Origin of the sequence: Gordonia sp. SID5947, assembly GCF_009862785.1 — a bacterium.
In the GTDB taxonomy this organism is placed as follows: Bacteria; Actinomycetota; Actinomycetes; order Mycobacteriales; family Mycobacteriaceae; genus Gordonia.
In genome coordinates this window covers 1264134-1321804 of sequence record NZ_WWHU01000001.1, presented here as the reverse complement: position 1 = coordinate 1321804, position 57671 = coordinate 1264134, and the positions used below count along the sequence as shown (strand labels likewise).

Here is a 57671-nt window from a genome sequence, read left to right as displayed (position 1 = left end):
GGTCAATCGTCCCGGACGAGGGTTCCACTCGTCGATGAGCCCGAAACTTACCATCTCTAACCTCTATTCGGTGATTGCGGATCGAGCGGTGGCTCGCCGGTGGGCTACCGCACGCGAACGCGAGATCTCGAAACGAGTCCCGACCGGAGTGGGACATCCATCCCCGCCCCATTGCATCCACCCATGAAAGATGTTGTCTGTCAACAAAATTTATTGGACAAAAGTCCCACTTGTCCATTTCGTGCGGGTGGGTGGACAGCGGACGTGTGGTGCGGCACACTCCAACCGTCGACACCGAGAGGGTGTATCTGCGATAGGGGAAACAAAGGTGGGCAAGCCTGGAGCGGGGCGGTCGTCCTCGCGGGCCGCACGGGTTGTCGTTGCATGCAGATTGACGGCGGCGGCAGCGCTGGCCTGCGTCGCCTTGGGTGGCCAGCTGGTGCCGGCGGTCTCGTCGGCTGCCCCGATGGGTGCCACGATCGTCGCCGAGCATGCCCAGTCGACCCGGGAGATCGACCTCACGGTGCGCTCACAAGCGATGCGTATGTCGTTGCCCGTGAAGGTGATTCCTTCTTCCGGCCGCGGCCCTGCCCCGACGCTCTACCTGCTGAACGGGGCGGCCGGTGGCGAAGGAGGCAGCAGTTGGTTCGACCAGACCGACATCCGCACCTTCTTTGCCGGTCAACACGTCAACGTCGTGGTTCCGATGGGTGGTGCGGCGAGCTATTTCACCGACTGGCAACGGCCGGATCCGACGCTGGGATACCAGAAATGGGCCACCTATCTGACCTCTGAACTCCCGCGAGCCATCGACGAACGGTTCGATGGCAACGGACGCAACGCAATTGCGGGGATCTCGATGGCCGGCACGTCGGTCTTCCAGCTGTCTCTGCATGCGCCGAAGCTCTATCGGGGGATCGGATCCTTCAGCGGGTGCGCGCAGACCAGCGACCCTCTCGGGCAGGCGGTTGTCCGCATGGTGGTCGAGGGTCGCGGTGGCGGGAACACGGTCAACATGTGGGGTCCGCCGACCGCTCCGGCCTGGCAGGAAAACGACCCGTACCTCCACGTCGACGAGTTCCGCGGCAAGTCCGTCTATGTGTCCAACGGATCGGGGACACCGGGACGCTACGACACGATCAATGGGCCGGGTATCGACGGCAACGGCACCAAGTTGTTCGACCAGATCGCCGTCGGCGCGGTCATCGAGACCGCGACCGCCGAGTGCACCCGCAACCTCCAGCGCCGGATGCGGGAACGAGGTGTCCCGGCGACCTTCCACCTCTACGACGGCGGCACGCACGCCTGGCCGTACTGGCAGGACGAGCTCCATCGCGCATGGCCGCAGTTCCGACGGGCGCTCGCCGCGTGACGGCCCGTCGTCAGGGTTCTGATACCGCGGATGATCGGACCGAGGTGGACCGCGATTCGATGACGATCGCCGACATGCAGGGCTCGGCGACCTGGCTGGAGTCGAACACGTGGGACCGGCCGAAGTGGACGGTCGACGAGCTGATCGCGCTCAAGAACGGTCGCTCGATCTCCGTGGTGCTGCCTGCCCTCGACGAAGAGCGGACGGTCGGCTCGGTGATCGCGAGCATCATGCCCCTCGTGGGCGGCCTGGTCGACGAGGTCGTCGTCATCGATTCCGGGTCGGCGGATGCCACGATGACGCGGGCTGCGGCAGCCGGGGCGCGCGTGGAGAGCAGGGAATCGGCGTTGCCGGGCGTGCCGCCTCTGCCGGGCAAGGGCGAGGTCCTGTGGCGCTCCCTCGCGACGACGGTCGGCGACATCGTGGTCTACATCGACAGTGACCTCGTCGATCCCGATCCGATGTATGTGCCCAAGCTCGTCGGGCCGTTGCTGTCGGTGCCGGAGTTGCAGCTGGTCAAGGGATACTATCGACGGCCGCTCGTGGGGTCGGGTGGGATCGATCCGTCCGGTGGTGGCCGGGTGACCGAACTCGTGGTGCGGCCCCTGGTGGCCGCGCTGAGACCGGAGCTCTCTGCCCTCATCCAGCCATTGGCGGGCGAGTACGCCGGAACCCGTGAATTGCTGATGTCGATCCCGTTCGCCCCGGGCTACGGCGTGGAGATCGGCATCGTTCTCGACACGCTGAACCGGTTCGGGATGGACGCGATCGGCCAGGTGGATCTCGGGACCCGGGCCCATCGCAACCGCCCGCTCCGTGAGCTCGGGCCCATGTCACGCCAGATCGTCGCGACACTCATGGGTCGTCTCGGGATCGAGGACTCGGGAAGCCCGCTGACCCAGTTCTTGATGGAGGGCGACGGGCATCGCGTTCGGCGCGCCTATCCGGTACTCGACGATCGGCCGGCCATGCGGACCGTCCCCGGACGAACCCTGGCCGACGCCGGCGCCCGCTGAGAGTTCGCCGGCGGTCGTCTGCGGTCGCTTCGTCGCGGTGCAGGTCATGGCCCGTGCGTGGAACGCGGACGCACCGTCTGCGGCCGGTCGGGTGGGCGCGCCGACCGCTCTTCGCATTGCTGCCCGTCGAGGGACGTACGATGTTCACCGAACCGACGAGTGAGGATGTTGATGAGCGAAACCCCCGACATGCAGCAGTCCGAACGTCACGGCTACCGTCGCGTGCTTCTCAAACTCGGGGTGAGATGTTCGGCGGCGGTGACGTCGGTCTCGATCCCGACGTGGTGGCGACCGTTGCCGATCAGATCGCCGAGGTCGTCGGCTCGGGCGTTCAGGTCGCGGTCGTCATCGGCGGCGGCAACTTCTTCCGCGGAGCAGAACTTCAGCAGCGTGGTCTCGACCGGGCCCGGTCGGATTACATGGGCATGCTCGGCACTGTGATGAATTGTCTCGCCCTGCAGGACTTCCTGGAGAAGCGGGGTGTGAGCACTCGGGTCCAGACCGCCATCACGATGGGTCAGGTCGCCGAGCCCTATCTGCCCCTGAGGGCGCAGCGCCACCTGGAAAAGGGGAGGGTGGTGATCTTCGGTGCGGGTATGGGCATGCCGTACTTCTCCACCGACACCACCGCCGCCCAGCGCGCACTGGAGATCAAGGCCGAGGTCGTGTTGATGGCCAAGGGTGTCGACGGCGTCTACGACGCCGACCCGCGCGTGGTCCCGGATGCCAAGATGTACACCGAGGTCACCCATCGCGAGGTGCTCGACAAGGAACTCAAGGTCGCCGACGCCACAGCCTTCAGCCTGTGCATGGACAACAAGATGCCGATGCTCGTGTTCAATCTTCTGGAAGAGGGAAACATCGCCCGGGCGGTCGCAGGTAAGCGAATCGGCACCCTGGTGGCGACCTAGACATGTCGGTTCGCGCCCTCATGACGTGTACCAACCCGAACCTGTACCGAGGAGAAGTGGGACGACGATGATCGACGACACGCTGCTGGACGCCGAAGAGAAGATGGAGAAGGCGGTCGGCGTCGCCAAGGACGACATGGGCTCGATCCGCACGGGCCGTGCCAATCCGGCGATGTTCAACAAGGTCAACATCGAGTACTACGGTTCGCTCACCCCGGTCACCCAGGTGGCCGGCATCACCACCCCCGAAGCCCGGCTCGTCGTGATCAAGCCGTACGAGGCCTCCACGCTGCGCGACATCGAGACGGCGATCCGCAACTCCGACCTCGGCGTGAACCCGACCAACGACGGCACCATCATCCGCGTCGCGATCCCGCAGCTCACCGAGGAGCGCCGACGTGAACTCGTGAAGCAGGCCAAGGGCAAAGGGGAGGACGCGAAGGTCGCGATCCGCAATGTCCGCCGAAAGGCCGTCGACGAACTCAAGCGTATCCAGAAGGACGGCGAGGCCGGCGAGGACGAAGTGAACCGCGCGGAGAAGGAACTCGACAAGACCACCGCCGGCTATGTCACGCAGGTCGATGAACTCGTGAAGCACAAAGAGAACGAATTGCTCGAAGTGTGAGCACTGACCCACCCCACGCGTCTATACCGGAAATGATGGCCACCGAACCCTCTGCGAACACGCCGCCCGCCGATGGGGGCGAGAATTCGGGGGCACCAGGCAAGCCTGCATCCGGGGAGCCCGCGGCTCCCGCGAAGTCGCGGGCCGGACGGAACCTTCCTGCGGCCATCGGCGTCGGCGGGACGCTCGGCATCTCGATCATCCTCATCCTGCTGTTCGCACCGAAGATCTGGTACGGCGTGGTCGCGGTGGCGTTCGCCATCGCGACCTGGGAGGTCACCAAGCGACTGCGCGACGGTGGCTACCAGGTGGCGCTGTGGCCGTTGCTGATCGGCGGCCAGGCGATCATCTGGGCGAGCTGGCCCTGGGCCCAGACCGGAGTGCTCACCGCGTTCGCGGCGACCGTGCTGGTCTTGATGGTCTGGATGTTGCTGGCGCAGGGGATCGGTCACGCACCCGAGAACTATCTCCGGAATCTGGCCGCAAGCGTCCTCGTGTTGGCGTGGCTGCCGTTGCTCGCGTCGTTCGGTGCGCAGATGGTGGTACAGGACCACGGCGCGGCGCGGGTCGCGACGCTGATGGTCGTCGTGGTGTGCTCCGACGTCGGCGGCTATGCGGCCGGCGTCTTGTTCGGCAAACATGCGATGGCGCCGGCGATCAGCCCGAAGAAGTCGTGGGAAGGACTCGTCGGGTCATTCGTCGTCGGTACGGCGGGCGCAATCGGTTGCGTTGTCTTCCTTCTCGACACGCATTGGTGGGTCGGCGCGGTTCTCGGACCAGTTCTGGTCGTCTGCGCGACGTTGGGTGATCTTGTCGAGTCACAGGTCAAACGCGACCTCGGCATCAAGGACATGGGCACCCTGCTACCCGGTCACGGCGGCATCATGGATCGTCTGGACTCGTTGTTGCCGTCGGCGTTCATCGTGTGGGCGGTGCTGACCGCACTGCTCTGATCGGCGTGCGCCGGCCACGACTGCTTTCGCTACTTCTTGGCCTTGCGCATCGCGCGGCTCATCTGCAACATGCGGAGACCTCCGGCCAGCGCGACGATGAGCGCTCCGGCGATCGCCGCGATGAGAAGGCTCACACCCAGCGGCAGGTTGACCTCCCAGAAGATCAACATGATGCGCTGTGAGTCGAGGTTCTGCAGGATGAACACGAGCAGCAGCACGGTGATGATCGCGCCGATGACCAGACCGATGAAAGTCGCACGCGTGCGCGTGTGTTCGACGTTTTTCACCTTGGTCCGGAGCTCGTCGCGTTCGGCGAGCAGGGCTTGGTGATCGCGGTCGAGTTCAGGGTTCGCCGGTGGCAGGTCGCCGGGGGCCGCCTCGGGTCGCTGCGGATCAGGTGTCGTCATGTACCCATCATGACATGCGACAATGTCATCATGTCGTCATTGCCACTCGTGTTCGACGCACCCAAACGGGGGCGTCCCCCGACTCATTTCGCCGACCTCGACGCCGACGCCCGGGTGTCGGCCCTGGCCTCCCTGGGGCTGCCGAAGTTCCGCGCGAATCAGCTGGCGCGTCAGTACTACGGACGCCTCAACGGCGATGTCGCGGAGATGAGCGACCTGCCTGCGACGTCGCGCGACGCCGTCGGCGACAAGCTGTTCCCGCCGCTTCTCAGTCCGGTGCGGCACATCTCCTGCGACGACGGCGACACGCGGAAGACGTTGTGGCGACTGCATGACGGGACCCTGCTGGAGAGCGTTCTCATGCGCTACACCGAGCGCAACACACTGTGTATCTCCAGCCAGGCGGGCTGCGGGATGGCGTGCCCGTTCTGCGCGACCGGCCAGGGCGGCCTCGACCGCAACCTGTCCGCCGCCGAGATCGTGGACCAGGTCAGGGCGGCGGCGCGAGCTCTGCGCGACGGTGAATTCGGTGAGCCCGGCCGACTGTCGAATGTCGTCTTCATGGGCATGGGCGAACCGTTGGCGAACTACAAGCGGGTGGTGAGCGCGGTCCGGCAGATCACCTCGCCGGTCCCGGACGGTCTGGGGATCTCCGCGCGGTCGGTGACCGTGTCCACGGTCGGCCTCGCACCCTCGATCCGGCGTCTGGCCGACGAGGGACTCGCGGTGACCCTGGCCGTGTCGTTGCACACGCCCGACGACGAGCTCCGCGACACCTTGGTGCCGGTCAACAACCGGTGGTCGGTGGCAGAGGTGCTCGACGCCGCGCGGTACTACGCCGACACCACCGGTCGTCGCGTCTCGATCGAGTACGCGCTGATCCGAGACGTCAACGATCAGCCGTGGCGTGCGGACCTGCTGGGGGAGAAGCTGCACAAGGCACTCGGTTCGCGCGTGCACGTCAACCTCATCCCACTCAACCCGACTCCGGGGTCCGAATGGGATGCGAGCCCCAAACCGGTGGAACGCGAGTTCGTCCGACGGGTTCGGGAACAGGGTGTGTCGTGCACGGTGCGAGACACCCGCGGACAGGAGATCGCCGCCGCGTGCGGGCAGCTGGCGGCCGAAGAACGGTGAGACCGGGGTCGGTCAGTTCTTCCAGCGGCCCCGATTGCGGATCGACGGCCTGATCAGGAAGAAGGCGAGGACGGCGGCGAAGCCTGCCAGGTAGATGTCCTCGACGTGGCCGCGGTGGTTGCCGATGAACATCAGCAGCAGGGCTGCGACGCAGAACCATCCGGCGATGATGAAGGACTTGGTCGCCTGACCGTGCCAGCCGAACCGGGCCGACGGCGCATCCGCTGGTTCGCGGACCCAGCCGGTGTCGACGGGCTCAACCTCGGTGCTTGCCACGGTGGCTCCTCACTGCACGGTCAGCGATCTGACGGACGTGGCCAGAAGTCTGACGGTCGGTAGTAGTTCATCGAACAGCATAGCGGTAGCGAGGTGGGGGCGACGTACCTGCCACCACGCATCGGCGCGAGTTCGGTGACAGAATGCCGCCATGCCCGACACCGTGCACCGAACCCTGGCCGACTACCGGTCGGAGAACTATCCGCGCGACCTGATCGGTTACGGTGTGACGTCCCCGGATCCGCGGTGGCCCGGCGGCGCCCGGATCGCTGTGCAGTTCGTCCTCAACTACGAGGAGGGCTCGGAGAACAATGTCCTCGAGAACGACCGTGGCAGTGAGACTTTCCTGTCAGAAATGATCGGCGCCCAATCGTTCCCGAACCGGCACATGAGCATGGAGTCGTTGTACGAATACGGGTCTCGCGCAGGCGTATGGCGCATCCTGCGCACGTTCTCGCGACGGCAACTGCCGCTGACCATCTTCGCGGTCGCGCAGGCGATGGCCCGAAACCCGGAGGCGGCCGCGGCCTTTGTCGAGCGTGGCGACGAGATCGCGTGTCACGGCTATCGGTGGCTCAGCTATCAGATGGTCGACCCGGCGGTCGAGCGCGAGCACATGGCCGCCGGGATCGAGTTGCTGACCGAGGTCACCGGCAGCCGGCCGCTGGGGTGGTACACCGGACGCGATTCACCCAACACCCGTCGACTCCTGGTGGAGCAGGGCGGGTTCGTCTACGACTCCGACAGCTACGCCGACGACCTGCCCTACTGGGTGAAGGTGCCGCGTGGCGACGCCGCCGTCGACCACCTCGTGGTGCCCTACACGCTCGACACGAACGACATGCGCTTCGCCTCGCCCGGTGGATTTCCCTCCGGTGACCAGTTCTACGCGCACCTGCGGGACGCGTTCGACGTCCTGTATGCCGAGGGTGTGGCCGGCGCCCCCAAGATGCTCTCGATCGGTCTGCACTGCCGGATCGCCGGCAGGCCGGCGCGGTTGGCGGCGCTCGAGCGGTTCCTCGATCACGTGCAGGGGCACGACGATGTATGGATCACCCGTCGCATCGACATCGCCGAACACTGGCGGAAGGTCCACCCCGCACGCTGAAGGAAATTTTGGGCTGACCAGTCGGAGGCAGGACAATGATCCCGTGACGACGCGTGTACTCATCCTCGGCTCGACCGGGTCGATCGGTGTCCAGGCCCTCGAGGTCATCGCCGAACATCCCGAACGCTTCCAGGTCGTCGGCCTCGGGGCGGGCGGCGCGAACCTCGATCTGCTGCGCCGGCAGGCACAGGCGTTCCGGATACCGGCCGGCGCGCTCGCGGTGGCCGACCCGGCCGCCGCGGACACACTCACCGACGAACTCGGTGGCGCGGTCTTCGGTGGCCCGGACGCGATGTGTGATCTGATCGATGCCGTCGAGGCGGATGTGGTCCTCAACGCGGTCGTCGGGTCCATCGGCCTTCGGCCGAGTCTGGCCACGCTGCGATCGGGGGCGCGATTGGCGCTGGCGAACAAGGAGTCGCTCGTCGCCGGTGGTTCCCTCGTCCTCGACGCCGCGGCCCCGGGTCAGATCGTGCCGGTCGATTCGGAGCATTCGGCGATCGCGCAGTGTTTGCGGGCGGGCACCGCCGGCGAGGTCGATCGGCTCGTGCTCACCGCGTCGGGCGGTCCGTTCCGGGGCTGGACCCGCGCGGCGCTCGAGGATGTGACCCCCGAACAGGCCGGGCACCACCCGACGTGGTCGATGGGCCCGCTGATCACGCTGAACTCGGCAACCCTGGTGAACAAGGCGCTCGAGGTCATCGAGGCGCACCTGCTGTTCGGGGTCGGTTACGACCGCATCGACGTCACGGTGCATCCGCAGTCGATCGTGCATTCGATGGTCACCTTCGTCGACGGGGCGACCGTCGCGAAAGCATCGCCACCCTCGATGAAACTCCCGATCGCGCTGGCGCTGGGCTGGCCCGCGCGGGTACCCGGATCATCGGCCGCCTGTGACTTCTCGACCGCATCGTCGTGGACCTTCGAGCCGGTCGACAACGCCGTCTTCCCGGCGATCGATCTCGCGCGTGAGGCCGGACGCGGGGGCGGCTCGCTCACCGCTGTCTACAACGCGGCCAACGAGGCCGCGGCGGCCGGATTCTTCGCCGGCGCCATCCGGTTCCCGCGCATCGTCGAGATCATCCGTGACGTGCTCGGCGACGCCGATCAGTGGCGTGAAAGGCCAGGTACTGTGGATGAGGTCTTGGCCGCTGACCAGTGGGCACGCGAACACGCTGCGCGTCTGGTCAAGGCATATGCGGATGGAGTGAGTCAGTGAGTTTTGCGCTCGGCGTGGTGCTGTTCGCCGCAGCGCTGGTGCTGTCGGTGGCCTGGCATGAGTGCGGTCACATGTGGGCTGCGCAGGCTACGGGCATGAAGGTGCGCCGGTACTTCGTCGGTTTCGGTCCGACGCTGTGGTCGACCCGACGCGGGGAGACCGAGTACGGCGTCAAGGCGCTGCCACTGGGCGGGTTCTGCGACATCGCCGGGATGACGCCCTACGACGAGATCGCCGCCGAAGATCGTCCGCGAGCGATGTATCTGCAGAAACCGTGGAAGCGCCTGGTGGTGTTGGCGGCCGGGCCGGCGCAGAACTTCGTCCTCGGGTTCCTCCTGGTCGTCATCGTCGGTGCGATCTTCGGCCTGCCCAACATCAGCCAGGATCCGGTACCGGCCACCGTCTCGAAGGTGACCTGCGTACCGGCCACCACGACCTACTACCCGGACAAGGATCCGGTGTCCACCCCGTGCGGTGGTACCGGACCTGCCGGTGCCGCCGGTCTGATGGCGGGCGACACGATCGTCGCGGTCAACGGCACCTCGGTGTCGGACTACGCGGCGGTCTCGAAGCAGATCGGCGACACCGGCGGCCCGGTGTCCCTCACGGTCGAGCGGACCGTCGACGGTGGCACCGAGCAGCGCGAGTTCACCATCGATCCGCAGCCGTCGACCGTCGTGGTCAACAACGCGGACGGAACCACCGAGACCGAGCAGACCCGCAAGGTGGGCATCACCTTCGATCCGCCGCCGGCCATCAACCACTACGACGGACTCGCGGTGATACCCGCGTCGTTCGCTTTCACCGGGGACCTGTTCGTGGCCACCTGGGACGCCCTGCTGTCGATGCCGTCGAAGATCAGCGCTCTGTGGACGGCGGTCACCGGTGGCGAGCGTTCGATGGACACCCCGGTCAGCGTCTACGGCGCGTCGGTGCTGGGTGGTCAGGCGGTCGAGCGGGGCGCCTGGAGCACCTTCCTGTTGTTGCTGATCAGCATCAACTTCTTCCTCGGGTTGTTCAACCTCGTACCGCTACTACCGTTGGATGGTGGGCACATGGCCATCGTCGGCTACGAGAAGGCCCGCAACACGGTGCGCGGATGGTTCGGTCGCGCCGCGGGCGGACCCGTCGACTACCTCAGGCTCATGCCGATCACCTACGCGGTGGTGATCATCATGGGCGGGTTCATGGTCCTGACGCTCACCGCCGACATCGTCAACCCGATCCAACTCTTCAAATAGCCGGCCCGGCCGTCGAACACACAGCCCCTTCGTCATTCGAGGTGAACGAGATGAACACCCCAGCAACTCCCGGAGACGCGCTCGCGGTCGGGCTCGGTATGCCCGCCGGCCCGCCGCCCGTGTTGGCGCCCCGGCGCAGGACACGTCAGATCCAGGTCGGTCAGGTCGGCGTGGGGAGCGACCACCCGATCTCGGTGCAGTCGATGACCACCACCAAGACCCACGACATCAACGCGACGCTGCAGCAGATCGCCGAGCTGACCGCGTCGGGTTGTGACATCGTGCGAGTGGCCTGCCCGCGTCCCGAGGACGCCGAGGCGTTGCCGGTGATCGCCAAGAAGAGCAAGATCCCGGTGATCGCCGACATCCACTTCCAGCCGAAATACATCTTCGCGGCCATCGACGCGGGATGTGCGGCCGTCCGCGTCAACCCCGGCAACATCAAGGAGTTCGACGGTCGGGTGAAGGAGGTCGCGCATGCCGCGAAGGACGCCGGGATCCCGATCCGGATCGGCGTCAACGCCGGCTCCCTCGATCCCCGCCTGCTGAAGAAGTACGGCAAGGCCACCCCGGAGGCCCTCGTCGAGTCGGCGCTCTGGGAGGCCGGACTGTTCGAGGAACACGGCTTCGGTGACATCAAGATCTCCGTGAAGCACAACGACCCGGTGGTCATGGTCGAGGCGTACCGGCAACTGGCCGCGCAGTGCGACTATCCGCTGCATCTCGGGGTCACCGAGGCCGGACCCGCCTTCCAGGGCACCATCAAGTCCGCGGTGGCGTTCGGTGCGCTGCTCTCCGAAGGCATCGGCGACACCATCCGCGTCTCGCTGTCGGCGCCGCCGGCCGAGGAGGTCAAGGTCGGCGATCAGATCCTGCAGTCGCTCAACCTGCGGCCACGCAAACTCGAGATCGTCTCGTGCCCGTCGTGCGGGCGCGCCCAAGTCGACGTCTACAAGCTCGCAGACGCGGTCACCGCGGGTCTCGAGGGCATGGAGGTCCCGCTGCGGGTCGCCGTGATGGGTTGTGTCGTCAACGGTCCCGGGGAGGCCCGCGAGGCCGATCTCGGTGTCGCGTCAGGCAACGGCAAGGGACAGATCTTCGTCAAGGGCGAGGTCATCAAGACCGTGCCCGAGGCCGAGATCGTCGAGACCTTGATCGAAGAAGCGCTGCGGATCGCAGGCGAGTCGGGTGACACTGATGGGGACAGGGAAGTGGGTTCCCCGGTCGTCACGGTCAGCTGACGCCGGCGGAGCGGCCACGCCGACGGCGCCGGAGCCGGAGGTCGTGCCCTGCATGACTATTGCAGAGGAGCGGTGGTGCTGAAGCTACTGGGTGACCGCCCCCTCGGCGCTCGTGATGCGCCGGTGGTCGAGCGCGCCATGGCGGCAGACCCGGTGGCGATGTGCATGGTGGCGGCTCGCTTCGAGACACACGGCATCAATCCTCGGCTGCTCGGTGGAGAGCTCTGGACCATCGGTGACCCGACGACGTCGCTGTGCTTCTCCGGGGCCAACCTGATCCCACTCGCCGGCTCCACCCATGACATGGAGGCTTTTGCCGACCGCGCGGCATCGGCGCCGCGCATCTGCTCCTCGATCGTCGGCCGGGCGGAGCTGGTGCTGCCGTTTTGGGATCGCGTACAGCCGTGCTGGGGCCCTGCCCGTGAGGTGCGCGACGATCAGCCGCTGATGGCGCTCACCGACACGCCCGTCGTCGCGCCGGATCCGCTGGTGCGGCTGGTGACGCTCGACGATCTCGACGTCTATCTCCCGGCCGCCGTCGACATGTTCATCGGTGAGGTCGGCGTCGACCCGTGTGCCGGTGACGGCGGCCGCTCGTACCGCAGGCGGCTGGCGTCACTGGTCAGCGCCCAGCGCGTATTCGCCCGTTTCGACCGCGGCGAGGTCGTGTTCAAGGCCGAGATCGGTTCGCTCTCAAGGAGAGTGGGACAGATTCAAGGCGTTTGGGTTGCTCCGCACCGGCGCGGTGAGGGGCTGGGGGCCGCCGGGACCGCGGCGGTCGCGGCGGCGATCATCTCGTATGGCCGCACGCCGAGCCTGTACGTCAACAGCTTCAATCTCCCCGCGCGCGAGGTCTACCGGCAGGTCGGGTTCAGTGAGGTGGGGACCTTCGCGACCGTTCTGGTCGACTGACCGGGGACCGCCCGAGCATCCGCCCCAGCGTGCGGTGCAGTCTCTTCACGGCGCGTAGCGCGTGGCGCAACGGATTCCGGTCGTACACGCCATATCATCGAACCCGATGTGGCAGATGAGACGGCGTGTGATCAGCGTGACCTGTGTGTCGGTGAGTGCTCTCGTTGTCCTCGGTGTGGCCGGTTGCTCCACGGCCGACGACGGGCCCCGGCAGGCCGTCGAGCGGTTCCTGACTGCGTATGGTGCCCACGACACCGCTGCCGCCGCGCAGCTCACCGACGATGAACAACAGGCGCGTACCGATCTCGAAGCCGCCTGGAAGGGCATCTCGGCCGAGAAGCTGACTTTCAGTACGGGCAGGGCGCAGGTCTCCGGCGACACCGCGGACATCGACGTCACCTACCGCTGGGAGCTGCCGGGCGGGCGTGAATGGAGTTATCCGGGGCGCATCGCGATGATCCGGTCCGACGCCGGGTGGGGAGTGCGGTGGATGTCGACCGACATCCACCCCGACCTCGGTGCCAACCAACGGCTTTCGCTGCGGACCACGGCTGCGCCACGAGCGACCGTGAACGAGTCCGACGGGTCGGAGGTGATGGTCAACGGCACCGTCGTCGGCATCAACTTCGATGCGCAGGCCGCTGCGGCCGGCGGCTCTGTGGCGGATTCGGTGACCCAGCTCGTGTCGGTGCTCAAACCACTCGATCCGTCGCTGTCGGCGCAGAAGATCGCCGAGGAATCCACCGCGGGTGGTGGGGCATATCCCATCACCCGGCTGTCTCAGCGTGATTTCGATCGGCTCCGCGACCGGTTGGCGATCCCGGGGGTCGAACACAATGAACAGGCCGAGTTGGTGCCGAAGAACCCGGATTTCGCGCCCGCCCTGCTCACCGATGTCAAAAAGGTGGTCGACAGCGAGGTCGACGGGCGGGCCGGTTGGCGGGTGGTCACGGTCAACCCGAACGGACTCGATGCCGACGTGCTCGCCGACCACGCGGCGAGGCCGGCGCCTGCAGTCTCGCTGAGCCTGTCCCGGCAAGTGCAGACGGCAGCGCAGCGTGCGGTCGATGCCACCAACCGCTTCCAGGTGGCGATGGTGGTGATCCAGCCGTCGACCGGGCACATCCTCGCCGTCGCGCAGAACAAGTCGGCCGATCGCGACGGACCGATCGCAACCGCGGGGCTCTATCCGCCCGGCTCGACGTTCAAGATGGTCACGGCAGCCGCGGCCATCAGCCGGAATCTCGCTCATCCGGGCACCATGGTGCCGTGCCCGGGCGAGATCGAGATCGGGCCACGTCGTATCCCCAACTACGACCGGTTCTCGCTGGGGACCGTGCCGATGTTGCAGGCCTTCGCCAGTTCCTGCAACACGACGTTCGCCAAGCTGGCCAGCGAGATGGGGCCATCGGATCTGGCGCACACGGCCGCGTCGATGGGAATCGGTCAGCACTACGACATCGCCGGACTCACCGCTGTCTCCGGGTCGGTGCCGATCGCCCCGGAGTTGGTGGCGCGCACCGAGGACGGCTTCGGGCAGGGCAAGGTCCTTGTCAGCCCGCTCGGCCTCGCGCTGGTGGCGGCGACCGTGGCGCACAACGGCAAGGCTCCGGTACCGCAACTGATCCTCGGTAAGCCGACAAAGGTCGAGGGGCCGCAACCGTCGCTGGACCCTTCGGTGGTGTCGGAGCTGCGACCGATGATGCGGGCTGTCGTCCAACAGGGCACCGGCACCGTGATCGCCGGCCAGGGTGACATCCTGGGCAAGACCGGTGAGGCGGAGTTCGCCGGCGGGTCACATGCGTGGTTCGCCGGTTACCGAGGCGACCTCGCGTTCGCGACGCTGGTGGTGCGGGGCGGCGATTCCAACAACGCGGTCGCCGTCACCCGGGACATGTTCGCCTCGTTGCCGCCCGGATACGCCGCCACCGCCCGGTCGTGACCGGCGGTACGGGTCAGGTCCGGCGGGGCACCACGATCGGTTGGCCCGACGCCGGGTGATCCCAGATCTCGACCGGATGATCGTAGGTCTCGGACAGCAACCGGGCCGTCATCACATCGCGAGTCGGGCCGGTGGCGAGCAGGCGGCCGTCCTTCATCAGTGCGACCCGGTCGGCGTAGGCGGCCGCCAGCGAGAGATCATGCACCACCAGCAGAACGGCGCCCCCGTCGTCGCGGGCGGCCCGCAGGATGTCGAGCACCGATTCCTGATGGTGGATGTCGAGGGCGGCGGTCGGTTCGTCGAGCAGCATGACGGGCGTGCGCTGGGCGAGTGCCCGGGCGATCGACACGCGGGCCTGCTGGCCACCGGAGAGCTGCGTGAACGGGCGGTCGGTGATGTCTCCCAGATCGCATGCGCGCAGCGCGTCGTCGATGATCTCGGGCGACTCGGCGGCGTGCGGAGTGCGCAGCCAGGGAAACCGGCCCATCTCGACCACTTCGACGACCGTGAACGGGGTGTCGGTGCGATTGTGTTGCGTCACAAAGGATCGCAGCCGGGCCAGTTCGGTCGAGGACGCCTTGGAGACCAGCCGATCGCCGATCCGGACCGTGCCGCGATCCGGACGGCGTAGTCCCGCGAGGACCGACAGCAATGTGGATTTGCCGCACCCGTTGGGCCCCACGAGCGCGAGGAGAGAACCAGGGTCGACGCGCAGCGACACATCCTCCACCACGTGACGGCCGCCGAGGGTCACGGTGATGTTCTCGGCGATCACGCCGTCGGTCGCTTCCGCCACGGTGCTCACCACCCCGCCCCGGCGTGCCTGCTGCGTCGCAGCAGGATGAAGAAGACCGGCCCGCCGATCAGGGAGGTGAACATGCCGAGCGGGAGGTCGGCGTCACCGAGCATGGTGCGCGCCGCCAGGTCCGCTGCGGTGATGACGAGCGCGCCGCCCACCACGCTGGTCGGCAGCAGGATCGCATGTCGCGGACCGACGATCAGCCGCATCACGTGCGGTACGACGAGGCCGACGAACATGATGATCCCGGAGAAGGCCACCGCGGCCGCGGTCAGGATGGACACCAGCACGATGACCTGTCGCCGGACGACTTCCACGTTGACGCCGAGGGAGGCCGCCTGTATCTCGCCCAGCGCGAGCAGGTCGAGTTTGTGGACCAGGACCAGCGCCGCCGCGATCGCGGCGACGATGAGTGGTGCGGACACCCAGACCTCGTCCCAGGTGGCCCCGGCGAGCGACCCCAGCTGCCAGAACACGATCTGCTCGCGTGCGGCGGTGGAGGCGACGAAGGTGAGGTAGGCGATGATGCCCAGGGCGAACGCGTTGACCGCGATTCCCGTCAGCACCAGCATGATCGCCGACGTCGAGCCGTCCCGTAGCGACAACAGATAGACGGCCGCGGCGGTGAACAGGCCGAACACGAAGGCCGCACCCGCCAACGCCCAGTCGTTGGTCATCCCGCCGCCGAGCACGATCATCAGACACGCGCCGACGGCGGCTCCCGACGACACCCCGATGATGCCCGGCTCGGCCAGCGGATTCGCCAGTACGCCCTGGAGCAGGCAGCCGCCGGCGCCGAGAGCCGCACCCACGAGCAGGCCCAGAACGATGCGCGGGAATCGTACGTTCCACAGGGCCCCTTCGCCGTTGGGATGGGAGGGAAGCGGTCCGATGTCCAGATGGAAGTGATGGGCGAGGCTGCCGAGCACCTCGATCGGCGGGACCGCCACCTTGCCGACACCTGCCGAGACGACGATCAGTGCCGCGGTCGCGATCACCATGACCGAGACGACGGTGATGTTGCGGGTGCGATGTCGGGTGCGGCGGTCGCGCGTCGTGGCCGGGGGCTTCCGCGGCGTGGTCGGGGCACTCATGTGTAGATCGCCCCGGCGAGGGAGCCGATCACCTCGCCGACGTCGGGGCCGAAGGCGAGGATCTTCGTCTCGTCCATCTGGACCACCCGTCCGTTACGGCCTGCGTCGGTCTCGGCGATCCCCGGCAGGCTCAGCACGCCGTCGAGGCCGCCGACCGTGTCGGCGCCCTGGGTCATCACCATGATCACGTTGGGATCGGCCTTGATCATCGCCTCGGCGCTGATCGCCGTGAAGGCTCCGGTGAGATCGGCCTCGGCCCCGGCGTCTCGGCCGCCCAGGCTGGTGATGAGGTCGTCGGCACCGGAGCCGGGTCCGGCCAGCAGGATCAGGTTGCGACCCCGGATGTAGACGAAGGCCATGGTCGGGTCACCCGACGGTGAGGGGACCCGGCGCTGGGCCGCGGCGACCTCGGCGTCGGTCCGCGAGACGAGTTGCTCGCCCGGGCGGGGGACTCCGAGCGCACCCGCGACCGAGCGGATCAGCGCGTCGTTGGACCGGAGACTGCGGGTCCCTGGGAACGCCACGACGGTGACACCCGAATCGCGGATCTGATCGACGGCCGCGGCGGGGACGGTGTTCTCGTCGACGAGCAGCACACTGGGGTCGAGCGCCAGTACCGCCTCTGCGTCGAGACTGTGGCCACGATTGGTGACCACCGGCAGCCGTGCGGCCGCGGGGAACGCCGTCGACGTGTCCCGCCCGACGACACGCGAGCCCAGACCCAGTGAGAAGACGATGCTGCCGAGGGTTCCGTTGATGTCGACGGCGATGATGCGGCCGGTGTCGCGAACGGTGACCTCGCCGTAGCGGACGGAGTTCACCGTGGTCGGCAGCGACGGCGTGGGATCGTCGGCGACGGGGCGCACGTCGCGTTCGGGCAGTTCGGCGGTCTGGGGCCCATTGCGCAGGTGTGCCGTGGGGTCGACGGATTCGGACCCTGGCGTCTGCTCGATCGGTTCGACGAAGCATGCCGTGGTCGACGAACCCGCCAGCAGCAGCACGACCACGACGAGGAGCGGCCGCAGCATCCTGCGCATCCTCGTCACCTGCTCACCCGCATCGCTCACCCTCCGCACCCAGTCGACTGAGTCTCACCTTAGTTCGCGCCGGTGAGCTGTCGCCGTTCCGGGACTCGTGCGGTGGCGTTCACCTCGGACGCGAGGTCTGGATAAGCTGGGTGCATGACTGTTCGCGCTGCCCTGCGGCCTGGCACCGTGTCGCCGACCCGACCGGTTCCCGACTCGATCGAGCGTCCCGAATACGCATGGAAACCCACGGCGAACGAGGGAAACGAACCGTGGGTGCAGTCCGCGGAGACCATCGAGAAGATGCGACTGGCGAGCAAGATCGCCGCCAACGCACTTGCGCACGCGGGCGCCGCGGTGGCTCCCGGTGTGACCACCGACGAGTTGGACCGGATCGCCCACGACTACATGATCGACCACGGCGCCTACCCGTCGACGTTGGGTTACAAGGGTTTTCCCAAATCGTGCTGCACCTCGCTCAACGAGATCATCTGTCATGGGATCCCGGATTCGACGGTGATCTCCGACGGTGACATCGTCAACATCGACGTGACCGCCTACATCGACGGCGTGCACGGCGACACCAACGCGACCTTCCTCGCCGGTGACGTCTCCACCGAGGCGGCCGACCTCGTCGAGCGCACGCGCACCGCCACCGAGCGCGCGATCAAGGCGGTGAAGCCCGGGCGCGAGCTGAACGTGATCGGGCGGGTCATCGAGGCGTACGCGAACCGCTTCGGATACAACGTGGTGCGCGACTTCACCGGACACGGCATCGGCGAGACGTTTCACAACGGGCTGGTGATCCTCCATTACGACCAGCCCGACGTCGATACCGTCATCGAGCCGGGCATGGTGTTCACGATCGAGCCGATGATCAATCTCGGCGGTCTCGGCTACGAGATCTGGGATGACGGCTGGACGGTCGCGACCACGGACAAGAAGTGGACCGCCCAGTTCGAGCACACGCTTGTGGTGACGGAGAACGGCGCGGAGATCCTCACTCTGCCCGACGAGTGACGCCACCGGAGTGAAGGGTGCATTGCTGGTCGGCGGCACCAGTTCCGACGCCGGCAAGAGCCTGATCGTCGCGGGGCTGTGCCGCCTCCTGACCAGGCAGGGGATGCGCGTCGCGCCGTTCAAGGCGCAGAACATGTCGAACAATTCCGTGGTCACGCTCGACGGCGGTGAGATCGGGCGTGCCCAGGCGCTGCAAGCGTTCGCATGCGGGCTGGACCCGTCGACCCGGTTCAACCCGGTCCTGCTCAAGCCCGGTAGCGATCGCCGTTCCCACGTGGTGGTGCGCGGGCAACCCGCGGGTGACGTCGGTGCCCGCGACTATCACGCGTGGCGGGCTCGCCTGGTGGGGATCGTGGCCGACGAACTCGCTTCGCTCCGAGACGAATTCGACGTCGTGATCTGTGAGGGTGCCGGTTCGGTCGCCGAGATCAATCTGCGCTCGACCGACATCGCGAACATGGGTCTGGCCCGCTCGGCGGAGCTCCCCGTCATCGTGGTGAGCGACATCGACCGTGGCGGTTCCCTCGCACACCTCTTCGGCACGACGGCTGTGCTCGACGCCGACGACCAGCACCTCGTCGCGGGATACGTGATCAACAAGTTCCGGGGCGATCCGGCGATCCTCGAGCCGGGACTCGACCAGCTCCGGGGACTGACCGGACGACCGACCCTCGGGGTGATCCCGTACCGGTCCGATCTCTGGATCGACGCCGAGGATTCGCTCGCCGCTCCGGTGGGGCGTCGGGTCGGCCCGCCCGACCACGACGCCGCCGACCCGGGAGGCGTTCGCCTCTCGGTAGCCGCGATCCGACTGCCCGGGTGTCCAACACGACGGATGTGGAGGCCCTGGGCTGTGAGCCCGGCGTCGACGTGACCTGGGTCGACGATGCGGCGAGCGTGACGTCGGCGGACCTGGTGGTACTGCCGGGGACTCGCGCGACGGTGTCGGATCTCGCGTGGCTGCGGAGCCGGGGACTCGCCGACGCCGTGGTCGCCCGGGCACGGCGTGGGGGACCGGTGATCGGGATCTGCGGCGGCTTCCAGATGCTCGGCCGCCGCATCGACGATCCGGTGGAGTCGGGAGTCGGTCCGGTCGAGGGGCTCGGCCTTCTCGACCTCGAGATCGGGTTCGAACCGGGCAAGATACTCCGTCAGGTGACCGGAATCGGTGCGGGCCTGCCGATCAGCGGCTACGAGATCCATCACGGCCGCGTGCGGTCATCGCGGGAACAGCCCTGGATCACCGATGCGGAGAATGGTCCCGAGGGTGCGGTGCGCGGCGCCGTGCGCGGCACACACTGGCACGGACTGCTCGCCTCCGACGCGTTCCGGCGCGATCTGCTCCGCCAGGTCGCCGAGCAACGGGCGGTCACCGGCTTCGTCGTGGCCACCGACACCGTCGTCGACCGGATTCGACACGTCCAGGTGGACCTCATGGCAGATCTCGTCGGTGAACACCTCGACATGGCGGCCCTCGAGGCGATCATCGAGAAGGGCGCCGACCCCCGGTCGCCCGTCATCACCCATCGCCTCGATTGACCCGCGCCAGAGCCCGAACCGTCGGATCTCGCCTATCCTGGGCCGGTGGAGACGCAACAGCATGCGGTGAGGGTCGGGGAACACACATTCGACGTCCGGATCGGCGGACCCGAGGACGGCAAATGGGTGCTGCTCCTGCACGGATTCCCGGTCAACAGCTCGTGCTTCGACACCGTGGTCCCGCGACTGCACGAGAGCGGCCTGCGCACGATCGTCTTCGATCAGCGGGGCTACAGCCCCGGCGCGCGGCCAGTGGGAACCGACGCCTACCGACTGTCCGAACTCGTCGGTGACGCCCTCGGCGTCCTCGACGTGCTCGGCGTCCAGTATGCGATGGTGGTCGGACACGACTGGGGTGGCATCGTCGCGTGGCATCTCGCGGCCAAACACCTGGACCGTTTCACCAGCCTCGTCGCGGCGAGCACCGGACACCCGTCGGCGATGCGGGACGCGCTGACCTCGAGCGACCAGCGGGAGAAGTCCTCGTACATCAAGGATTTCATCGCCGACGACGCCGAGGAGAAGTTGTTGGCGCGCAACGGCGTGCTGTTGCGACGTGCCGGCGTCACCGCCGACGAGCTCAAGCCGTTGATGGAGCCGGGGGCACTGACCGGGCCGCTCAACTGGTACCGCGCCAATTTCACCGGCAACATCGCCGAGACCCTTGCCTGCCCGGCCGTCGAGATCCCCACGACGATGGTGTGGGGCGACGGCGACACCGCACTGGGACGCGAGCAGGCCGAGCTGAGCGGCCGCTATGCATACTCCGACTATCGGTTCTGCGAGTTGCCGGGCGTCGACCACTGGATCCCGCAGAACGCTGCTGCGGCGTTGGCGAGTGAGATCGCCCTGCGATCAGCGATGTTCTGACACGCCCGGGTCACCCGAAGCGTTCGGTGCGTATCCGTCCGGGTTCGTGCCTGGCCGCGACCATGGCCGCCGCGCACTGTTCGACGAAACCGTTGGGCCCGCAGATGAACACGGTTGGTTGCCGGTCGGGCCCGATGGTCAATCCCGAAAGCTCGTCCCCGGTCAGTCGGCCGACCGGGCGCACATCGTCGGCGGGGGCCTCGCGTGAGTAGGTCAGATGCACCGGCATCCGTCGCAGCCGCGCGAGTTGTCGGAGCTCATCGGCAAACAGGAGCCGATCCGGCGACCGCAGCGAGTACACCAGATTGAACGGCACCATCGGCGCGGCGATCTCTCGATTGCGGATCATCGCCATCAACGGTGCGAGCCCGGAGCCGCCGGCGATCAGCTGCACCGGCCGTGGGTCCTGCCCGTCCCAGGTGAACCAGCCACCGTGCGCACGCGTCACCTCGAGCGGCTCGCCCACCTCGACGACGTCGACCAGGTAGGGCGACACCTCACCGTCCTCCGCGCGTTCGACCGTGACCTCGATCGTCCTGGCCTCCCGGACATCGGACAACGAGTAGGTGCGCGCGGTCGAGTAGCCGTCCTCCGCGGTCAGGCGGATGTCGACATGCTGGCCCGGCAGTCCCCGGAACGGCTCGGCGAGACCGAGACGCAGCGATCGTGCGCTCGTGCTGTGACGGACGTCCGAAAGGACCGTGGTCACCTGCCACTCACTCATGAGTACCGCTGCTCGGTCCAGGGGTCGCCGTGCATGTGGTAGCCGCGGCTCTCCCAGAACCCAGGGGCGTCATCCGACATGAACCGAAGTCGGCGCACCCATTTGGCGCTCTTCCAGAAATAGAGATGCGGCACCAACAATCGCGCCGGGCCACCGTGTTCGGCCGGCAGAGGTTCACCGTCGTAGGAATCGGCGATCCATCCCCGGCCCGAGACGAGGTCTGCCACGGCCAGGTTGGTCGTGTAGCCACCGTGGCAGTGCGCCATCACATGACTGTCGCCCGGCCAGGGCAGATTGTTCATGATGGTGTCGAAAGAGACACCACGCCAGCGTGTCTCGAACTTGGACCAGCGGGTCACGCAATGGATGTCGGTGACGATCTCCTCGTGCGGCAGGTCCTGGAACTGCGCCCAGGTCCACGTGTGCGCCCGGTGATCCGACGACTGCATGGTCAACGACCAGCCATCCAGCGGGATCGCCGGTGTGGGTTCGGCCGACAACACCGGGAAGTCGAAGGTCCGGTACTGACCCGGTGGGAGTCGGCCGGCATCTCGGTCGCGACGCCCCACGAAGTCCCGGTTCACGATCGCCATGCCGAGATCCTACGCGCCGGAGCGGAAATCGCAGGGCACCATCGATCGCGCTAGATCTCGAGACCGAGCAGGGCGTTCTCGAGCACCTCGGGCATCGCCGGATGAATCCAGTACTGTCCATGAGCCATGTCGGATGCGTTGAGGCCGAACGACATCGCCTGGATGACGGGTTGGATGACGGTGGGCGCCTGCGGCCCGAGGATGTGGCACCCCAGCAGGCGGCCACTGCCGCGCTCGGCGATCAGCTTGCAGAAACCCGTGGTGTCCTCCATCGCCCAGCCGTAGGCGACGTCACCGTAGGCCTGCACTTTCACCGTGATGTCCAACCCGAGATCGCGTGCCTGCGTCTCGGTCAGGCCGACCGACGCGATCTGCGGGTGCGTGAACACTGCGGCGGGAACGAAACGGTGGTCGACGGCAACCAGGTCGTCAGCATCCCAGTCCTTGAGCAGATTGGCCTGGACCACCCGCTCCTCGTGGTTCGCGACGTGCTTGAGCTGGTAGGGCGAACTCACATCGCCGAGTGCCCATACGCCGGTGGCATCGGTACGCCCGTGTCGATCACAGACGACGCGACCCTCAGCGTCGAGGGCGACACCGATCGATCCCAGGTTGAGTCGGTCGCCGTTCGGCTTGCGGCCCGTGGCCACCAGCAACGCATCTCCGTCGATGTGGGTGCCGTCGGCGAACGTGACCCGCACCCCGCCGTCGGGCAGGTCGACCGCCCCCGTCACATGCGTGTCGAGGTGGACATCCCATTTGCCGGTGGCGATCTCGGTGAATCGCGCGGCGATCTCTGCATCGAGATGCCGGAGCAGTGCCGGGCCACGTGCGATGATCGAGACGGCGGTTCCGAGTGCGCCGAAGACGTGGGCGAATTCGGCTGCGACATAACCGCTTCCGACGATGACGAGTCGTTCCGGCAGTCGGTCGAGGCGCATGACGTCGTCGCTGGTGTGGTATCGCACTCCGCTGTCGGCGATCTCCGGTGGGGCGGTGGCGCGCGAGCCCGCGGCGATCACCACCTCCGATGCCAGGACGACGGCATCGGGGGTGACGAGTCGATATCGGCCTTCGTCGTCGCGGCCGTCGAACTCGACGTGAGCGGAGTACACGGTGACATTCGCGCAGCGGTGCTCGCGGTACTCCCTGCCGCCCGCCGAGATCGGATCGATTCGACCGAAGATCCGGTCGACGATCGCGGGCCAGTCCACGGATTCGACACGTGCGTGGACTCCGTAGCGATCGGAGTGGCGCGCCATCTCGGCGACCTCGGCAGCGTAGACGAACATCTTGGTGGGGATACACCCGACGTTGAGGCATGTACCGCCGTAGATGCCTTCCTCGAAGATCGCGATGGTCCGGTCGTCGAACCGTTCGTCGGGGATGGAGTTGCCGCTTCCGGAACCGATGATCGCGAGGTCGACGATCTGTGTGGAGGTCATGCGCCACCCACCAAGGTCTCGGCGCCGGCGCCGTCGGTGGGGAGTGCGAGGGTGGCGCGCATCCACGCATCGACCTCGCGATAGGCCTGGATCCGGGCATGTTCGACAGAGAGGAACACATCGTGACGTGCGTCGGTGACGGGCGCGACGGATACGCGATCGCCGAGGCAACCGCTCCAGCGCGTCATGTGCCGGACGTCGAGCACCACGTCGGCGTTGTCGACACCTGCCCCGTGGCCGCGATCGAACAGGGTCTTGTCCGACCGGAGTACCAACGACGCGACCCCCACGTCGATGCCGCGGTGCAACCGCGCATGGCCTCTGCGGACCGCGGTCAGGAAACCGAAGGTGACCGGGAACCCGCCCATCGGCTTGAGTGAGAGGTCATAGGCCCACTCACCGCCGGTGGTCTCATGGATACTCCGGCCGTAGCCCTCGGAAAGTTCTTGGGGGATCACGGTTTTCGGTCGTGCCGCCGCGACTCCGCGCAGCACCAGTGAGACCGGGAGGGAACGCAGGACCGGGCTGCCCTGGAGGTCGAACCAGGGGCTGTTGAGGAGGAGCCCGCTGACATGTGCGTGTCGGGCGGGGGCCTCGGTACGGAGCCGGTCGAGCCACAGGGGAGTGATGAGGCCGCCGGTGGAATGCGCGGCCACGATCACGCGTGCGGTGCGGCCGTCGGCCTCGGTCTCGGCGACGACGACGTCGAGTGCGCGGCCGAGTTCCTCGTCGTACTGGCGAAGGTCGGTGGTGAAGTGCGCAGTGTGATCGGGGCCGAGGGAGCGCCCGCACTTGCGGAGGTCGAGCGCGTAGAAGGCGTAGCCGCGCTCGTGGAAGAAGTCGGCTAGGGGCTCGTGGAAGAAGTAGTCGGTGAAGCCGTGCACGTACAGGACGGCGCCGTTGGGAAATGCCGACGCGTCATCACCTGCCTTGCGGACCAGTGTCGCGGTGATCGGATCCTCGCCGTCGGGGTCGGGTCCCAACGGCAAGGTGAGGATCTCGTAACGGTCGAGGAGGCGGTCGGGTTGCCAGTTCGCGGTGGGCGGTTCATCCTGGCGGGCGGCCCCGTGGGTTGCGGTCACGGGTTCCACTGTAGAGAAGGCCCAGCGCGCGATCGGCGGTGCCGAGTGTCGCCCAGCCCACATTTTCACCCAGGCGATTCCGTCGTTCGGTCGATGATGGGGAACAATGGCCGTTGACAGGGACGACCACAGCGGCGGCACGCCGCGGGCCTCGATCGTCCAACCTGTGCGAAGGAGAGCTCCTCGTGTCTCAATCGGTGATCAAAACGGACGTCGCGCTGGTCGGTGCCGGAATCATGAGCGCCACCCTCGGCGCGTTGCTGCGTCGACTGCAGCCCGACTGGTCGATCAGCCTGTTCGAACGCCTCGACGCCGCGGGCGCCGAGAGCAGCGATCCCTGGAACAACGCGGGTACCGGCCACTCGGCTCTCTGCGAACTGAACTACACGCCGCAGACCGCCGACGGTGACGTCAACATCGACAAGGCGCTCAACATCAACGAGCAGTTCCAGGTCTCGCGGCAATTCTGGGCGAACGCGGTGGACAACGGCATCCTGGGCGACCCGAGCGAGTTCATCAACCCGATCCCGCACGTCAGCTTCACGCACGGGCCGGCGGGCGTCGAGTACCTCCGCAAGCGCTACGACCGTCTGGCCGGGCAGGTGCTCTTCGAAGGCATGGAGTTCATCGACGACCCGACCGAGTTCAGCGAGCGGTTGCCGCTGATGTCGGCCGGTCGCGACTTCTCCGACCCGGTTGCACTCAACTGGTTCACCGACGGCACCGACGTCGACTTCGGCGCGCTGACCCAGCAGCTGCTGAATTTCGTCGGCCGTACCGGAGCGGATGTCTACTACGGGCACGATGTCACCAATCTGTCCAAGCAATCCGACGGCAGCTGGATCATCAAGGTCCGGAACCTGCGGACCAAGGAGAAGCGGACCGTCCACGCGAAGTTCGTCTTCGTCGGGGCAGGCGGTGGCGCGCTCCACCTCCTGCAGAAGTCGGGCATCAAGGAGGCGAAGGGCTTCGGCGGATTCCCGGTGTCGGGCGAGTTCTTCCGCTGCACCAATCCCGACCTGATCTCCGAGCACCAGGCAAAGGTGTACGGGCAGGCCGCCGTCGGTGCGCCGCCCATGTCGGTGCCCCACCTCGACACCCGCGTCATCAACCACCAGCCGGGACTGTTGTTCGGCCCGTATGCAGGTTGGTCGCCGAAATTCCTGAAGAACGGCAAGATCACCGACCTGCCGTATTCGGTGAAGGCGAACAATCTGCTGCCGATGCTCTCCATCGCGCCGCAGGAATTCGGGCTGCTCAAGTATCTGATCAGCGAGCTCGCGGCCAACCGTGCGGATCGTGTGAACACGTTGAGCGAGTTCGTCCCGCGTGCCTCCGGAGGCGACTGGGAGATCATCACCGCGGGTCAGCGCGTCCAGGTGATCCGTAAGACGGGCGTGGGCGGAACGCTGGAGTTCGGTACCGCGGTGGTCACCGCAGGCGACGGCACGATCGCCGGCCTGCTCGGTGCCTCGCCGGGAGCGTCGACGGCGGTGCCCGCGATGCTCCAGGTCCTCGAGAAGTGCTTCCCGAAGGAGTACGCGGGGTGGGGGCCGGCGCTCACCGAGATGATCCCGTCGTTCGGTCAGAAGCTCTCGGACAATCGCGATCTCTTCCGTCAGGTCTGGGACTGGACCACGGCGAGTCTGCAACTCAAACGAGGGTCGGTGGACACCCGCGTGGAGTCGGATCGCGCCCCTGCCGCGGCACTGTGACATCGATGCGGCCGGCGACATCGATGCGGCCGGCGACATCGATGCAGCCGGCGTGCACGCCGTGAGGCGGTCGCGGGCGTGGCTGGTGCGACCGAACGCCGATGTGATAGTCACGACACCATGACTCCGGTAGGGCAGTTGCACCAGAGCCCGGCCGCGGAGATCAGTGCGGCCACGCTGTACCAGATCCTGCGGTTGCGGGTGGACGTCTTCGTCGTCGAACAGGCATGTCCGTACCCGGAACTCGACGGCCGGGACCTCGAGCCGAGCACGCGCCAGTTCTGGATCTCCGACACCGAGGGATGCGTCGTGGCCACGCTGCGGCTGCTGACCGAACCGCCCTCGATGGACAGTCGGCCGGTGTTCCGTATCGGCCGGGTGTGCACCGAGCGCTCGCATCGGGGCGAAGGTCTGACCGCACGCCTGCTGTCGGCCGCGCTCGCCGAGGTGGGCGATGATCGGTGCCGGATCGAGGCGCAGGCCTACCTCGTCGAGATGTATGCGAAGTTCGGCTTTGTGACCGAGGGTGAGGAGTACCTCGAGGACGGCATCCCCCACGTGTCGATGGTCCGCGGACCGGCCGATCGCACCGCGGCCTCGTCGGACGCCGGTCGATGAGCGGTCGTCATCGCTCGGTGGGCGAACCGAACCCGACCAACTACCCCTTCAGCGCCGTCGTCGGGCAGGAGCGGTTGAAACTCGCATTGATCCTATCCGCCATCTCGCCGGGGATCGGTGGTGTGCTGATCCGCGGTGAGAAGGGGACCGCCAAGTCGACCATCGTCCGTGGGCTGGGCCCGCTGCTCGGTGGCGACCCCGCCCGGGCCGTCGACGACTCCCGTGGTCGCGTCGTCGAACTGCCGATCGGCGCCACCGAGGACCGCGTCGTCGGTTCACTCGATCTGACCGCGGTGCTCAGCGAGGGGCGAGCGGAGTTCACTCCCGGGCTGCTGGCCCGGGCCGACGGTGGGGTGCTCTACATCGACGAGGTCAACCTGCTCGCCGATCATCTCGTCGACGTTCTCCTCGACGCCGCTGCCAGCGGGCGTGTCACGATCGAACGAGATGGTGTGTCGCACACCCAGTCTGCGGACTTCGTGTTGGTCGGGACGATGAACCCGGAAGAAGGCGAGTTGCGGCCGCAGCTCCTCGACCGCTTTGGCCTCGCGGTGGACGTCGCCGCCGCCCGCGACATCTCCGAGCGGGTGGAGATCGTCTCGCACCGAATGGAATTCGATGCCGACCCGGAAGAGTTCGTCGCGCGTCATCGCGAGGCGGAGCACGAACTGTCGCGTCGGATCGGGACTGCTCGCGAGCTCATGTCGTCGGTCGCCATCCCCGCGACGGAACTGCGGCGGATCGCCGGGATCTGCGCCCACCTCGATGTCGACGGGTTACGCGGCGACATCGTGGTCGCGCGGACCGCGGCAGCGCACGCCGCATGGCGGGAGGCCGTCGAGGTGACCGAGGACGACGTCCGGATCGCCGTCGAGCTGGCGTTGCCACACCGGCGGCGCCGGAATCCGTTCGACGAATCCGGTTTGACCGACGAACAACTCGACGACGCAATGAACGCCGGCGACGAGGCCGCCGGTGCGGGTGAGCCCGACGACGATCCGGATCCGACCGACCCGGGGCCGGACGGCAACGGCGGCACTCGCGACGAGAACCCGCGCGGATCCGAGGACTCCGGCGCGACGACCGGCGATCCGGAGGCCGACGCGGGTGGCGACGTCGACGCCGAGGAGAACGCACCCGCGCCGGGTGCGCGATTCGGAACTCCGCCCAGCCGCGCGACCGCACCCACCGTCCGTCGGCTCCGAGTGGACGGCGTCGGCGACGGCGATCCCGGACGACGGTCGCGTGCCCGGTCCCGTCGAGGACACACCACGCATGCGACCGCCTTCGAGAACGGCCGGCCCGTTCATCTGTTCGGCACCATCCTCAATGCGGCGGAACGGCATCACAGTTCCGCGGAATCGCGGGCTCCGGCCTCGGTCCGGGTGGGCGCAGACGATCTGCGTGCCGCCCAGCGCATCGGTCAGGAGGGCAACCTCGTCGTCTTCCTCGTCGACCTGTCGGGTTCGATGACCGCCCGCCGTCGACTCACCACCGTGAGCAGCGTGTGCGTCGACCTGCTGCGGGATTCCTACACCAGGCGCGATCGGGTGGCAGTGGTGGTCGCGCGCGGGGCGTCGGCGTCGGTGGCGGTGCCGCCGACCAAGTCGGTCGACATCGCCGTGCGCCGCCTCGCCGAGATCCGAACCGGCGGTCGGACCCCGCTGGCCGAAGGGCTCAGCGCCGCGGTGGAACTCATCGAGAGGGCCGCTCGTCGGGAGCCGCAGCGCCGGCCGTTGTTGGTGGTCCTCACCGACGGACGCGCGACCGCCGGTCCCGATGCGACCGCTCGGGCACGGTCCGCGGCCGCCGCGATCGGCCGACGTGGCCTCGACTCCGTCGTGGTCGACTGCGAGCAGGGCATGATCCGGCTCGGTCTGGCGCGCGACCTCGCCGCGGCAATGGGCGCACGCTGCCTGCCGATGGACGAACTCACCGCCGACGTGCTTGCCCGCCCGGGCCGAGCTGCCTGAGAACTGTTCTGCACCAGCGAGAAACGGCAGGAGACGCCAGTGCCGCAGGGAGTACCCGAAACGATCCCCGATGACGGGCTGACCACCCGTCAGCGCCGGAACCAGCCGGTGCTCGCGGTCCACACCGGAGACGGCAAGGGCAAGTCGACGGCGGCGTTCGGGATGGCGATGCGCGCATGGAACGCAGGGATGCGGGTCGCCGTGTTCCAGTTCGTCAAGAGCGCGAAGTGGCGTGTCGGTGAGGAGAGCGCGCTCACGGCCCTGGGAGCTGTGCACGAGCAGACCGGCGACGGTGGACCGGTCGAATGGCACAAGATGGGCCAAGGCTGGTCGTGGTTGCGGGCCAACGAGGATCACGATGCCGATCACGCCGCGGCCGCGCGTGCCGGATGGGCGGAGATCGCTCGGCGGCTGGCCGCCGAACAGCACGACTTCTACGTGTTGGACGAGTTCACCTATCCACTCGACTGGGGGTGGGTCGACACCGACGAGGTGGTGACAACACTCGGTGCCAGACCGGGGCGGCAGCACGTGGTCATCACCGGTCGTCGGGCCCCGTCGGCGCTGACCGACGCAGCCGATCTCGTCACCGAGATGCGCAAGGTGGCACACCCGATGGACGCAGGTCGTAAGGGGCAGAAGGGCATCGAGTGGTGAGAACATCCACGGTGGCGGTCCGCCACCGATCGGATGGGCCGGGATGAGTTCGGTCCCGGCCATCGTGATCGCCGCCCCCGCATCGGGGAGCGGCAAGACCACGGTGTCGACCGGACTGATCGGGGCACTGCGGGCCGCCGGGCATCGGGTCGCACCGTTCAAGGTGGGCCCCGACTACATCGACCCCGGCTACCATGGCGTCGCCGCCGGTGTGCTCGGTCGCAATCTCGATCCCAACCTGGTCGGGACCGATCTCGTCGGTCCGCTGTTCGCCGCGGCGACCCGGACCGCCGACATCGCCGTGGTGGAGGGGGTGATGGGACTGTTCGACGGCCGCATCCTCGCCGACGCCGACAGCGGCGATCCCAGCGGGTTCGGATCGACAGCCCATGTCGCCCGCCTGATAGGTGCGCCGGTCGTCCTGGTGGTCGACGCCGCCGGCCACAGCCAATCCGTCGCGGCACTCCTGCACGGCTTCGTCGGGTACGACCCGTCGATCCACATCGCCGGGGTGATCCTCAACCGGGTGGGGTCGGACCGGCACGAGGCCGTCCTGCGTCAGGCATGTGCGCGTGCCGGTCTGCCGGTGTTCGGGGTGCTGCGCCGGAATCCGGATCTGCAGGTGCCGTCGCGGCATCTCGGGTTGATCCCCGCTGCCGAACGTCGCGACGACGCGGTTCGAGCGGTCGCGGCGATGACCGCCACGGTCGGTGCGGCCCTGGATCTCCCGTCGATCGTGGCGGCGGCCCGGACCCGTCGGCAACGACCGGTCGACGCGTGGTCTGCGGCGGACGCGGTCGCGGGGACCGAGAGCGGTGCCGGCACAGGCCGTGGCGAACGCCGACCGGTGGTGGCCGTCGCGGGTGGTGCCGCGTTCACCTTCGGCTACGCCGAACACAGCGAATTGCTCACGGCGGCAGGCGCGGAGGTGGTGGGTTTCGACCCGCTCCACGATCCGCTGCCGCCCGAAACCGATGCCGTCGTCGTCGGGGGTGGTTTCCCCGAAGAACATGCCGAGGCGCTGTCGGCGAACGAGCCATTGCGCAGTGGGCTCGCCGATCATGCTCGGTCCGGCCGTCCGATCCTGGCGGAATGTGCTGGATTGCTCTATCTGGCAACCGAACTCGACGGCCATCCGATGGCCGGCGTGATCGACATGGTCGGTCGGTTCGGTCCGGCCCTCACGCTCGGTTACCGTGATGCGGTGGCGGTCGCGGATTCGGTCGCGTTCGTGGCGGGTGAGCGGGTCACCGGTCACGAGTTCCACCGGTCGACCGTCGAGATCAACCGCGCGAGCACGGCGGCATGGGCGTGGCGCGATCACCAGGGGACACCCGGTACGCACGGTGTCGTCGGCTCATCTGTTCATGCGTCGTACCTTCATGTCCACCCGGCCGGATACCCCGCGGCCGTGACGCGGTTCGTGGCGGCGGCCCGCACCGCCCGGGACACGGCGCCGGTGCGAGACGTGGAGGCGGAGCGGGCCGGATGAGGAACCAGGGACTCGCCGAGGCTCTCGACGCCCTCGCCCGGCACGGCGTCGACGATCCCGCGATCCTGCGCGACCTCCTCGAGGCGGTGCTCGTCGTCGGGCAGGGGCTCGAACTCGATCAGGCTCTGCAGCGGATCGTGGAGGTGGCGACCGCCGTGGTCGACGCCCGATACGGGGCGCTCGGCGTCCGCGGACCCGATGGCGGGCTCAGCGCCTTCGTCTACACCGGGATCAGCGAAGCCCAGCGCGCACGGATGGATCATCTTCCGGTCGGCCGCGGGGTGCTGGGCCTGCTCATCGAGCAACCGCAGGTGTTGAGAATCCCGACGCTGGCAAAACACCCTGCGTCGGTGGGCTTTCCCGATGGTCATCCGCCGATGAACACCTTCCTCGGTGCGCCGATCATCGTGCGTGGTTCGGTGTTCGGCAGCATCTATCTGACGGAGAAACAGTCCGCGGAGGAGTTCGGGGAGATCGACGAGACCCTGGTGGCGGTGCTCGCCGTGGCGGCCGGGATCGCCGTGGACAACGCCCGGCTGTTCGAACGCGCCCGTACCCGCCACCGGTGGATGCAGGTCATCGCTCGTCGAGGGTCCGAGCCGCTGGCGGGAATCGCGCTGGACGACACGCTGTCCCGGCTGTGTGACGATGTCGCAGAGCTCGCCCATGGTGTGGATGTCTTCATCCTCACCGGCGGGACCGGGGTGGTGGAGGTGGTCGGTCATACCGGCCGGGCCGTGGGCTCGACGGATATATCGTTGCCGTCCAATGACATCCACACGGTTCGGCCCATCGCGGACCTGCCGTCCGAACTGGTCCGAGGTGGAGCCAGGTGGGCCACGCTGCAGCCGTTGCAGCGAGCGGCGGGGACCTTCGGTTGGATCGTGATCACCCACCGCGAGCCACCGCGATGGGATGACGAAGATGCGTCGGGGCTCGCGGGCGTCGCGGAGGTGGCCTCGCTGGCGGTCGCCTACGCCGAGCAGCAACAGGTCGCTCGTGACCTGGAGGTGCTCGCGGACCGGCATCGTATCGCGCGGGACCTGCACGACCACGTGATCCAGCGGCTGTTCGCGATCGGGATGTCCGTACAGACGCTGATGGCCACACATGCGTCGGATGACCATGCCGACGCGTCGGAACCGGGACGTGCCACCACGGCCCGGCTGGAGCAGGTGATCGCCGACCTCGACCGGACCATCGCGCAGATCCGGACATCCATCTTCGACCTTCAGACGGTTCCCGGACATCACGACACCACCACGTTGCGCCGCCGTGTCCTCGACATCGTGTCCGAACTGGCCGCGCACGCACCGATCGCGCCCGGCGTCGCGTTTGCGGGCCCGGTGGACACCGTGGTCCCCGAATCGTTGGGCCCGCACATCGATGCGGTCCTGCGCGAGGGTTTGTCCAACGCGCTCCGGCATGCGCGGGCACGGCACATCGATGTCTCGGTGAGCGCCGACGACAATGTGTTGTCGGTCGAGATCAGCGACGACGGGGTGGGCATCGGCTCCGATGTGGTCTATCGCGGCCTCGACAACCTGACACGACGGGCCGAGGAGTGCGACGGCGTGTTCAGCGTGGAGACCCGGCCGCGTGCGGGCACCACATTGACGTGGACGGTCCCGCTGACCGGCTAGGTCCGGCCGCAGGCTTGTCGTTCGCCCTGTCTACGGGGGTTTCACATCTTGCCGTCGCGCAGCTTGGTCGCCATCACGGCGACCTGCGTGCGGCGTTGCATGTCGAGTTTCGACAGGATGCGGGAAACATAATTCTTGATCGTCTTCTCCGCCAAGAACATCCGTTCGGCGATCTGGCGGTTGGTGAGTCCGTCGCCGATGTGGTTGAACACCTCGCGTTCCTGGGCGGTGAGGTCGACGAGAGGATCGGCGGCCGAGCCCTTGCCGTCGCGCAGCTTGGCGAGGAGAGCGGCCGTGCTGCGATCGTCGAGCAGCGAGCCGCCGCGCCCGACCGTTCGGACCGCAGCGACGAGGTCGTGACCGAGGATCTGTTTGAGAACGAAGCCGGACGCACCGGCCAGGACCGCCGCGAGCAGGGCGTCGTCGTCGGCGTAACTGGTCAGCATCAGGCAGTGCACCGACGGCTCCTGTGCACGCACGTCACGGCAGAGTTCCACGCCGTTACCGTCGGGGAGGCGCACATCGAGCACCGCGACATCCGGCTTGGTGGCGAGGATGCCGACCTCGGCCTCTCCCACCGACGCGGCTTCGCCGACCACCTCCAGGTCCTCGGAGGTGCTCAGCAGATCACGCAGACCGCGGCGGACCAATTCGTGGTCGTCGACGAGGTAGACGCGGACCGGTTGGTCCGGCGCACCGCCCGGTGCGGCATCGGCAGACATGCAGTCGACGGTACCGCAGGTCCAGACGACACGGCGGACATGAGCTTTGACGACCTGAGACCCAGTGGATCCGGGACTTAGTGCTCACGTGGTGACGACGTCGGACGCGCAGAGTTGGTTCACATCCGCGATGTGCGGACAGCAAGTGCGACCCATGAGGGAGAGCGATGACCAGCCTGATCAGTTCACCGGCGAGCCCAGAGACTTCGATGACCGGATCGGACCTGTTGCGGGAGTTGCTCCCGGTCTGCGAGACCGAGGTCGAGCGACACATGACGATGACCAGGGACTGGCATCCCCACGACTACGTCCCGTGGGACGACGGCCGCAACTTCGCCGCGCTCGGCGGCGCGGACTGGGATCCGTCGCAGTCCGCGCTGTCGGAGACGGCCAAGGCTGCCATGATCACCAACCTCCTGACCGAGGACAACCTGCCGTCATATCACCGCGTGATCGCCGACAACTTCAGTCTCGACGACGCCTGGGGCTTCTGGGTGGGTCGCTGGACTGCCGAGGAGATGCGTCACTCGGTGGTGATGCGCGACTATCTCGTGGTCACCCGCGGCGTGGATCCGGTGGAGTTGGAGCACATCCGGATGCAGCACATGACGCACGGCTTCAACCCGTTGCCCGAGGACGACGGTCAGCGAGATCACAGCTTCGACATGCTCTACGCCGTCAGCTATGTCAGCTTTCAGGAACTCGCCACCCGGGTTTCACATCGCAACACCGGCAAGGCCTGCGGTGACCCGATCGCGGACCGCATGTTGCAGCGCGTCGCCGCGGACGAGAACCTGCACATGCTCTTCTACCGCAACATCGTCGACGGTGCGCTCGACCTCGTCCCGGATCAGGCGATGGCCGCCATCTACGGCATCGTCTCGAATTTCCAGATGCCCGGCGCGACGATGCCCAACTTCCGCCGCAATGCGGTTCTGATCGCCAAGGGCGGTATCTACGATCTGCCACAGCACATGTCGGAGGTGGTGATGCCCGTGCTGCGCAAGTGGCGGATCTTCGAACGCGACGACTTCGGTCCGCTCGGTGAGCACTATCGGGAACTGCTCGACGGCTTTCTGGGAGAGATGACCGTCAAGGTGCGCAGGTTCGAGGAATCCCGTGAGCGCGCTCTGCTCCGACAGCAGGCCAGGGCAGGCGGAGTCGTCGAGCGCTGACGGGCCGGTCGGTCGGCGACTCCGTCAGACCGCCCGCGCCTGCGGAAGAAGTTCTGCCCGACCGTGTTTGCGGAATTCGTCGGCGAGCTCGTCGGCCCGGCGGGCGTCGAACGGGTGGTAGTCGCCGTCACGGAACTCGAAGATCGGATCGTCGGTGGCCCAGGCCGCACGTCGCAATGCGGGCTTGTCCAGTTTGCGGGTGGCGGTCAGGGGGAGTGCAGAGGTCAGTCGTACCAACGACGGCGTCCACTTGGTTCCGAGATCGGGCTGTGCGGAAAGGAACTCGGCGAAGGTATCTGGGTCGAAGTCATCGGCGGCCATCTCCAGGGCGATCATCACCCGGTCGCCGGTGCGGGGATCAGGGATGCCGTAAGCGGCAACACCTCGGGGACCGGGGAACCTGGATACGATCCGTTCGAGTGGCGCGGTGGCGAAGTTCTCGGAGTCGACGCGAATCCAGTCACCGGTGCGCCCGGCGAACCAGAAGACGCCCGCGCTGTCCCGGTATGCGAGGTCGCCCGACCAGTAGTCGCCGTCGCGGATCTTCTCGGCGGTGGCGTCGGGGTTGTTGTAGTAGCCCTCGAATCGGGCGCCGCCGCCGCGCGCGACGATCTCGCCGATTGCGTCCTCGGCGTTGGTCATGATGCCGTTCACGTCGAAAATTGCTGCACGACATGGAGTCCCATCGTTGTGCAGGATCTCCAGGCCCATCTCGGTCCGGGGGGCCCCGAGGGCCCCGGGCGGGGTGTCGGGGTCACGCAGGATGACGCATACCCCCTCGGAGGAACCGTAGGACTCGATGATCCGGCAGTTGAACCGCCGCGTGAATTCCTCGCGGTCGACGGCAGACGCCTCGGTCCCGAAGCCGAGCCGGAGGTCGGTGCGCGACTCGTCGGAAGACTCGGGTTGCGCCAGGATATAGGTCAGCGACCGGCCCACGTAGTTGAAGAACGTGGCGCCGAAACGCCGCACATCGGGGAGAAACCCGGAGGCGCTGAACCGGGGACGGATCGCGAACGTGCCGCCATGGGCGAGAATCGGCGCCCAGGCGCTCATCAGTGCGTTGCCATGGAAGAGCGGCATCGCGCTGTAAGCGACATCGTCGCGGCCGAGGCCGCGAACATTGAGTTCGCCGATCGCCGCGAGCCGTGCCGAACTGCAGATCACTGCTTTCGGCGCGCCCGTCGACCCCGAGGTGAACAGCAGCAACAGGTCGTGATTGACGCCCCGGAAGGCGCGGAAATCGTCGATACGAGCGTGACGATGCTCGTCGAGTACAGCGGCGTAGGCCGTGGAAGCGGTGTCGAGTATCTCGACGTCGCCGCAGTCGGCTACCAACTCACGGCGCGAGGCCCCGACGACGATCAGTCCACAGTCCGTCCGTGCGACGTCGGCGGCGAGTTCGGCGCCGCGGCGGGTCGGATTGACACCGACCACGGTCACCCCGGCAAGCGCGGCACCGGCGATGAGGAACAGGTACTCGGGGTCGTTGTCCATCAGGATGCCGACGTGCCACGGGCCGGACGCGTCGCGGGACAGTTCGCGCAGCGCTGCGGCCCGTACGGTCGACTCCGCGACGAACTCCCGCCACGTCCACGCGTCGTCACCCGACAACAGTGCGGTGCCCGGATCGTCGGCGCGCGCGGCGAGCAGATCGGCGATCGTCGTCGTGGTCGACGGTTTCGTCATCGGTCCACCCCTTTGTGACGTCGGTTACGTGACGGTGCCCCGCAACGTATCACCGTGTTCGCGTCGTTCGGACGGCACGACAGGCCCGGTGACCGGAGCGCCGTCCTCACCGCGAACGGCCGTGGTCCGGACGGTAGGCTCGTGGCTCATGTCGGCACCAGCATCCGCAGACGGCTCGTCGGGCGGTCACTACCTTGTCGGCCTCGATCTGATCGGTCGCAAGGTCGTTCTCGTCGGCGGGGGATCGGTGGCCCAACGGCGTCTGCCGAATCTCGTCGCCGCAGGGGCACGGGTGCATGTCGTGGCGATCGACCCGACTCCCGCGGTCGAATCGACTCCCGGTGTCACGGTGGACCGCCGCGCATATCGGGAGACCGATCTCGACGGGGCCTGGTACGTGATGGCTTGCACCGACGATCCAGAGGTCAACGCGCGGGTCGTCGCCGACGCCGAGGCCCGTCACACGTTCTGCGTCCGTACCGACGATGCGCGATTCGGCACGGCAGTCACACCGGCTTCCGGTCGGCATCGGGATCTCCAGTTCGGGGTCCTCGCAGGTGGAGACCACCGTCAGTCGGCTGCCTTGCGCGCGGCGATCGGCCGCGCCCTGGCGGAGGGGTCGCTGACCGTCGCCGACGATGCGCCCCACCCGCCGGGCGTCGCGCTGGTCGGTGGCGGGCCGGGCGATCCGGACCTGATCACCGTGCGGGGTCAGAAGCTCCTACAGGCAGCCGACGTGGTGGTGGCCGACCGCCTGGCGCCGCCCCAGCTGCTCGCCGAGCTGGGGCCGCAGGTCGAGATCGTCGACGCCGCGAAGGTGCCCTATGGGCGCGCGATGAAACAAGAGGCCATCAACGCCGTGCTGGTGGATCGGGCCAGGGCCGGGAAGTTCGTGGTCCGACTCAAGGGCGGCGATCCATATGTCTACGGTCGCGGATTCGAAGAGGTCCAGGCGTGCGTCGAGGCCGGGGTGCCGGTCACCGTCGTCCCGGGTATCAGCAGTCCGATCGCCGCGCCGGCATCGGCGGGCATCCCGGTCACCCATCGCGGTGTCACCCATGAGGTGGTCATCGCCTCCGGGCACGTCCCGCCCGGCCACCCCGATTCGCTGATCGATTGGTCTGCTGTCGCGCGCCTGCGGGGCACCCTGGTGCTGATGATGGCGGTCGAACGGGTCGACGTGTTCGCCGACGCACTGCTCGCGGGCGGAAAGCCGCCGCAGACGCCGGTTGCGATGATCGAGAACGGATCCCTGCCCACTCAACGTGTGCTGCGGACCGACCTGGTCAACGCGGCCGCCACCGCCCGGGAGCAGGATCTGCGTCCGCCGGCGATCGTGGTGATCGGCGACGTTGCCGGTTTCACCGACGCCATGCCCTGACGACCTGGCCGACCTGGACGTCTGTCCCTGACATCCGACCCTCCGGCGACGCCCGTCATCTGGCCAATGGCGATTGGCATATTCCACTCCGGGGGCGGTAGCGTCGGGCTTTATGTCCGCACCGGAAACGTCGAGCCCCGGGCACACCGCCGTGCCGGAATACCGCAACGTCTTCGGTCCGGCGATCATCGTCCTCAGCGGGATGCAACTGCTGATGGTCCTCGACGGCACCGTCGCGGCGCTGGCGCTGCCGCGAATCCGTGACGGACTGCAACTGTCCGAATCCGGCGCGAACTGGATCATCAGCAGCTATGTGCTCGCCTTCGGGGGCTGATGTTGCTCGGCGGGCGGCTCGGCGACACCTTCGGTCGCAAGCGGATGTTCATCATCGGCGTGGTCGCGTTCACCGCGACATCCCTGTTGTGCGGTCTCGCGTGGAACGAACCGAGCCTGATCATCGGTCGCGCCTTGCAGGGCGCGTCGGCCGCCATCGCCGCACCGACCGCGATGGCGCTGGTCGCGACCACGTTTGCCCCGGGTAAGGCCCGCAGTCAGGCGTTTGCGATCTACGCCGCGATGACCGGCGTCGGGTCCGTCGCCGGTCTGATCCTCGGCGGGGTCCTCACGCAGGTGTCGTGGCGGCTGGTGTTCTTGATCAATGTGCCGATCGGGGTGCTCGTCGCCGCAGGCGCACTCGCGGTACTCCGCGAGTCCCAAGGTGAGCGACTCTCGCTGGACGTGCCGGGGGCGATCCTCGCGACCCTCGGCTGCTCGTTGCTGGTGCTCGCGGTCAACGAGGGCCCGAGCGGGTGGGCCCGCCCGGTCGTCGTCGGCTCGTTCATCCTGGGCGCACTTGCGCTGATCGCCTTCGTCTTCGTGGAGCGGCGGGCCAGCAACCCGATCCTGCCGTTTGTCATCTTCGAGAACCGCAATCGCGTTGCCGCGCTGGCCGCGATCTTCCTGGCCAGCATGATCATGATGTGCATGGCGGTGTTCATCTCCCTGTACCTGCAAGGCATCCTCAAGTACTCGCCGATCCAGAGCGGACTCGCCGTCGTCCCGTTCGCATTCGGGCTCGGGGTGGCCGCCGCGATCGCCTCGAAACTTGCCTTGATGATCCAGCCGCGATGGCTGGTGCTGGTGGGCGGCGCGATCATCCTCGCGGGCTGTCTGTACGCGTCGTCGATCGCCACCGGTACCCCCGGATACTTCCCGAGCATCGCGCTACCCGTCGTCGTCATCGGATTCGGTGTCGGTTTCGCGGTCATCCCCCTCACGCTGGCCGTGGTGGCGGGTGTCGGGCCGACCGAGATCGGCCCGCTCACCGCGCTCGCACAGGTCGCGCAGAATCTCGGTGGAGCCATCGGACTCGTCGCCGTCGGTGCCGCCGTCACATCACGGGCATTGTCGGAGGGCGGGACCACCCGTCCTGTCGAGGAGATGAACCCGACCGAGCTGGCTGCCCAGGCGAGTGGATACGGCCTCGCGTTCGCTTGCTGTGCGGGCATCGCGGTGCTCGCCGCGGTCGTAGTGCTCTTCATGCGGTTCACCCCCGAGGAAGTGGCCGAAGGGCAAGCCGCCCAGGAGGCCGCGAACGCGTCTCTCGACGTCGACGAGCACTGATCGACGGAGGCGAAGCCCGGCCACGACCGGAGACGATGACTTTTCTCCGAAGAGCCGGTCATCCCTTGTATGAGGACGAAGAATCTGGCGGACCTGTACGAACTCGCGGAGCTCGATTGGGACCCGATCGCCGCGCGACTCGACGAGGGCGTGTCACAGGTGCCCGGGACCGGCGGACCCGACCGCCACACGTGGTGGCTGGCGACCATCGACGCCGACGGACGTCCTCACGTGGCCGGGGTGGGTGCGCTCTGGCATGACGGTGCGCTGTGGTTCGAGACGGGCGCTGCCACCCGCAAGGGACGCAACGTGGCCCGCGATCCCAGATGCACGATGTCGCTCGCGATGGGCGAATACGACCTCGTCGTCGAGGGGGAGGCGCACCGCGTCGCAGACCCCGACGTCGTCGCCGATCTGGCCGTCCTGTGGGCTGTCGACTGGCCGTGTCGCGTCGACGAGAGCGGGATCGCGCTGACCGCGGATCTCAGCGCCCCGTCGGCGGGCCCACCGCCCTGGCACGTCTACCGCGTCACTGCGCACGCGGCCACTGCGTTGCTGACGGTGGCTCCGGGTGGTGCCACCCGGTTCACGTTCGACTGAACGTGCCGGTCAATCGGTGACGACGACGATCGTGTGGGCGTCGGCGATCTCCACCCGCTGACCGGCGTCGGCCAATACCGCGGCCAGCGTGTCGATGTCCCGTACGTTTCGTCGGGTCCGCACCAGCTCGCGGGCCATCAGTCCCTTGTAGTGCTTGTTGAAGTGGCTGACCACCTTTCGGGCACCGTCAGCCCCCTCGGTGACGACCGTGGCCGTCACCGCCCCCCGAATCGGGCCGAGCTGTTGGTAGATGCCGGACCGTAGGTCGACCACGAAATCGCCGACGCCCTCGAGGGCCGCGGACAGGTCTGGCTTCCACACGGACGCCAAGGTCGGCATGCCCGGGAGCTTCGACCCGCCCGACAAGCGGTACGCAGGGATCCGGTCCGGTGCGCGAACCACTCCGAACAAGGCCGAGCCGACGGCGAGGCGGTCGGCGGCCTTGGTCTTACCGGCGCGGGTCAGCGATCCATGGTCGAGCGCGTCGTAGAGCACGCCCGTATAGCGCTCGATCGCGGGTCGGGTAGGCGCGAGCCAGAGGTCCGCGTTGCGGTCGATCTCAGAGAGCTGGGTGCGGCCGAGTCCGAGCGCCTCCCGGCTGGCGTCGAGGTCGCCTGCCAGATCGACGATCGCCTCCGCGATGCGCTTGCGGATCGGATTCAGGTCGGTGAACGACAGGGTGTCCAGATCCAGTGGAGCGCCTCGCCCGCCGTCGGATTTGGTCTCGGAGGGAGGCAGGATGACGAGCACCGCAACACCTTATCGGTGCGGGACGGTCGGGCCGGGAACAGTCCCATGCCGCAAGGCTGTGCCCTGAGGCTCCCGACTAAGGTGAACCCCGTGATCACACGGATGTCGACCCTGTTCCTGCGCACTCTCCGCGACGATCCGGCCGACGCCGAGGTGCCCAGCCACAAACTGCTGGTCCGGGCGGGTTACGTCCGCCGCACCGCCCCCGGCGTCTACAGCTGGCTGCCATTGGGGCTGCGCGTGCTCAAGGCGGTCGAGAACGTCGTTCGGGAGGAGATGACTGCGATCGGTGCGCAGGAGATCCTGCTGCCCGCGCTGCTGCCGCGCGACCCCTATGAGTCCACGGGCCGGTGGACCGAGTATGGCGACAGCCTGTTTCGGCTCAAGGACCGCAAGGGCGCGGACATGCTGCTCGGCCCGACGCACGAGGAGTTGTTCACCCAGCTGGTCAAGGGCGAGTATTCGTCGTACAAAGATCTGCCGGTCATCCTCTACCAGATCCAGACAAAGTATCGGGACGAAGAGCGGCCCCGTGCCGGCATCCTGCGCGGCCGCGAGTTCGTCATGAAGGACGCCTACTCCTTCGATCTCGACGACGACGGTCTCAAGGCGTCCTACAACGCCCACCGGGAGGCGTATCAGAAGATCTTCCGCCGCCTCGAGGTCCGCTACGTGATCGTCGCCGCGACATCTGGGGCGATGGGGGGCAGCGCGTCCGAGGAGTTCCTCGCGGAGAGCGAGGTGGGCGAGGACACATTCGTGCGATGCATCGAATCGGGCTATGCGGCAAACGTCGAGGCGGTCGTCACACCCGCACCCGAGTCGATCCCGTTCGACGGTCTGCCCGCGGCCGAGGTACACGACACGCCGGACACGCCGACCATCGAGACGCTCGTGCAGTGGGCGAACGCGACCCTCGAGTCGACCTACGGTGCGTCCGACACGTTGAAGAACGTGATGGTGAAGATTCGCCGGTCGGGCGGCGATTGGGAGATCACGGGTGTGGGTGTCCCGGGAGATCGCGATGTCGACATGAAGCGCCTCGAGGCCGCCGTCGAACCGGCCGAGGTGGAGTTGCTCACCGATGAGGATTTCGCCGCGAACCCGTTCCTGGTAAAGGGGTACATCGGCCCGAAGGGTCTGGCGGCCAACGGGATCAAGTATCTCGTGGACCCCCGTGTGGTGGACGGCACGTCGTGGATCACCGGCGCCGACGAGCGAGGGAAACACTATGTCGGACTGGTGGCCGGTCGCGACTTCACACCCGACGGCACGGTGGAGGCGGCCGAGGTGCGCGACGGTGATCCGTCGCCCGACGGCAAGGGTTCACTGGTGTCCGCCAAGGGCATCGAGATCGGCCACATCTTCCAGTTGGGCCAGAAGTACACCGACGCCTTCGACGTCGACGTCCTGGGCGAGACCGGCAAGCCGGTCCGCCTCACCATGGGTTCATACGGTGTGGGGGTCTCGCGGCTCGTCGCGGTGATCGCCGAGCAATGCCACGACGAGAAGGGTCTGCGGTGGCCGCGGTCGGTCGCGCCGTTCGGTGTGCATCTCGTGATCGCCAACAAGGACGATGCCGCGATCGCCGGCGCGCACCAGTTGGCCGAAGACCTCGACGCGGCCGGGCTGTCGGTCCTGCTGGACGACCGCAAGGCATCGCCGGGCGTGAAGTTCAAGGATGCCGAACTGCTCGGGATGCCCGTCGTCGTGGTGGTCGGGCGCGGTTATGCCAACGGCACCATCGAGATTCGCGATCGGTTCACCGGCGAGACCACCGAGGTCGCCGTCGGCGAGGCCGTGCCGACGGTCATTGCGGCCGCCCGCGGCTGAGCGGACCGCGGACGATCAGCCGGGACGCCCGGGGAAGGCGACCGTCGCCGGTGAGATCCGCACGGCGACCCGCCACGTGCCCGCCCGCACCGACGAGTCGCTGAGCCCGTCGAGTCCGAGCCGTCGGACGGCGCCGTCCTCGGCACGTTCGATGAGCGCGCGATACGCGACGGTGCAGTCGACCTCGGCCATGAGGAGTGCCTTCACCGCCGAGACCGAATCGTCGACGGTCAGCGGCAGCGTGTAACCGGCGGCCGACTCGGGAACCGTCGCCTTGGCTGCATCCAGTGCCGCCGCGAGCTCGTCGCGACGGGCCCGGTGGGCTGCGGCGTACTCGGCGACGGTGTCGCGCCGTGCGGCGGAGACGAAGGCCGTGGACACTCCGTAGGTGAAGATCGCCGCGTTCTCCGCGTCAACTGCCGCGGCGAGTGCATCGGTCGTGGCTGTCATCCGAGTTGCACCTCCACCATGCTGGTCACCGACGCACTGACGGCACCGGCGAGGCCTGCGGAATACCCGCTCAGATCGACGCTCGCGGCGCCTGCCGTGCGGGCAGACCGCGCGAGCTGTGTGCGTAATGCGTCGACGGTGGTGGCGGCCGGCGCGGGCGTCGGCACCGGCGAACTGCCCGGAGAGGCAGACGCGGCGGGCGATGACGCTGCGCCGGGTGTGGCGGCGATCCGTCCGGCGGTCTGCTCGTCGAGGCGGGTGATCTCCTCACGAAGGACTCGGGCGTGCTCACCGCGCTGCTCGGCCACGACGCCGAGCGCATTCGCGTACTCGGGTGTCCGCGGCGCCAGCGCCTGAGCCGCGGCCTGGTCGGCGAGTGCCGCATCGGCGAGGGGCACGAGTGCCGCCGCGGTGATCTGCTCGGGAGACGGTCCGCTGTCACAGGCCGACACCGTTACCGCGGCGACGGTCCCGACGGTCACGGCGATGCCGCCGCGCAGAACCGCACGGCGCGTCAGAGGGGAGGTCACGCGACACATGATGCCAGTAGATGTGGCGAGGCCCGGGACGGGCGCAGCGTGCATGTCCGGTGGGTCCGGGCCCGGCGCCCGAACCGATCCGGATCCACTAGGATGATTGCGTCTCACCGGCCGACCGGCCGCCCAGCGGCCGCCCCGGGGAGGGGCCGTCGGGACAACTGAAGACGAGGAGCGCGCCCGTGCTGATCACTGCCGAGCAGGTGAGTCGACTCGTCGAACCAGTGGTCACCGGTCGAGGGTTCGATCTCGAGGACGTCGTCGTCACCGCGGTGGCCGACGGCACCGAGGTCAGCGTCGTGGTCGATCGGGACGGAGGCAGTGATCTCGATGTCCTCGCCGACCTGAGTCGTGAACTCTCCGAACTTCTCGACGCCGCGCCGTCGACGTCGGACGCCGTGTACGCCCTCGAGGTCACGTCACCGGGCGTGGACCGGCCGCTGACCGCCCCGCGGCACTGGCAGCGCGCCCGTGGCCGCAAGGTCGCGGTCGAGATCTCTTCCGGCGAGGGTGCGTCGCCTCGTCGCATCACAGGCCGTGCCGGTGCAATCGACGACGGCCAGGTCGTGCTCGTGGTCAACGACCGCGGGCGAATCCGGACCGAGACGGTCTCGCTCGACTCGGTGACGACGGCGGTGGTGCAGGTCGATTTCGGTAAGCCGAGCGCCACCGAGCTGGAGATGTGCGGACTCGACGCCGACGAGATCCGCCGCAGACGATCCGAATCCTGAACCGACACGCCGGGACCTCCGGCTTCACGAACGTTGCGGATCTGCGCACAATCGAAACGGAAAAATGAATACGAAGCGACAAATGAATAGGAGCTCAACCGCATGAACATCGATATCAACGCGCTCCGCATGATCGAGGCGGACAAGGGTATCTCGATCGACACGGTCATCACCGCGATCGAGACCGCGCTGTTGACCGCTTACCGCCACACCGACGGGTTCATGCCGCATGCCCGCATCGACGTCAACCGCAAGACCGGTGCGGTGCGGGTGATGGCGCAGGAGCTCGACGACGCCGGCGAGGTCGTGCACGAGTGGGACGACACCCCGGAGGGCTTCGGCCGGATCGCGGCCACAACTGCCCGCCAGGTGATCCTCCAGCGGCTGCGCGATGCCGAGAACGAGAAGAACTTCGGTGATTTCGTCACGCACGAGGGCGAGATCGTCGGCGGCGTCGTACAGCAGGATGCGCGTGCGAATGCCCGCGGCATGATCGTCGTGGCGATCGGGAGCGACGCAAACGCTGCAGAAGGCGTGATCCCACCCGCCGAGCAGGTGCCGGGCGAGACCTACACCCACGGTGACCGCATCAAGTGTTATGTCGTCGGGGTCTCGAGGGGGCCGCGCGGCCCGCAGATCACGCTGTCGCGCACCCACCCGAACCTCGTCCGCAAGTTGTTCTCGCTCGAGGTCCCCGAGATCGAGGACGGGTCCGTGGAGATCGTCGCGGTGGCCCGTGAGGCGGGGCACCGCTCGAAGATCGCCGTGCACACCGGTGTCAGCGGGCTCAACGCGAAGGGCGCCTGCATCGGCCCGATGGGCCAGCGCGTCCGCAACGTGATGAGTGAGCTCGCCGGCGAGAAGATCGACATCATCGACTACGACACCGATCCCGCTGTGTTCGTCGGGAATGCGCTGTCGCCGGCGAAGGTTGTCTCGGTCGAGGTGATCGACCTGGCGACCAAGGCCGGCCGGGTGGTGGTGCCGGACTATCAGCTGTCGTTGGCGATCGGCAAGGAAGGTCAGAACGCGCGGCTCGCCGCACGCCTGACCGGCTGGCGGATCGACATCCGGTCAGATGCCGATCCGGCGCCGTCCGCACCGCGGGGCCACGCACCCGACGTCCCGCACGCCGACTGAGCAGCCGGTTGCCGGAGATGAGCAAGGGCGCGCTAGACTGATCGATGGTTCAGCGAACTCTCCCGACATCAGCCGAGGACGGGACCGCGCGAGATGGTTCGGCCATCCGCGGACCTGTCCGAACGTGTGTCGGATGTCGGCAGCGTGCCGAGGCAACGGCCCTGGTCCGGATTGTCGCCCGTCGGGGTGACGGTCCGCCGGTGACGGTGGTCGATCTCGCGAAGACCATGCCGGGACGGGGTGCCTGGTTGCACCCGCAGCGGGACTGTCTATCCGCCGCGGTGCGACGCAAGGCATTTCCCTCGGCACTTCGGGCGCCCGGTCTGACCGTGGAACCCGACGACCTCGCCGAAGCAATCGGTGGGATCACCGAAGTAGATGGCCTCAACGGCCGGAACAGGTAGCAGAAGACATGAGCACACCGTGAAGTACCCACGATGAGCGCGTTTCTAACGTAAACCGAGGTCGTAGCGGGCAGCCCGCTCGACCTCCAAGTGAGGAGAGCAGTGGCAGGCAAGGCCCGCGTGCATGAACTGGCCAAAGAACTCGGCGTGACGAGCAAGCAGGTGCTCGAGCGTCTGAAGGAACAGGGCGAGTTCGTCAAATCAGCGTCGTCGACCGTCGAGGCCCCGGTGGCCCGTCGACTTCGCGAATCATTCCCCCAGAATTCAGGATCCAAGGACACCCGGAAGCCGGCGGCCAAGCCCGGCGGTGCACCGAAGCCCGGAGCGAACGGTGCCGCGGCAAAGCCCGGTGCGGCTCGTCCCGGTCCCAAGCCGGGCGCCCCGGCACCCGGCCCGACGCCGGCTGCGCCAAGCGCTCCGACGCCGGCACCGGAGGCACCCGCCCCTACCCCGGCGCCTGCACCGACCCCGTCGGCACCTGCAGCTCCCGCCGCGGCGGCCCAGGCTCCCCAGACCGATGCGCCGGCCGCCCAGGATTCGGGTACGGCCGCACCGGCTCGCCCGGGACCGCGGCCGGGCCCGAAGCCGGGCCCGCGCGCTCCGCGCGTCGGCAACAATCCGTACTCGTCGGCACCGACGCCTGCTCCTCGTCCGCAGGCTCCACGTCCGGGTCCCGGACAAGGCGGTCCGCGGCCGGGTGGCGCTCGTCCCGGCGGCGCCGGTAGGCCCGGCCCCGCAGGTCAGGGCGGTCCGCGTCCGGCTCCGGGGCAAGGCGGTCCGCGGCCCAGCCCGGGTAGCATGCCCCCTCGTCCCAATCCGGGTGCGATGCCCAGCCGTGCGGCTCGCCCCGACGCCGGACGCCCGGGCCGCGGCGGCCCAGGCGGCGGTAACCGTGGCGGCGCCGGCGGTGGCGGCTACCGCGGTGGCGGTGCTCCCGGTGGCGCACCAGGTGGTGCGCCAGGTGGGTTCCGCGGTCGTCCCGGTGGCGGCGGCGGACGTGGCCGTGGCGGTGCCGCTGGTGCTTTCGGTCGTCCGGGTGGCGCACCCCGCAGGGGACGCAAGTCGAAGCGTCAGAAGCGTCAGGAATATGACTCGATGCAGGCACCCGCCGTCGGCGGCGTGCGTTTGCCACGCGGCAACGGCGAGACCATCCGGCTGGCCCGCGGCGCATCGCTGTCGGACTTCGCGGACAAGATCGATGCGAACCCGGCATCGTTGGTGCAGGCGTTGTTCAACCTCGGCGAGATGGTCACAGCGACCGAGTCGGTCAACGACGAGACGCTGGAGCTGCTCGGTTCCGAGATGAACTACACCGTCCAGGTCGTCAGCCCGGAGGACGAGGACCGCGAGCTCCTGCAGAGCTTCGACCTCACCTACGGCGAGGACGAGGGCGACGACGAGGATCTCGAGCAGCGGCCGCCCGTGGTGACCGTCATGGGTCACGTCGACCACGGTAAGACCCGACTCCTGGACACGATCCGCAAGGCCAACGTCCGTGAGGCGGAGGCCGGCGGCATCACGCAGCACATCGGTGCGTACCAGGTCAACACCCACCTCAACGGCGAGGATCGTCTGGTCACCTTCATCGACACCCCGGGTCACGAGGCCTTCACGGCCATGCGTGCCCGCGGCGCGAAGGCCACCGACATCGCGATCCTCGTGGTCGCGGCCGACGACGGTGTCATGCCGCAGACGGTCGAGGCGGTCAACCACGCCCAGGCCGCGGATGTGCCGATCGTGGTGGCGGTCAACAAGATCGACAAGGAAGGCGCCGACCCGCAGAAGATCCGCGGGCAGCTCACCGAATACGGGTTGATCCCGGAGGAGTACGGCGGCGAGAGCATGTTCGTCGACATCTCGGCGAAGCAGGGCGAGAACATCGACGCTCTGCTCGAGGCCGTGCTGCTGACCGCGGACGCCTCGCTCGACCTGCGTGCGAACCCGGACATGGACGCCCAGGGCGTCGCGATCGAGGCCCACCTCGACCGTGGTCGTGGCCCGGTGGCGACCGTGCTGGTCCAGCGCGGAACGCTGAAGGTCGGCGACTCGATCGTCGCCGGTGACGCCTACGGACGTGTCCGTCGCATGGTCGACGAGCACGGTGACGATGTCGCCGAGGCACTGCCGTCGCGACCCGTCCAGGTCATCGGCTTCACCTCGGTGCCCGGTGCGGGTGACAACCTGCTCGTCGTCGAGGAGGACCGGACCGCACGGCAGATCGCCGACCGCCGCAACGCGCGTAAGCGCAATGCGCTGGCCGCACGCAGCCGCAAGCGGATCAGCCTGGAAGACCTGGATTCGGCTCTGAAGGAGACCAGCCAGCTCAACCTGATCCTCAAGGGCGACAACTCCGGTACGGTCGAGGCCCTCGAGGAGGCGCTGCTCGGTATCGACATGGGCGACGAGGTCTCGCTGCGAGTCATCGACCGTGGTGTCGGTGGCGTCACCGAGACCAACGTCAACCTGGCCGCTGCGTCCGACGCGATCATCATCGGGTTCAACGTCCGCGCGGAGGGCAAGGCCACCGAGCTGGCCAACCGCGAGGGCGTCGACATCCGCTACTACTCGGTGATCTACCAGGCGATCGACGAGATCGAGAGCGCGCTCAAGGGCATGCTCAAGCCGGTCTACGAAGAGGTGGAACTCGGTCGTGCCGAGATCCGCGCGATCTTCAAGTCGTCGAAGGTCGGCAACATCGCCGGCTGTCTGGTGCAGTCGGGCATCGTACGCCGGAATGCGAAGGCACGCCTGCTGCGCGACAACGTGGTGGTCGCCGAGAACTTGACGATCTCCTCGCTCAAGCGTGAGAAGGACGATGTCACCGAGGTGCGCGACGGGTACGAGTGTGGTCTCACGCTCACCTACAGCGACATCAAGGTCGACGACGTGATCGAGAGTTACGAACTACAGGAGAAGCCGCGCGACTGAGTTCCGCGCGCCGTCTTCCGATCTCCCTTTCCCGACCGCCCCGAAGGCGGTCGGGAAAGGGAGTAGTTTTCCGATGGAAAGGATCGAAGATGGTTGATTCGGCGAGGGCTGCCCGCATGGCGAAACGCATCTCGTCGATCGTCGCCTCGGCGATCGGCACCGAGATCAAGGACCCGCGGCTCGCCTACGTGACGATCACCGACGCCCGCGTCACCAACGATCTGCATGACGCGACGCTCTTCTACACCGTGATGGGTGCGTCGATCGACGCCGAACCCGACTACGAGGCCGCGGCCGCCGGACTGGCCAAGGCCACCGGCATCCTGCGCTCCAAGGTCGGTGCAGGCACCGGCGTTCGGTTCACCCCGACGCTCACCTTCGTGCTCGACACGGTTCCGGACTCCGCCCGGCACATGGAGGAACTCGTGGCCCGAGCCCGTGCCAACGACGAGTTGGTCGCGCGACAGGCGCAGGAGGCCACACCGGCAGGCGATGCCGACCCCTATCGGTCCCACGAGGACGACGAGACCGGCACGAACAAGGACGGTTCCGTCGAGTGACTGCCTCGACGAGTGCGGCGGTGGCTCGAGAGCTGACCGACGTCCCGGCGGTGACGATCCTCTGTCATGTCCGGCCCGATGCCGACACCATCGGCAGCGGTCTCGCGCTCGGCATGGCGCTCGAGCGGCAGGGGGTCGACGTCGAGGTGGCCTTCCCCGACACCGTCGCCCTGCCGACGACGCTGGCCGGGTTGCCCGGCAGCACGTTGCTGGTCTCCGCACACGAAGTGGTCGGTCACCCGGTGGTCGTCTCGGTCGATGCGGCCAGCCTGGGCCGCCTCGATTCGCTCGCCACGGTGTTCACCGCCGCCGAACGGTCGATGACCATCGACCACCACGCGTCCAACTCGGGATTCGGCGACCTCGACCTGATCGACGCGGCCGCCGACTGCACGGCCGTGCTGGTGCTGTCGGTGCTCGACGAACTCGGTGTGGAGATCGACGACGACATCGCGACCTGCCTCTACGCCGGGCTCGTCACCGACACGGGTTCGTTCCGCTGGGCTCGTCCCGAGTCGTTCCGGATCGCCGCCCGGCTGCTCGACGCCGGTGTCGACGCGCGCACCTGGAGTCGCAATCTGCTCGACAGTCATCCGTTCCGGTGGTTCGAGATGGTGGCCTCGGTGCTCGGCGGGGCGCAACTGGTCCCGGAGGCCTGCCAGGGTGACGGGCTCGTGTACGCGATCGTCGGCCATGATCTCCTCACCGGGATGAGCTGGGAGGAGTCGGAGAGCGTGGTCGACATCGTCCGGACGGCCAACGAGGCCGAGGTGGCCGCGGTCTTCAAGGAGACCGGCCCGTCGACCTGGACGGTGTCGTTGCGCTCCAAGCGCCGCGTCGATCTGGTCCCGATCGCGGCCGCACACGGGGGCGGCGGACACCGGCACGCATCCGGTTACAGCGATGCCGGTACCGCCGACGAGGTCGTCGCGCATCTGCTGGAGTCCCTCTGAGTCGAGTGGGGACAGACGACGCATCGGCCGGCGGACGGCGGATAGCCGTCCTGACGGTCTCCGCACTGGCTGTGTTGATCGCACCGCCCATCTATCTGCTGCTCGACCTCGCGGTGGTGGGCAGGCTGGGTGGCCGGGAACTCGCCGCGCTCGGCGTGGCGACGCTCGTGCTGTCGGTGATCAGCACGCAGTTGACGTTTCTGTCGTATGGGACCACGGCGCGGTCGGCCCGACGCTATGGCGCCGGCGACCGTGCGGGTGCGGTGTTCGAAGGCGTGCAGGCGAGTTGGATCGCCGTGTCGGTCGGTATCGCGCTGGTCGCGGTCATGTACCCGCTGGCCCCGGTGGTGCTCGGAATCCTCGTCGGCGGCGGGTCGCCGGAGGCGCAACAGGTTGTCGTCGACGCCACCGGATGGTTGCGGATCGCGATGTTCGGCGTCCCGCTGATCCTGTTGTCCATGGCGGGCAACGGCTGGATGCGCGGTGTCCAGGAGACCCGTCGACCCGTGCTGTACGTGATCACCGGGCTCGTCGTCGCCGCGATCCTCGTCGTCGGACTCACACACGGCATCGGTCCGTTCCCTCGTCTCGGTCTACCCGGCAGTGCCGTCGCCAATCTGGTCGGCCAGGGCATCACCGGGTTGTTGTTCGTGGTGCGGGTGATCAGAGAGGCCCGCCGTTCGGCGGTGACGAGCCTTGCGCCGCAATGGGCGGTGATGCGCGCGCAACTGGTGATGGCGCGCGACCTCGTCTTGCGAAGCCTCTCGTTCCAGGTGTGCTTCCTGTCAGCGGCCGCGGTCGCGGCACGCTTCGGGGTGTCTGCGGTGGCGGCTCATCAGGTGGTCCTGCAGTTGTGGGAGTTCATGTCCCTGTTCCTCGACTCGCTCGCGATCGCGGCACAGGCGCTGGTCGGCGCCGCGCTCGGCGCCGGGACCGTCGGGGCTGCGGTCGGCGTCGCCCGCCGGGTGACCGTGGTGTCGCTGGTCGCCGCAGGTGTCATGGCCGGTGTGTTCGCTCTCGGAGCCGGCCTCATCCCGCGTCTGTTCACCTCGGACCCGGAGATCCTCGCCGCGATCGCCGTTCCGTGGTGGTTCTTCGTCGCGATGCTGCCCATCGCAGGAGTGGTCTTCGCACTCGACGGCGTTCTGCTCGGCAGCGGCGACGCCGGATTCTTGCGTACCGCAACACTTGTCGCGGCGCTCGTCGGCTTCCTACCGTTGATCTGGATGTCCCTCGTCTTCGACTGGGGACTCGCGGGGATCTGGACGGGCCTCGTCGTGTTCATGCTGCTGCGACTCGGTGCGGTCGTCGTCCGGGTGCGGTCGGGTCGGTGGCACCGAACGGGAGTGGATGCCTGATCCGCCCGGTCGGCGGGATCGCTCGGCCTCGTCCGAGAGGGTGTCCTGGTTCGGTTACCCTTACCTGATGTCGATCCGATCTGTCGTCGTCCTCGTCTCTGGCGTTCTCGCCATGATCCTGTCGGTCGTCGCGGCTCCGTCGGCGGACGCCGCGCCGACGACGACCCGGGTGCTGATCATCCCGGGTCAGTACGTGGGTGCCGTGCCGTTCGCGCCGATGGCCGACGATCTGACGTCCCGCGGGTACCCGACCGCAGTGCTCGACCTGCCCGGATTCGACATAAAGACCGATGCGAGGAAAATCGGTGCCGCGGTCGGACGAATCCATCGCGAGCATCCGGCTGATCGGATCGCACTGGTTGGCCACAGCATCGGCGGTATCAGCGCCCGCTACTACCTGAAGGAGATGGGCGGACACGCGAAGGTCGCAACCTACGTGGCGGTCGGCTCACCGCAGTACGGTTCGCCCGGCGCCTGTGGTCAGGACGCGGCGCCGGAGGTCTGTCCCGGCACGTCGTTCATGACGTCGCTGAACAAGGGCGACGACACCCCGGGAAAGACTCAGTACTACGGAGTGCGAAGTGCCCGTGAGTGGGTCGACGGTCACCTCGACGGCGGACAATGCCGTGTCACCCCGATTCCGGCGAACGAGTCCCTGCCCGCACTCGGCCTCGAGCACACGTTCGAGCCGTTGGATCCGAAGATCTGGGATGTGACGGCGGCGGCGATCGGCGGGCAGTGCCGAGGCCGTTTCGTCACGCAGCCCGACGGCGTCCTTTCCTACCGGACGTCGGCTCTGCCGGGGGCGCCGGTCCGCTGAGCCGCGCGGAGGTGATCGGGCACACATCGTTAGGCTGGTGGCATGGCGACTTTGTGGGCAATCAGTGATCTCCATGTCGCCCATCGGGGTAACGAGCACATCGTCGATCAGCTGCGGCCGCAGAGCAGCGACGACTGGCTGATCGTCGCGGGCGACGTGGCCGAACGCACCGACGACATCATCGACACCCTGCGCAGGCTGCGCGCCCGTTTCGACACGGTGGTGTGGGTCCCGGGCAATCATGAGCTGTACACCACCGCGAAGGACCCACTGCAGATCTTCGGGGTGGCACGCTACGACTATCTCGTCCAGGCGTGCCGCGACATCGGGGTGGTGACCCCGGAGGACATCTACCCGCTGTTCGACCCGGGTAACGGGGCGCAACCGGTTCGTGTGGTGCCGATGTTCCTGCTCTACGACTACACATTCCGGCCCGAGGGCACGAGCACGACGCTCACCGCACTCGCTCTGGCCCGCGAACGCAACGTGGTCGCCACCGACGAGTTCCTGCTGTCGCCGGAGCCCTACCCGACCCGAGATGCCTGGGGGAGAGCGCGCGTGGAAGCCACTCGTTCGCGTCTCGAGGCCATCGACCCGTCCGAACCGACGGTGTTGATCAACCATTGGCCGTTGCGGCGTGAACCCACCGATGCACTGATGTACCCGGAGTTCGCGCTCTGGTGTGGCAGCGAGCTGACCGCGGACTGGCACACCCGGTTCCACGCGGCCTGCTGCGTCTACGGCCACCTCCACATCCCGCGGACAACCTGGTACGACGGTGTGCGCTTCGAGGAGGTGTCGGTCGGGTACCCACGGGAGTGGAAGCGTCGTGGGCTGCCGGACCCGTTGTTGCGTGCCATCATTCCCGATCCGGGGCTGACCGAGGCGGACCTGCCCGCACACGGCGCCCGGTTCGAGCTGCCGCCCGATTACGAGGAGCGTGCCCAGGAGTTCGCACGCCGTATCCAGGAGCGTCGGGAACGGCGGGCTGCCCGATCAGGAACCCGGGACCACGGCGAGGAGCAGCGTTGATCGAACAGCTGGTGCCAACCGGCGTGGCGTCGGCCGAGGCGTTCGAGGACCCGCCGGGTATCGAGCCGATGCCTGCGGAGCGTTCCCTCATCGAGCGGGCGGTGGAGAAGCGTCGCCGCGAGTTCACCACGGCGCGGCACTGTGCCCGTCGGGCCATGTCCGAGTTGGGGATCGGTCCGACCGCGATCATGCGCGGTGAGCGGGGTATGCCGTTGTGGCCGGACCGCGTGGTCGGGAGCCTCACCCACTGTGACGGTTATCGAGGGGCCGTGGTGGCCTTCTCGCTGCAGGTACGGTCGCTCGGCATCGACGCCGAGCCGCACGAGGCGCTGCCCGACGGCGTGCTCGAGCACACCAGCCTCGGCGAGGAGCGTGCCGTTCTCGCGACTCGCCCCACAGGTCTGCACTGGGATCGACTTCTCTTCTGCGCCAAGGAGGCAACGTACAAGGCGTGGTTCCCCGTCACCCAGCGGTGGCTCGGGTTCGAGGATGCCCACATCACCTTCGACCAGACGGCCGCGCAGGCCGGCACCTTCACCTCACGCATCCTCATCGACGGCACGGCGGTCGACGGGGGAGCGCCGCTCACCGAACTGTCCGGCCGCTGGCTCGTCGACCACGGGCTCATCACGACGTCGATCGCGCTCGTCTGACATGGCCGACGCATCGATCGAGAACGCCGGCCTGGTGATCGTCGACAAGGACGCGGGCATGACGAGTCACGACGTCGTGTCACGGTGCCGCAAACTGTTCGACACCAGGCGCGTCGGGCATGCCGGCACGCTCGACCCGATGGCGACCGGGGTCCTGGTGGTCGGCATCGAGCGTGCGACCAAATTGCTCGGCCTCCTGTCCCTGACCACCAAGGCGTACACCGCGACGATCCGGCTGGGTGCCGGCACCGACACCGACGACCGTGAGGGAGAGGTCATCTCCCGCGCGGACGCCACCCACGTGACCGATGCCGACATCCAGGCCGGGGTGGCCGAGTTGACCGGCGACATCGAGCAGATCCCGGCGAAGGTCAGCGCGATCAAGGTCGACGGCAGGCGGGCGCACAGCCTCGTCCGGACCGGTGCCGAATTCGACCTCGCCGCACGGCCGGTGACGGTGTCGCGATTCGAGGTGCTCGAAACCCGGCGCGCCGGGGACGGTTTCGTCGATCTGGAGGTGGAGGTCGACTGCTCGGCGGGAACCTACATCCGCTCGCTGGCCCGGGACCTCGGTGGCGCGCTCGGTGTCGGAGGACATCTGACGGCGTTGCGACGCACCGCGGTCGGGCCGTTCGCGCTCGAGCATGCCCGCACCCTCGCCACCCTGGCCGACGAACCGCAGTTGTCGTTGACCATCGACGAGGCCGCGAAACTGTCTTTCCCGCATCGCGACATCAGCGACGACGAGGCGGAGTCGATCAGTCAGGGCCGATGGCTGGACCCGGTCGGACGCAAGGAGATCTACGTGGTCATCGACCCGTCGGGACAAGCCATCGCGCTCGTCCAGGAGAAGGGCCGGCGCGCCAGTTCGGTGATGGTCGTCCGACCGGCGACACTCCGCTAGCGGTACCTTCGGCCGCTCACGCCGTCGGCACCAGGAAGATGGCCTGGGCCGCGACGTCGCCGAGATCGATGTGGGCGTTGCCGTCCACCGAGATCGAGATGGTGCCCGCGAACGGACGTTTCTCGATCACCGTCACCTCACAGTCCAACGCCACCCCGACCTCGTCGAAGTAGCGCAGCATGTCCGGGTCGGTATCGGAAATCCGTGCCACGGTTCCGCATTCGTCCACGTCGAGTTCGGACAGGAGTTTCACGTCCGGACTGGGCACCGATCCGTCGAGAGCCGGGATCGGGTCACCGTGCGGATCGCGGTTCGGGTGACCGAGTTTGGCGTCCAGCCGTGACATCAGCCGATCGGACACCGCATGTTCGAGCACCTCCGCCTCGTCGTGGACCTCGTCCCAGCCGTAGCCGAGTTCCCGGACCAGGAAGGTCTCCAGCAACCGGTGTCGCCGGACCATCAGGATCGCCGCGGTCTGCCCCTCCTCGGTGAGAGTCACCGAGCCGTAACGCTCGTGGGAGACCAGACCCTGATCGGCAAGTTTGCGGATCGCTTCCGAGGCCGTCGATGCCGAGACGCCGAGACGTTCGGCGAGCATCTTGGTGGTGACCTTGACCTCTGCCCATTCTTGGATCGTCCAGATCACCTTCAGGTAGTCCTGGGTGACGGTGGACAGCTCGGTGACGGGCCGCTCCGGGGACGGGAAGGCCGCGCCGCCGTCGGACTCGCCGGACGGCGGTTTGCCGGCTCGGGCCGTGGGGGACTGGGGCATTCTTCGAGCTTAGGACGTGCCTTCGCCGAGAGCGAGGCAGGTGGCGGTGTGTTGGCGAGGTCGGGTGTGCGTTCAACAGTCGTCGGACCGTACGAAACTCGCTGTTCAACACCGGCGACCAGAAGTGGAGCGTGGGCCGGGCGGGCCGTAGGCTGGTGCGCGTGTTGCGTTGGCGAGGTCTCGAGGACATCCCCGCGGACTGGGGTCGGTGTGTGGTCACCATCGGTGTGTTCGACGGCGTGCACCGTGGACACGCCCAGCTGATCCACGCCGCCACCGCCGCGGCGGCCGCGCGTGGTGTACCCGCTGTCCTGATGACCTTCGATCCCCATCCGGCCGAGGTGGTGCGTCCGGGCTCGCATCCGCCACAGCTCACGACGCTGACACGCCGGGCAGAACTCGCCGAGCAACTGGGCATCGACGTGTTCTGCGTGATGCCGTTCACGCCGGAACTCGCCTCGCGCTCGCCGAAGGATTTCGCCCACGACATTCTCGTCGAGACTCTGCACGCGGCGGATGTGGTGGTCGGCGACAACTTCACCTTCGGCAAGAAGGCGGCAGGTGACGTCGAGAAGCTCGCCGAGTTCGGACAGAAGTTCGGTTTCGAGGTCCAGGGGATCTCGCTGTTCGGCGAACACGCGGTGACCTTCTCGTCCACCTACATCCGTTCGTGCGTCGCGTCGGGCGACGTGGAACTCGCCGCCGAAGCACTCGGACGGCCGCATCGGGTGGAGGGTGTGGTGGTCCGCGGCGACGGGCGCGGACGCGAACTCGGCTTTCCCACCGCCAATGTCGCACCCCCGATGTATGCCGCCATCCCCGCCGACGGCGTGTACGCCGCCTGGTTCACCGTGCTGGGTGTCGGACCGGTGGTCGGACAGGTCGTGCCGGGCGAGCGATACCAGGCTGCGGTGTCGGTGGGGACCAATCCGACGTTCTCGGGACGCACCCGCACGGTCGAGGCCTTTGTCCTCGACACGACCGCGGACCTCTATGGACAGCACGTCGCCGTCGACTTCGTCGGCCGTCTGCGGGGCATGGTGAACTACCCCGACGTCCAGGAGCTGATCACCGCGATCTCCGGCGATGTCGAGGAGACCCGGAAGCTTCTGGCCCAGGCCGAACGCTGAGGGGCGTGGGCGCCGCGATTTGGGTCGGCAGGCGCCACGCTGGTAAATTGGTCCGCTGGCGTTGCTGCGGTCCGCGGTGGCGCGCCATCCGTCCGTCATCTGGGTAGATGCGGACGGCTTCCAGACGAGCGCGGGACTGAGAATCCAGGAGTATCTCCATGGCGTTGACTGCCACCCAGAAGAAGGAAATCCTCACCGAGTTCGGTCTCCACGAGACCGACACCGGTTCGCCCGAGGCGCAGGTCGCGATGCTGACCAAGCGCATCACCGACCTGACCGAGCACCTCAAGGAGCACAAGCACGATCACCACAGCCGTCGTGGTCTGCTGCTGCTCGTGGGCCGCCGTCGTCGCCTGCTCAAGTACGTCGCGAAGGTCGACATCAACCGTTACCGCTCGCTGATCGAGCGCCTGGGTCTGCGTCGCTGAGCGACCCGATCTCCGATTCCTACGCCTCGGCCGTCTCCGTCACATACGGGGACGGCCGAGTCGTTTATGCTGCTCAACCCACAATGATAGGCTGAGCAGTGATCGTTGCCGTGAAAGTCCCGTTGGACGTGACGAACGAGCAGATCGGTCCTCGGTAGTGGCCGCCGGAACCCGGGTACGACGGTTCCGGCCGCTTCGATCGAAGGCCGTCTGCGCTACAACGCGGCGCGCATCTCGCGATCGCGCCCCCGCACGACCGGCACTTCTCTCACGGCTCCGTTCCGGGCCGGCTACCTGCACTCGCAGTCGTCGCCGCACACCGTGGTGTGCACGGGGACGTGTCGACCCGCATCCACAACCGCAGCCGCCGAAGTGCGGTGGCTGACACGAAGGGATTTCTACATCCACATGACCGATGTGAACACCGACGTCGACTACGACGACGCCATC

Annotated in this window: 53 protein-coding genes and 3 pseudogenes (2 of these 56 cut by a window edge); 40 read left to right on the top strand and 16 right to left on the bottom strand. The window is 67.7% G+C overall.

Features of this window, described 5'->3' with window-relative positions:
• On the bottom strand, positions 1–54 hold the 5' end (the start) of the coding sequence (locus GTV32_RS06155) for a condensation domain-containing protein (RefSeq protein ID WP_161059380.1). 1374 nt of this gene lie to the left of the window's left edge; only the first 54 of its 1428 coding nucleotides appear in the window; the start codon lies at positions 52–54; its stop codon lies beyond the left edge, outside the window.
• Between the two features lie 412 nt (positions 55–466).
• Here GTV32_RS06155 and GTV32_RS06150 point away from each other — a divergent pair, with 412 nt between their 5' ends.
• From GTV32_RS06150 to GTV32_RS06130, 5 genes and pseudogenes are all read left to right on the top strand, one after another.
• Entirely contained in the window at positions 467–1372 is a 906-nt protein-coding gene (locus GTV32_RS06150; RefSeq protein WP_161059379.1) for an alpha/beta hydrolase family protein, read from the top strand.
• A gap of 59 nt (positions 1373–1431) precedes the next feature.
• On the top strand, positions 1432–2388 hold the full coding sequence (locus tag GTV32_RS06145) for a glucosyl-3-phosphoglycerate synthase (RefSeq protein WP_237421486.1): 957 nt from the start codon (positions 1432–1434) through the stop codon (positions 2386–2388).
• 171 nt (positions 2389–2559) lie between these two features.
• Positions 2560–3299 (top strand): annotated as a pseudogene (gene pyrH, locus GTV32_RS06140) (UMP kinase).
• Positions 3300–3366: 67 nt separating this feature from the next.
• The gene (frr, locus tag GTV32_RS06135) at positions 3367–3924 is read left to right on the top strand and encodes a ribosome recycling factor (RefSeq protein WP_161059378.1); all 558 of its coding nucleotides are present in this window, start codon (positions 3367–3369) and stop codon (positions 3922–3924) included.
• Between the two features lie 35 nt (positions 3925–3959).
• A complete protein-coding gene (locus tag GTV32_RS06130; protein ID WP_161059377.1) occupies positions 3960–4877 on the top strand; it encodes a phosphatidate cytidylyltransferase in 918 nt (305 codons plus the stop codon).
• A gap of 29 nt (positions 4878–4906) precedes the next feature.
• Here the strand turns inward: GTV32_RS06130 and GTV32_RS06125 are convergent, their stop codons facing one another.
• A complete protein-coding gene (locus GTV32_RS06125) occupies positions 4907–5284 on the bottom strand; it encodes a lipopolysaccharide assembly protein LapA domain-containing protein (protein ID WP_161059376.1) in 378 nt (125 codons plus the stop codon).
• 30 nt (positions 5285–5314) lie between these two features.
• On the opposite strand from GTV32_RS06125, the gene rlmN reads away from it, so the two are divergent.
• Positions 5315–6421, top strand: a complete 1107-nt coding sequence (gene rlmN / locus GTV32_RS06120; RefSeq protein WP_161059375.1) for a 23S rRNA (adenine(2503)-C(2))-methyltransferase RlmN — start codon at positions 5315–5317, stop codon at positions 6419–6421.
• 12 nt (positions 6422–6433) lie between these two features.
• On the opposite strand, the gene GTV32_RS06115 is transcribed toward rlmN, so the two are convergent.
• A complete protein-coding gene (locus GTV32_RS06115; protein ID WP_161059374.1) occupies positions 6434–6697 on the bottom strand; it encodes a DUF2631 domain-containing protein in 264 nt (87 codons plus the stop codon).
• 151 nt (positions 6698–6848) lie between these two features.
• Between GTV32_RS06115 and puuE the strand changes: the two genes are divergently transcribed.
• The 6 genes from puuE to GTV32_RS06085 all read left to right on the top strand — a co-directional run bounded on the left by puuE (position 6849) and on the right by GTV32_RS06085 (position 14360).
• A complete protein-coding gene (gene puuE / locus GTV32_RS06110) occupies positions 6849–7805 on the top strand; it encodes an allantoinase PuuE (RefSeq protein ID WP_161059373.1) in 957 nt (318 codons plus the stop codon).
• Between the two features lie 43 nt (positions 7806–7848).
• Positions 7849–9024 (top strand): 1-deoxy-D-xylulose-5-phosphate reductoisomerase, encoded by a 1176-nt coding sequence (dxr, locus tag GTV32_RS06105; protein ID WP_343287226.1) that lies wholly within the window; start codon positions 7849–7851, stop codon positions 9022–9024.
• Positions 9021–10265, top strand: a complete 1245-nt coding sequence (locus tag GTV32_RS06100; protein ID WP_161059371.1) for a site-2 protease family protein — start codon at positions 9021–9023, stop codon at positions 10263–10265. Before dxr ends, GTV32_RS06100 begins: the two co-directional genes overlap by 4 nt.
• 50 nt (positions 10266–10315) lie before the next feature.
• Positions 10316–11506, top strand: coding sequence for a flavodoxin-dependent (E)-4-hydroxy-3-methylbut-2-enyl-diphosphate synthase (ispG, locus tag GTV32_RS06095; protein ID WP_161059370.1), 1191 nt, complete (start codon positions 10316–10318; stop codon positions 11504–11506).
• 75 nt (positions 11507–11581) lie between these two features.
• Positions 11582–12418 (top strand): GNAT family N-acetyltransferase, encoded by an 837-nt coding sequence (locus GTV32_RS06090; RefSeq protein WP_161059369.1) that lies wholly within the window; start codon positions 11582–11584, stop codon positions 12416–12418.
• Positions 12419–12524: 106 nt separating this feature from the next.
• Entirely contained in the window at positions 12525–14360 is a 1836-nt protein-coding gene (locus tag GTV32_RS06085) for a penicillin-binding transpeptidase domain-containing protein (RefSeq protein WP_161059368.1), read from the top strand.
• A 13-nt stretch (positions 14361–14373) separates the two neighbouring features.
• Here the strand turns inward: GTV32_RS06085 and GTV32_RS06080 are convergent, their stop codons facing one another.
• Genes GTV32_RS06080 through GTV32_RS06070 form a run of 3 tightly spaced genes read right to left on the bottom strand, consistent with a single transcriptional unit; the run spans position 14374 to position 17281 of the window.
• On the bottom strand, positions 14374–15156 hold the full coding sequence (locus tag GTV32_RS06080) for a heme ABC transporter ATP-binding protein (protein ID WP_161059367.1): 783 nt from the start codon (positions 15154–15156) through the stop codon (positions 14374–14376).
• A 5-nt stretch (positions 15157–15161) separates the two neighbouring features.
• Positions 15162–16253 (bottom strand): iron ABC transporter permease, encoded by a 1092-nt coding sequence (locus tag GTV32_RS06075; protein WP_161059366.1) that lies wholly within the window; start codon positions 16251–16253, stop codon positions 15162–15164.
• Positions 16250–17281: an ABC transporter substrate-binding protein gene (locus tag GTV32_RS06070; RefSeq protein WP_161059365.1), complete on the bottom strand. Its 1032-nt coding sequence runs from the start codon at positions 17279–17281 to the stop codon at positions 16250–16252. The genes GTV32_RS06075 and GTV32_RS06070 overlap by 4 nt, the downstream gene beginning before the upstream one ends.
• Before the next feature lie 153 nt (positions 17282–17434).
• On the opposite strand from GTV32_RS06070, the gene map reads away from it, so the two are divergent.
• The 3 genes and pseudogenes from map to GTV32_RS06055 all read left to right on the top strand — a co-directional run bounded on the left by map (position 17435) and on the right by GTV32_RS06055 (position 20707).
• The gene (gene map / locus GTV32_RS06065) at positions 17435–18298 is read left to right on the top strand and encodes a type I methionyl aminopeptidase (protein WP_161059364.1); all 864 of its coding nucleotides are present in this window, start codon (positions 17435–17437) and stop codon (positions 18296–18298) included.
• 10 nt (positions 18299–18308) lie between these two features.
• A pseudogene (locus GTV32_RS06060) lies at positions 18309–19837 on the top strand (cobyric acid synthase).
• A 45-nt stretch (positions 19838–19882) separates the two neighbouring features.
• The gene (locus GTV32_RS06055) at positions 19883–20707 is read left to right on the top strand and encodes an alpha/beta hydrolase (RefSeq protein ID WP_161059363.1); all 825 of its coding nucleotides are present in this window, start codon (positions 19883–19885) and stop codon (positions 20705–20707) included.
• A 10-nt stretch (positions 20708–20717) separates the two neighbouring features.
• On the opposite strand, the gene GTV32_RS06050 is transcribed toward GTV32_RS06055, so the two are convergent.
• From GTV32_RS06050 to GTV32_RS06035, 4 genes are read right to left on the bottom strand one after another with little or no spacing between them, the layout of a single operon-like run.
• Positions 20718–21431, bottom strand: coding sequence for an FAD-binding oxidoreductase (locus GTV32_RS06050; RefSeq protein ID WP_161059362.1), 714 nt, complete (start codon positions 21429–21431; stop codon positions 20718–20720).
• Positions 21428–22024, bottom strand: coding sequence for a molybdopterin-dependent oxidoreductase (locus GTV32_RS06045; RefSeq protein WP_161059361.1), 597 nt, complete (start codon positions 22022–22024; stop codon positions 21428–21430). Before GTV32_RS06045 ends, GTV32_RS06050 begins: the two co-directional genes overlap by 4 nt.
• 50 nt (positions 22025–22074) lie before the next feature.
• The gene (locus GTV32_RS06040; RefSeq protein ID WP_161059360.1) at positions 22075–23469 is read right to left on the bottom strand and encodes a mycothione reductase; all 1395 of its coding nucleotides are present in this window, start codon (positions 23467–23469) and stop codon (positions 22075–22077) included.
• Positions 23466–24551 carry an alpha/beta hydrolase gene (locus GTV32_RS06035; protein WP_343287225.1) on the bottom strand — a complete coding sequence of 362 codons (1086 nt, stop codon included), beginning with the start codon at positions 24549–24551 and terminating at the stop codon, positions 23466–23468. Before GTV32_RS06035 ends, GTV32_RS06040 begins: the two co-directional genes overlap by 4 nt.
• Positions 24552–24736: 185 nt before the next feature.
• Here GTV32_RS06035 and mqo point away from each other — a divergent pair, with 185 nt between their 5' ends.
• The 6 genes from mqo to GTV32_RS06005 all read left to right on the top strand — a co-directional run bounded on the left by mqo (position 24737) and on the right by GTV32_RS06005 (position 32649).
• Positions 24737–26266 carry a malate dehydrogenase (quinone) gene (gene mqo, locus GTV32_RS06030; RefSeq protein WP_161059359.1) on the top strand — a complete coding sequence of 510 codons (1530 nt, stop codon included), beginning with the start codon at positions 24737–24739 and terminating at the stop codon, positions 26264–26266.
• A gap of 120 nt (positions 26267–26386) precedes the next feature.
• On the top strand, positions 26387–26884 hold the full coding sequence (locus GTV32_RS06025; protein WP_161059358.1) for a GNAT family N-acetyltransferase: 498 nt from the start codon (positions 26387–26389) through the stop codon (positions 26882–26884).
• On the top strand, positions 26881–28857 hold the full coding sequence (locus tag GTV32_RS06020) for a VWA domain-containing protein (RefSeq protein WP_161059357.1): 1977 nt from the start codon (positions 26881–26883) through the stop codon (positions 28855–28857). The genes GTV32_RS06025 and GTV32_RS06020 overlap by 4 nt, the downstream gene beginning before the upstream one ends.
• 39 nt (positions 28858–28896) lie before the next feature.
• Positions 28897–29514: a cob(I)yrinic acid a,c-diamide adenosyltransferase gene (gene cobO, locus GTV32_RS06015; protein WP_161059356.1), complete on the top strand. Its 618-nt coding sequence runs from the start codon at positions 28897–28899 to the stop codon at positions 29512–29514.
• Positions 29515–29557: 43 nt separating this feature from the next.
• Entirely contained in the window at positions 29558–31006 is a 1449-nt protein-coding gene (locus GTV32_RS06010; RefSeq protein ID WP_161059355.1) for a cobyrinate a,c-diamide synthase, read from the top strand.
• Positions 31003–32649, top strand: coding sequence for a GAF domain-containing protein (locus GTV32_RS06005; RefSeq protein WP_161059354.1), 1647 nt, complete (start codon positions 31003–31005; stop codon positions 32647–32649). The genes GTV32_RS06010 and GTV32_RS06005 overlap by 4 nt, the downstream gene beginning before the upstream one ends.
• A 41-nt stretch (positions 32650–32690) precedes the next feature.
• Here the strand turns inward: GTV32_RS06005 and GTV32_RS06000 are convergent, their stop codons facing one another.
• Positions 32691–33371, bottom strand: coding sequence for a response regulator transcription factor (locus tag GTV32_RS06000; protein ID WP_161059353.1), 681 nt, complete (start codon positions 33369–33371; stop codon positions 32691–32693).
• Between the two features lie 167 nt (positions 33372–33538).
• Between GTV32_RS06000 and GTV32_RS05995 the strand changes: the two genes are divergently transcribed.
• A complete protein-coding gene (locus GTV32_RS05995) occupies positions 33539–34546 on the top strand; it encodes an acyl-ACP desaturase (RefSeq protein ID WP_161059352.1) in 1008 nt (335 codons plus the stop codon).
• 24 nt (positions 34547–34570) lie between these two features.
• Here GTV32_RS05995 and GTV32_RS05990 read toward each other — a convergent pair whose 3' ends face one another.
• The gene (locus GTV32_RS05990; RefSeq protein WP_161059351.1) at positions 34571–36235 is read right to left on the bottom strand and encodes an AMP-binding protein; all 1665 of its coding nucleotides are present in this window, start codon (positions 36233–36235) and stop codon (positions 34571–34573) included.
• 148 nt (positions 36236–36383) lie between these two features.
• Between GTV32_RS05990 and cobA the strand changes: the two genes are divergently transcribed.
• The 3 genes and pseudogenes from cobA to GTV32_RS05975 all read left to right on the top strand — a co-directional run bounded on the left by cobA (position 36384) and on the right by GTV32_RS05975 (position 39839).
• A complete protein-coding gene (gene cobA / locus GTV32_RS05985) occupies positions 36384–37616 on the top strand; it encodes a uroporphyrinogen-III C-methyltransferase (RefSeq protein WP_161059350.1) in 1233 nt (410 codons plus the stop codon).
• A 112-nt stretch (positions 37617–37728) separates the two neighbouring features.
• Positions 37729–39239, top strand: a pseudogene (locus tag GTV32_RS05980) (DHA2 family efflux MFS transporter permease subunit).
• 69 nt (positions 39240–39308) lie between these two features.
• The gene (locus GTV32_RS05975; RefSeq protein WP_161059349.1) at positions 39309–39839 is read left to right on the top strand and encodes a pyridoxamine 5'-phosphate oxidase family protein; all 531 of its coding nucleotides are present in this window, start codon (positions 39309–39311) and stop codon (positions 39837–39839) included.
• A gap of 9 nt (positions 39840–39848) precedes the next feature.
• Here the strand turns inward: GTV32_RS05975 and yaaA are convergent, their stop codons facing one another.
• Positions 39849–40589, bottom strand: a complete 741-nt coding sequence (gene yaaA, locus GTV32_RS05970; RefSeq protein ID WP_161059348.1) for a peroxide stress protein YaaA — start codon at positions 40587–40589, stop codon at positions 39849–39851.
• A 102-nt stretch (positions 40590–40691) separates the two neighbouring features.
• Between yaaA and GTV32_RS05965 the strand changes: the two genes are divergently transcribed.
• Positions 40692–42422 carry a proline--tRNA ligase gene (locus tag GTV32_RS05965; protein ID WP_161062375.1) on the top strand — a complete coding sequence of 577 codons (1731 nt, stop codon included), beginning with the start codon at positions 40692–40694 and terminating at the stop codon, positions 42420–42422.
• Positions 42423–42437: 15 nt separating this feature from the next.
• Here the strand turns inward: GTV32_RS05965 and GTV32_RS05960 are convergent, their stop codons facing one another.
• Together GTV32_RS05960 and GTV32_RS05955 are read right to left on the bottom strand one after the other, a co-directional pair.
• Positions 42438–42872 (bottom strand): ferritin-like domain-containing protein, encoded by a 435-nt coding sequence (locus GTV32_RS05960; RefSeq protein WP_161059347.1) that lies wholly within the window; start codon positions 42870–42872, stop codon positions 42438–42440.
• Positions 42869–43411 (bottom strand): hypothetical protein, encoded by a 543-nt coding sequence (locus tag GTV32_RS05955; protein WP_161059346.1) that lies wholly within the window; start codon positions 43409–43411, stop codon positions 42869–42871. The genes GTV32_RS05960 and GTV32_RS05955 overlap by 4 nt, the downstream gene beginning before the upstream one ends.
• Positions 43412–43590: 179 nt before the next feature.
• On the opposite strand from GTV32_RS05955, the gene rimP reads away from it, so the two are divergent.
• From rimP to truB, 11 genes are all read left to right on the top strand, one after another.
• On the top strand, positions 43591–44139 hold the full coding sequence (rimP, locus tag GTV32_RS05950; RefSeq protein WP_161059345.1) for a ribosome maturation factor RimP: 549 nt from the start codon (positions 43591–43593) through the stop codon (positions 44137–44139).
• 102 nt (positions 44140–44241) lie between these two features.
• Positions 44242–45279, top strand: coding sequence for a transcription termination factor NusA (gene nusA, locus GTV32_RS05945; protein WP_161059344.1), 1038 nt, complete (start codon positions 44242–44244; stop codon positions 45277–45279).
• Between the two features lie 44 nt (positions 45280–45323).
• A complete protein-coding gene (locus GTV32_RS05940; RefSeq protein WP_161059343.1) occupies positions 45324–45683 on the top strand; it encodes a YlxR family protein in 360 nt (119 codons plus the stop codon).
• Between the two features lie 102 nt (positions 45684–45785).
• On the top strand, positions 45786–48611 hold the full coding sequence (gene infB / locus GTV32_RS05935) for a translation initiation factor IF-2 (RefSeq protein ID WP_161059342.1): 2826 nt from the start codon (positions 45786–45788) through the stop codon (positions 48609–48611).
• 89 nt (positions 48612–48700) lie between these two features.
• The gene (gene rbfA / locus GTV32_RS05930) at positions 48701–49171 is read left to right on the top strand and encodes a 30S ribosome-binding factor RbfA (RefSeq protein ID WP_161059341.1); all 471 of its coding nucleotides are present in this window, start codon (positions 48701–48703) and stop codon (positions 49169–49171) included.
• Positions 49168–50124 (top strand): bifunctional oligoribonuclease/PAP phosphatase NrnA, encoded by a 957-nt coding sequence (locus tag GTV32_RS23325; RefSeq protein ID WP_161059340.1) that lies wholly within the window; start codon positions 49168–49170, stop codon positions 50122–50124. Before rbfA ends, GTV32_RS23325 begins: the two co-directional genes overlap by 4 nt.
• A gap of 5 nt (positions 50125–50129) precedes the next feature.
• Positions 50130–51482 carry an MATE family efflux transporter gene (locus tag GTV32_RS05920; RefSeq protein ID WP_343287224.1) on the top strand — a complete coding sequence of 451 codons (1353 nt, stop codon included), beginning with the start codon at positions 50130–50132 and terminating at the stop codon, positions 51480–51482.
• Between the two features lie 67 nt (positions 51483–51549).
• Complete coding sequence (locus GTV32_RS05915) at positions 51550–52302, top strand: alpha/beta fold hydrolase (protein ID WP_161059339.1); 753 nt, start codon at positions 51550–51552, stop codon at positions 52300–52302.
• A 42-nt stretch (positions 52303–52344) separates the two neighbouring features.
• On the top strand, positions 52345–53334 hold the full coding sequence (locus GTV32_RS05910; RefSeq protein WP_161059338.1) for a metallophosphoesterase: 990 nt from the start codon (positions 52345–52347) through the stop codon (positions 53332–53334).
• Positions 53331–53987, top strand: a complete 657-nt coding sequence (locus tag GTV32_RS05905; RefSeq protein ID WP_161059337.1) for a 4'-phosphopantetheinyl transferase — start codon at positions 53331–53333, stop codon at positions 53985–53987. The genes GTV32_RS05910 and GTV32_RS05905 overlap by 4 nt, the downstream gene beginning before the upstream one ends.
• Before the next feature lies 1 nt (position 53988).
• Positions 53989–54891 carry a tRNA pseudouridine(55) synthase TruB gene (truB, locus tag GTV32_RS05900; RefSeq protein WP_161059336.1) on the top strand — a complete coding sequence of 301 codons (903 nt, stop codon included), beginning with the start codon at positions 53989–53991 and terminating at the stop codon, positions 54889–54891.
• A gap of 16 nt (positions 54892–54907) precedes the next feature.
• On the opposite strand, the gene GTV32_RS05895 is transcribed toward truB, so the two are convergent.
• Entirely contained in the window at positions 54908–55663 is a 756-nt protein-coding gene (locus GTV32_RS05895; protein WP_161059335.1) for a metal-dependent transcriptional regulator, read from the bottom strand.
• Between the two features lie 161 nt (positions 55664–55824).
• Here GTV32_RS05895 and GTV32_RS05890 point away from each other — a divergent pair, with 161 nt between their 5' ends.
• From GTV32_RS05890 to GTV32_RS05880, 3 genes are all read left to right on the top strand, one after another.
• Positions 55825–56793 (top strand): bifunctional riboflavin kinase/FAD synthetase, encoded by a 969-nt coding sequence (locus GTV32_RS05890; protein ID WP_161059334.1) that lies wholly within the window; start codon positions 55825–55827, stop codon positions 56791–56793.
• Positions 56794–56951: 158 nt separating this feature from the next.
• Positions 56952–57221 carry a 30S ribosomal protein S15 gene (gene rpsO, locus GTV32_RS05885; RefSeq protein ID WP_161059333.1) on the top strand — a complete coding sequence of 90 codons (270 nt, stop codon included), beginning with the start codon at positions 56952–56954 and terminating at the stop codon, positions 57219–57221.
• Between the two features lie 408 nt (positions 57222–57629).
• Positions 57630–57671, top strand: partial view of a polyribonucleotide nucleotidyltransferase gene (locus GTV32_RS05880; RefSeq protein WP_161059332.1) — the beginning only. The gene runs 2229 nt beyond the window's last position; only the first 42 of its 2271 coding nucleotides appear in the window; the start codon lies at positions 57630–57632; its stop codon lies off the right edge, out of view.

Excerpts from the sequence above, each read along its gene's own strand:
- GTV32_RS05910 (WP_161059338.1), top strand. The coding sequence starts at position 52,345 with ATGGCGACTTTGTGGGCAATCAGTGATCTCCATGTCGCCCATCGGGGT.
- GTV32_RS06150 (WP_161059379.1), top strand. The coding sequence starts at position 467 with ATGGGTGCCACGATCGTCGCCGAGCATGCCCAGTCGACCCGGGAGATC.
- GTV32_RS06040 (WP_161059360.1), bottom strand. The coding sequence starts at position 23,469 with ATGACCTCCACACAGATCGTCGACCTCGCGATCATCGGTTCCGGAAGC.
- GTV32_RS06050 (WP_161059362.1), bottom strand. The coding sequence starts at position 21,431 with ATGAGTGAGTGGCAGGTGACCACGGTCCTTTCGGACGTCCGTCACAGC.
- GTV32_RS06070 (WP_161059365.1), bottom strand. The coding sequence starts at position 17,281 with ATGCTGCGGCCGCTCCTCGTCGTGGTCGTGCTGCTGCTGGCGGGTTCG.
- GTV32_RS06085 (WP_161059368.1), top strand. The coding sequence starts at position 12,525 with ATGTGGCAGATGAGACGGCGTGTGATCAGCGTGACCTGTGTGTCGGTG.
- GTV32_RS06125 (WP_161059376.1), bottom strand. The coding sequence starts at position 5,284 with ATGACGACACCTGATCCGCAGCGACCCGAGGCGGCCCCCGGCGACCTG.
- GTV32_RS05960 (WP_161059347.1), bottom strand. The coding sequence starts at position 42,872 with ATGACAGCCACGACCGATGCACTCGCCGCGGCAGTTGACGCGGAGAAC.
- map (WP_161059364.1), top strand. The coding sequence starts at position 17,435 with ATGACTGTTCGCGCTGCCCTGCGGCCTGGCACCGTGTCGCCGACCCGA.
- GTV32_RS06025 (WP_161059358.1), top strand. The coding sequence starts at position 26,387 with ATGACTCCGGTAGGGCAGTTGCACCAGAGCCCGGCCGCGGAGATCAGT.
- truB (WP_161059336.1), top strand. The coding sequence starts at position 53,989 with ATGGCCGACGCATCGATCGAGAACGCCGGCCTGGTGATCGTCGACAAG.
- puuE (WP_161059373.1), top strand. The coding sequence starts at position 6,849 with ATGCCCGACACCGTGCACCGAACCCTGGCCGACTACCGGTCGGAGAAC.
- GTV32_RS05990 (WP_161059351.1), bottom strand. The coding sequence starts at position 36,235 with ATGACGAAACCGTCGACCACGACGACGATCGCCGATCTGCTCGCCGCG.
- rpsO (WP_161059333.1), top strand. The coding sequence starts at position 56,952 with ATGGCGTTGACTGCCACCCAGAAGAAGGAAATCCTCACCGAGTTCGGT.
- GTV32_RS06010 (WP_161059355.1), top strand. The coding sequence starts at position 29,558 with ATGAGTTCGGTCCCGGCCATCGTGATCGCCGCCCCCGCATCGGGGAGC.
- GTV32_RS05940 (WP_161059343.1), top strand. The coding sequence starts at position 45,324 with ATGGTTCAGCGAACTCTCCCGACATCAGCCGAGGACGGGACCGCGCGA.
- GTV32_RS06130 (WP_161059377.1), top strand. The coding sequence starts at position 3,960 with ATGGCCACCGAACCCTCTGCGAACACGCCGCCCGCCGATGGGGGCGAG.
- GTV32_RS06145 (WP_237421486.1), top strand. The coding sequence starts at position 1,432 with ATGACGATCGCCGACATGCAGGGCTCGGCGACCTGGCTGGAGTCGAAC.
- GTV32_RS05995 (WP_161059352.1), top strand. The coding sequence starts at position 33,539 with ATGACCAGCCTGATCAGTTCACCGGCGAGCCCAGAGACTTCGATGACC.
- GTV32_RS06005 (WP_161059354.1), top strand. The coding sequence starts at position 31,003 with ATGAGGAACCAGGGACTCGCCGAGGCTCTCGACGCCCTCGCCCGGCAC.
- GTV32_RS05955 (WP_161059346.1), bottom strand. The coding sequence starts at position 43,411 with ATGTGTCGCGTGACCTCCCCTCTGACGCGCCGTGCGGTTCTGCGCGGC.
- frr (WP_161059378.1), top strand. The coding sequence starts at position 3,367 with ATGATCGACGACACGCTGCTGGACGCCGAAGAGAAGATGGAGAAGGCG.
- GTV32_RS06020 (WP_161059357.1), top strand. The coding sequence starts at position 26,881 with ATGAGCGGTCGTCATCGCTCGGTGGGCGAACCGAACCCGACCAACTAC.
- GTV32_RS05975 (WP_161059349.1), top strand. The coding sequence starts at position 39,309 with ATGAGGACGAAGAATCTGGCGGACCTGTACGAACTCGCGGAGCTCGAT.
- GTV32_RS05965 (WP_161062375.1), top strand. The coding sequence starts at position 40,692 with ATGTCGACCCTGTTCCTGCGCACTCTCCGCGACGATCCGGCCGACGCC.
- GTV32_RS06075 (WP_161059366.1), bottom strand. The coding sequence starts at position 16,253 with ATGAGTGCCCCGACCACGCCGCGGAAGCCCCCGGCCACGACGCGCGAC.
- GTV32_RS06045 (WP_161059361.1), bottom strand. The coding sequence starts at position 22,024 with ATGGCGATCGTGAACCGGGACTTCGTGGGGCGTCGCGACCGAGATGCC.
- nusA (WP_161059344.1), top strand. The coding sequence starts at position 44,242 with ATGAACATCGATATCAACGCGCTCCGCATGATCGAGGCGGACAAGGGT.
- rbfA (WP_161059341.1), top strand. The coding sequence starts at position 48,701 with ATGGTTGATTCGGCGAGGGCTGCCCGCATGGCGAAACGCATCTCGTCG.
- ispG (WP_161059370.1), top strand. The coding sequence starts at position 10,316 with ATGAACACCCCAGCAACTCCCGGAGACGCGCTCGCGGTCGGGCTCGGT.
- cobA (WP_161059350.1), top strand. The coding sequence starts at position 36,384 with ATGTCGGCACCAGCATCCGCAGACGGCTCGTCGGGCGGTCACTACCTT.
- GTV32_RS06000 (WP_161059353.1), bottom strand. The coding sequence starts at position 33,371 with ATGTCTGCCGATGCCGCACCGGGCGGTGCGCCGGACCAACCGGTCCGC.
- GTV32_RS05915 (WP_161059339.1), top strand. The coding sequence starts at position 51,550 with ATGTCGATCCGATCTGTCGTCGTCCTCGTCTCTGGCGTTCTCGCCATG.
- rlmN (WP_161059375.1), top strand. The coding sequence starts at position 5,315 with ATGTCGTCATTGCCACTCGTGTTCGACGCACCCAAACGGGGGCGTCCC.
- GTV32_RS05895 (WP_161059335.1), bottom strand. The coding sequence starts at position 55,663 with ATGCCCCAGTCCCCCACGGCCCGAGCCGGCAAACCGCCGTCCGGCGAG.